Source organism: Pseudomonas sp. NPDC077408, assembly GCF_050269105.1.
GTDB lineage: Bacteria > Pseudomonadota > Gammaproteobacteria > Pseudomonadales > Pseudomonadaceae > Stutzerimonas.
The window spans coordinates 1-57509 of sequence record NZ_JBNNHS010000009.1 but is presented as its reverse complement, the minus strand read 5'-3'; the positions used below and the strand labels follow the sequence as shown (position 1 = coordinate 57509).

At 62.1% G+C, this 57509-nt stretch carries 44 protein-coding genes and 1 pseudogene (1 of these 45 running past the window's edge); 21 read left to right on the top strand and 24 right to left on the bottom strand.

Annotated elements, in window-relative coordinates:
* Positions 1-1268, top strand: partial view of an arginine decarboxylase gene (speA, locus tag ACQKEK_RS18935; RefSeq protein ID WP_045430274.1) — the 3' portion only. The gene continues 646 nt to the left of window position 1, outside the view; the window shows 1268 of its 1914 coding nt (coding positions 647-1914); its start codon lies beyond the left edge, outside the window; it ends in the stop codon at positions 1266-1268.
* A 207-nt stretch (positions 1269-1475) separates the two neighbouring features.
* Here the strand turns inward: speA and ACQKEK_RS18930 are convergent, their stop codons facing one another.
* Both ACQKEK_RS18930 and ACQKEK_RS18925 read right to left on the bottom strand, forming a co-directional pair.
* A complete protein-coding gene (locus ACQKEK_RS18930; RefSeq protein WP_046163872.1) occupies positions 1476-1817 on the bottom strand; it encodes a zinc ribbon domain-containing protein YjdM in 342 nt (113 codons plus the stop codon).
* A 157-nt stretch (positions 1818-1974) separates the two neighbouring features.
* Positions 1975-2457 (bottom strand): acyl-CoA thioesterase, encoded by a 483-nt coding sequence (locus ACQKEK_RS18925; protein WP_128120900.1) that lies wholly within the window; start codon positions 2455-2457, stop codon positions 1975-1977.
* A 355-nt stretch (positions 2458-2812) separates the two neighbouring features.
* Here ACQKEK_RS18925 and ACQKEK_RS18920 point away from each other — a divergent pair, with 355 nt between their 5' ends.
* The 3 genes from ACQKEK_RS18920 to ACQKEK_RS18910 all read left to right on the top strand — a co-directional run bounded on the left by ACQKEK_RS18920 (position 2813) and on the right by ACQKEK_RS18910 (position 5850).
* Positions 2813-3493: a c-type cytochrome gene (locus tag ACQKEK_RS18920; protein WP_499143378.1), complete on the top strand. Its 681-nt coding sequence runs from the start codon at positions 2813-2815 to the stop codon at positions 3491-3493.
* 192 nt (positions 3494-3685) lie between these two features.
* Complete coding sequence (locus ACQKEK_RS18915; protein ID WP_499143380.1) at positions 3686-5224, top strand: catalase; 1539 nt, start codon at positions 3686-3688, stop codon at positions 5222-5224.
* Between the two features lie 74 nt (positions 5225-5298).
* Positions 5299-5850: an ankyrin repeat domain-containing protein gene (locus ACQKEK_RS18910; RefSeq protein WP_128120897.1), complete on the top strand. Its 552-nt coding sequence runs from the start codon at positions 5299-5301 to the stop codon at positions 5848-5850.
* Here the strand turns inward: ACQKEK_RS18910 and cynS are convergent, their stop codons facing one another.
* The 5 genes from cynS to ACQKEK_RS18885 all read right to left on the bottom strand — a co-directional run bounded on the left by cynS (position 5851) and on the right by ACQKEK_RS18885 (position 14364).
* The gene (gene cynS, locus ACQKEK_RS18905; protein ID WP_128120896.1) at positions 5851-6300 is read right to left on the bottom strand and encodes a cyanase; all 450 of its coding nucleotides are present in this window, start codon (positions 6298-6300) and stop codon (positions 5851-5853) included.
* A gap of 118 nt (positions 6301-6418) precedes the next feature.
* Positions 6419-7180: a phytanoyl-CoA dioxygenase family protein gene (locus ACQKEK_RS18900; RefSeq protein WP_499143383.1), complete on the bottom strand. Its 762-nt coding sequence runs from the start codon at positions 7178-7180 to the stop codon at positions 6419-6421.
* A 239-nt stretch (positions 7181-7419) separates the two neighbouring features.
* The gene (locus ACQKEK_RS18895) at positions 7420-11076 is read right to left on the bottom strand and encodes an AAA family ATPase (RefSeq protein ID WP_499143385.1); all 3657 of its coding nucleotides are present in this window, start codon (positions 11074-11076) and stop codon (positions 7420-7422) included.
* Positions 11073-12308 (bottom strand): exonuclease SbcCD subunit D C-terminal domain-containing protein, encoded by a 1236-nt coding sequence (locus tag ACQKEK_RS18890; protein WP_499143387.1) that lies wholly within the window; start codon positions 12306-12308, stop codon positions 11073-11075. Before ACQKEK_RS18890 ends, ACQKEK_RS18895 begins: the two co-directional genes overlap by 4 nt.
* 1186 nt (positions 12309-13494) lie before the next feature.
* Positions 13495-14364, bottom strand: a complete 870-nt coding sequence (locus tag ACQKEK_RS18885; protein WP_499143389.1) for a helix-turn-helix transcriptional regulator — start codon at positions 14362-14364, stop codon at positions 13495-13497.
* A 317-nt stretch (positions 14365-14681) separates the two neighbouring features.
* Here ACQKEK_RS18885 and ACQKEK_RS18880 point away from each other — a divergent pair, with 317 nt between their 5' ends.
* Positions 14682-14897, top strand: coding sequence for a hypothetical protein (locus ACQKEK_RS18880; protein ID WP_499143391.1), 216 nt, complete (start codon positions 14682-14684; stop codon positions 14895-14897).
* 16 nt (positions 14898-14913) lie between these two features.
* Here ACQKEK_RS18880 and ACQKEK_RS18875 read toward each other — a convergent pair whose 3' ends face one another.
* The 4 genes from ACQKEK_RS18875 to ACQKEK_RS18860 are packed head-to-tail and all read right to left on the bottom strand — an operon-like array spanning position 14914 to position 17532.
* Entirely contained in the window at positions 14914-16257 is a 1344-nt protein-coding gene (locus ACQKEK_RS18875; RefSeq protein ID WP_499143393.1) for a sensor histidine kinase, read from the bottom strand.
* Entirely contained in the window at positions 16254-16919 is a 666-nt protein-coding gene (locus ACQKEK_RS18870) for a response regulator transcription factor (RefSeq protein ID WP_216706978.1), read from the bottom strand. Before ACQKEK_RS18870 ends, ACQKEK_RS18875 begins: the two co-directional genes overlap by 4 nt.
* Complete coding sequence (locus tag ACQKEK_RS18865; protein ID WP_499143395.1) at positions 16919-17224, bottom strand: PepSY domain-containing protein; 306 nt, start codon at positions 17222-17224, stop codon at positions 16919-16921. The genes ACQKEK_RS18870 and ACQKEK_RS18865 overlap by 1 nt, the downstream gene beginning before the upstream one ends.
* The gene (locus ACQKEK_RS18860) at positions 17224-17532 is read right to left on the bottom strand and encodes a PepSY domain-containing protein (RefSeq protein WP_019339745.1); all 309 of its coding nucleotides are present in this window, start codon (positions 17530-17532) and stop codon (positions 17224-17226) included. The genes ACQKEK_RS18865 and ACQKEK_RS18860 overlap by 1 nt, the downstream gene beginning before the upstream one ends.
* 161 nt (positions 17533-17693) lie before the next feature.
* Here ACQKEK_RS18860 and ACQKEK_RS18855 point away from each other — a divergent pair, with 161 nt between their 5' ends.
* Positions 17694-18053 carry a copper-binding protein gene (locus ACQKEK_RS18855; protein WP_499143397.1) on the top strand — a complete coding sequence of 120 codons (360 nt, stop codon included), beginning with the start codon at positions 17694-17696 and terminating at the stop codon, positions 18051-18053.
* 105 nt (positions 18054-18158) lie between these two features.
* Complete coding sequence (locus ACQKEK_RS18850) at positions 18159-18425, top strand: PepSY domain-containing protein (protein ID WP_499143399.1); 267 nt, start codon at positions 18159-18161, stop codon at positions 18423-18425.
* Positions 18426-18435: 10 nt separating this feature from the next.
* Here ACQKEK_RS18850 and ACQKEK_RS18845 read toward each other — a convergent pair whose 3' ends face one another.
* From ACQKEK_RS18845 to ACQKEK_RS18825, 5 genes are read right to left on the bottom strand one after another with little or no spacing between them, the layout of a single operon-like run.
* Complete coding sequence (locus ACQKEK_RS18845) at positions 18436-20094, bottom strand: GMC family oxidoreductase (protein WP_499143400.1); 1659 nt, start codon at positions 20092-20094, stop codon at positions 18436-18438.
* Positions 20084-20725 carry a gluconate 2-dehydrogenase subunit 3 family protein gene (locus ACQKEK_RS18840; protein ID WP_128120885.1) on the bottom strand — a complete coding sequence of 214 codons (642 nt, stop codon included), beginning with the start codon at positions 20723-20725 and terminating at the stop codon, positions 20084-20086. The genes ACQKEK_RS18845 and ACQKEK_RS18840 overlap by 11 nt, the downstream gene beginning before the upstream one ends.
* A complete protein-coding gene (locus ACQKEK_RS18835) occupies positions 20725-21696 on the bottom strand; it encodes a hypothetical protein (RefSeq protein WP_499143402.1) in 972 nt (323 codons plus the stop codon). The genes ACQKEK_RS18840 and ACQKEK_RS18835 overlap by 1 nt, the downstream gene beginning before the upstream one ends.
* A gap of 10 nt (positions 21697-21706) precedes the next feature.
* Positions 21707-22816: an enolase C-terminal domain-like protein gene (locus ACQKEK_RS18830; protein ID WP_499143404.1), complete on the bottom strand. Its 1110-nt coding sequence runs from the start codon at positions 22814-22816 to the stop codon at positions 21707-21709.
* A complete protein-coding gene (locus ACQKEK_RS18825; protein ID WP_499143406.1) occupies positions 22813-24624 on the bottom strand; it encodes a thiamine pyrophosphate-requiring protein in 1812 nt (603 codons plus the stop codon). Before ACQKEK_RS18825 ends, ACQKEK_RS18830 begins: the two co-directional genes overlap by 4 nt.
* 335 nt (positions 24625-24959) lie before the next feature.
* On the opposite strand from ACQKEK_RS18825, the gene ACQKEK_RS18820 reads away from it, so the two are divergent.
* The 3 genes from ACQKEK_RS18820 to ACQKEK_RS18810 all read left to right on the top strand — a co-directional run bounded on the left by ACQKEK_RS18820 (position 24960) and on the right by ACQKEK_RS18810 (position 27431).
* Positions 24960-25847, top strand: coding sequence for a pseudouridine synthase (locus ACQKEK_RS18820; RefSeq protein WP_200598849.1), 888 nt, complete (start codon positions 24960-24962; stop codon positions 25845-25847).
* Positions 25848-26157: 310 nt separating this feature from the next.
* Positions 26158-26934: a DNA-formamidopyrimidine glycosylase family protein gene (locus tag ACQKEK_RS18815; RefSeq protein ID WP_499143408.1), complete on the top strand. Its 777-nt coding sequence runs from the start codon at positions 26158-26160 to the stop codon at positions 26932-26934.
* Between the two features lie 68 nt (positions 26935-27002).
* Positions 27003-27431: a DUF192 domain-containing protein gene (locus ACQKEK_RS18810; RefSeq protein ID WP_499143410.1), complete on the top strand. Its 429-nt coding sequence runs from the start codon at positions 27003-27005 to the stop codon at positions 27429-27431.
* A 105-nt stretch (positions 27432-27536) separates the two neighbouring features.
* On the opposite strand, the gene ACQKEK_RS18805 is transcribed toward ACQKEK_RS18810, so the two are convergent.
* A complete protein-coding gene (locus tag ACQKEK_RS18805) occupies positions 27537-28004 on the bottom strand; it encodes an Lrp/AsnC family transcriptional regulator (protein ID WP_045430192.1) in 468 nt (155 codons plus the stop codon).
* A gap of 239 nt (positions 28005-28243) precedes the next feature.
* Here ACQKEK_RS18805 and ACQKEK_RS18800 point away from each other — a divergent pair, with 239 nt between their 5' ends.
* From ACQKEK_RS18800 to ACQKEK_RS18765, 8 genes and pseudogenes are all read left to right on the top strand, one after another.
* Positions 28244-31729: an indolepyruvate ferredoxin oxidoreductase family protein gene (locus ACQKEK_RS18800; RefSeq protein ID WP_499143412.1), complete on the top strand. Its 3486-nt coding sequence runs from the start codon at positions 28244-28246 to the stop codon at positions 31727-31729.
* 242 nt (positions 31730-31971) lie between these two features.
* Positions 31972-33063: a Glu/Leu/Phe/Val dehydrogenase dimerization domain-containing protein gene (locus ACQKEK_RS18795; RefSeq protein WP_499143414.1), complete on the top strand. Its 1092-nt coding sequence runs from the start codon at positions 31972-31974 to the stop codon at positions 33061-33063.
* Between the two features lie 105 nt (positions 33064-33168).
* Positions 33169-34578 (top strand): sodium-dependent transporter, encoded by a 1410-nt coding sequence (locus ACQKEK_RS18790; RefSeq protein WP_499143416.1) that lies wholly within the window; start codon positions 33169-33171, stop codon positions 34576-34578.
* Between the two features lie 331 nt (positions 34579-34909).
* Positions 34910-35590, top strand: a complete 681-nt coding sequence (gene maiA, locus ACQKEK_RS18785) for a maleylacetoacetate isomerase (protein ID WP_499143418.1) — start codon at positions 34910-34912, stop codon at positions 35588-35590.
* Positions 35591-35669: 79 nt separating this feature from the next.
* Complete coding sequence (locus tag ACQKEK_RS18780; RefSeq protein ID WP_499143420.1) at positions 35670-37136, top strand: sodium-dependent transporter; 1467 nt, start codon at positions 35670-35672, stop codon at positions 37134-37136.
* A 246-nt stretch (positions 37137-37382) separates the two neighbouring features.
* Positions 37383-38414: pseudogene (locus ACQKEK_RS18775) on the top strand (cache domain-containing protein); the annotation flags it as partial.
* Positions 38415-38507: 93 nt separating this feature from the next.
* Positions 38508-39272, top strand: coding sequence for a methyl-accepting chemotaxis protein (locus tag ACQKEK_RS18770; protein ID WP_499135198.1), 765 nt, complete (start codon positions 38508-38510; stop codon positions 39270-39272).
* A gap of 1081 nt (positions 39273-40353) precedes the next feature.
* Positions 40354-41037 carry a type 1 glutamine amidotransferase domain-containing protein gene (locus tag ACQKEK_RS18765; RefSeq protein ID WP_499143422.1) on the top strand — a complete coding sequence of 228 codons (684 nt, stop codon included), beginning with the start codon at positions 40354-40356 and terminating at the stop codon, positions 41035-41037.
* Positions 41038-41044: 7 nt separating this feature from the next.
* Here the strand turns inward: ACQKEK_RS18765 and rimA are convergent, their stop codons facing one another.
* The 4 genes from rimA to phhA all read right to left on the bottom strand — a co-directional run bounded on the left by rimA (position 41045) and on the right by phhA (position 44742).
* Positions 41045-41869 (bottom strand): S6 modification regulatory phosphodiesterase RimA, encoded by an 825-nt coding sequence (gene rimA / locus ACQKEK_RS18760; RefSeq protein ID WP_499143424.1) that lies wholly within the window; start codon positions 41867-41869, stop codon positions 41045-41047.
* A gap of 272 nt (positions 41870-42141) precedes the next feature.
* Entirely contained in the window at positions 42142-43338 is a 1197-nt protein-coding gene (locus ACQKEK_RS18755; RefSeq protein WP_499143426.1) for an amino acid aminotransferase, read from the bottom strand.
* Positions 43335-43691 (bottom strand): 4a-hydroxytetrahydrobiopterin dehydratase, encoded by a 357-nt coding sequence (locus ACQKEK_RS18750; RefSeq protein ID WP_045430164.1) that lies wholly within the window; start codon positions 43689-43691, stop codon positions 43335-43337. The genes ACQKEK_RS18755 and ACQKEK_RS18750 overlap by 4 nt, the downstream gene beginning before the upstream one ends.
* A gap of 265 nt (positions 43692-43956) precedes the next feature.
* Positions 43957-44742, bottom strand: a complete 786-nt coding sequence (gene phhA / locus ACQKEK_RS18745; RefSeq protein ID WP_499143429.1) for a phenylalanine 4-monooxygenase — start codon at positions 44740-44742, stop codon at positions 43957-43959.
* A gap of 265 nt (positions 44743-45007) precedes the next feature.
* Here phhA and ACQKEK_RS18740 point away from each other — a divergent pair, with 265 nt between their 5' ends.
* Complete coding sequence (locus tag ACQKEK_RS18740; RefSeq protein ID WP_241530283.1) at positions 45008-46564, top strand: sigma-54-dependent transcriptional regulator; 1557 nt, start codon at positions 45008-45010, stop codon at positions 46562-46564.
* A 504-nt stretch (positions 46565-47068) separates the two neighbouring features.
* Here ACQKEK_RS18740 and ACQKEK_RS18735 read toward each other — a convergent pair.
* The 3 genes from ACQKEK_RS18735 to ACQKEK_RS18725 form a co-directional block, all read right to left on the bottom strand.
* Positions 47069-51238 (bottom strand): CheR family methyltransferase, encoded by a 4170-nt coding sequence (locus ACQKEK_RS18735; RefSeq protein WP_499143431.1) that lies wholly within the window; start codon positions 51236-51238, stop codon positions 47069-47071.
* Between the two features lie 150 nt (positions 51239-51388).
* Positions 51389-52765: an L-serine ammonia-lyase gene (locus ACQKEK_RS18730; RefSeq protein WP_499143433.1), complete on the bottom strand. Its 1377-nt coding sequence runs from the start codon at positions 52763-52765 to the stop codon at positions 51389-51391.
* Positions 52766-52949: 184 nt separating this feature from the next.
* Positions 52950-53906, bottom strand: a complete 957-nt coding sequence (locus ACQKEK_RS18725; protein WP_128121969.1) for an NAD(P)/FAD-dependent oxidoreductase — start codon at positions 53904-53906, stop codon at positions 52950-52952.
* 361 nt (positions 53907-54267) lie between these two features.
* Between ACQKEK_RS18725 and ACQKEK_RS18720 the strand changes: the two genes are divergently transcribed.
* Both ACQKEK_RS18720 and ACQKEK_RS18715 read left to right on the top strand, forming a co-directional pair.
* Positions 54268-55266: a TRAP transporter substrate-binding protein gene (locus ACQKEK_RS18720; RefSeq protein WP_499143435.1), complete on the top strand. Its 999-nt coding sequence runs from the start codon at positions 54268-54270 to the stop codon at positions 55264-55266.
* A gap of 421 nt (positions 55267-55687) precedes the next feature.
* Entirely contained in the window at positions 55688-57328 is a 1641-nt protein-coding gene (locus ACQKEK_RS18715; protein WP_128121968.1) for a BCCT family transporter, read from the top strand.
* Positions 57329-57509: the final 181 nt, after the last annotated feature.

The window sequence follows — 57509 nt, the reverse complement described above, 5'->3', positions numbered from 1 at the left end:
GGGCCGATACCGGTGGCGAAAAGTCCAAGTTCGGCCTTTCAGCCGCACAGCTGCTCACCGTGATCGAGCGCTTCCGCGCCGCAGGCGTGGAGCAGGGCGTGCGGCTGCTGCACTTCCACATGGGCTCGCAGATTGCCAACCTGGCGGACTACCGTGACGGTTTCCGTGAAGCCATTCGTTATTACGCCGAGCTGCGTGCGCTCGGGTTGCCTGTCGATCATATCGATGTGGGTGGCGGCCTCGGTGTCGACTACGATGGCACGCACTCGCGCAATGCCAGCTCGATCAACTACGACATTGATGAATACGCCGGCACCGTGGTCGGGATGCTCAAGGAGTTCTGCGATCGCCAGGAGCTGCCGCACCCGCACATTTTCTCTGAAAGCGGCCGGGCTATGACGGCGCATCACGCCGTGCTGGTGATGCAGGTGACGGACTTCGAGCGCCACAACGACGAAGCGCCAACCATCGAGAACTACGACGAACTACCCGAGATCGTTCAGGCGCTGGCCGATCTGCTCGGCCCAACCGATCCTGAAATGGTTACCGAGACCTACTGGCGCGCCACTCACTACATGAGCGAGGCCGCAGCGCAATACGCGTCCGGCAAGCTGAGCCTGGCGCAAAAGGCGCTGGCCGAGCAGAGCTACTTCGCCATCTGTCGCCGCTTGTACAACCAGCTCAAGGCGCGCCAGCGTTCACACCGCGCGGTGCTCGATGAGCTCAACGACAAGTTGGCCGACAAGTACATCTGCAACTTCTCGGTATTCCAGAGCTTGCCGGACACCTGGGCGATCGACCAGATCCTGCCGATCGTGCCGCTGCAGCGTCTGAGCGAGGAACCGGTGCGCCGCGCGGTGCTGCAGGACCTGACCTGCGATTCTGACGGCAAGATCAAGCATTACGTGGATGAGCAGAGCATCGAGAACAGCATGCCGGTGCATGAGATCCAGGCAGGAGAGGAATACTTCCTAGGCGTCTTCCTGGTGGGCGCCTACCAGGAAATTCTCGGCGACATGCACAACCTGTTCGGCGATACCGATTCGGTCAACGTCTATCAGCGCGAGGATGGCACCTTCTACCACGCCGGCATCGAGACCCATGACACCATCGAAGACATGTTGCGCTACGTGCACCTGTCGCCCGAAGAGCTGATGACCTACTACCGCGACAAGGTCTCCAGTGCGCGGCTCAGCGCCAAGGAGCGCACCCAGTACATCGATGCGTTGCGGCTGGGACTGACACGTTCTTCCTACCTGACGCCCTGATCGGGGTAGCTGTAGGAGCGCCGCGGCGGCGCGAAGGACCGTAGGGTGGATGTCGCCTTTTACATCCACCGTGGCTCCGCTCGGTGGATCGATGAAGCGCGATCCACCCTACGGACTGCATTCGCCGCGGGGCGCGCCTCCCACCAGAGCGCGCGGTGTGGTTTTTTGCTTAGGGGGGAGGGCCGCCCCGGCGCGAAGCTTTTCGCTTCAAACCTTCCTGACGAACTCCGACTTCAGCTTCATCGCACCGATGCCGTCGATCTTGCAGTCGATGTCGTGGTCGCCGTCAACCAGGCGGATGTTCTTGACCTTGGTGCCCACCTTCACCACCAGCGAAGAGCCCTTGACCTTGAGGTCCTTGATCACGGTGATGGTGTCGCCGTCCTGCAACGTGTTGCCCACCGAATCCTTGATCAGCTTTTCGTCTTCACCAGAGGACTCTGCAGCATTTGCCGACCACTCGTGAGCGCACTCCGGGCAGACCAGCATCTGGCCGTCTTCATAGGTGTATTCGGAGTTGCATTGGGGGCAGGCTGGCAAAGCGCTCACGGCGAATCCTCATTGGCGATGCGAAAAGCCGCGGATTGTATAGGGTTTTATCGGCTCGCGGGTGGGTGCGCCAGGACGTGGAAGCTTGCGAACCAAACGAGAATCGCTGCCCGCTCCGCCTGAACGAATGAAGGCGGAGGTTGGCAGCCAGCAGGGCTCAGTAGTCGTCTTTGAGCGCGCGGTAGCGCTCTTCCAGCTCCCGGCGAATCTGTCTGCGCTGCTGGGCCTGGGCGAAACGACGCTTCTGGTCGGGTGTTTTTGGCTCCAGGGGAGGCACTGTGGCGGGGCGGCCGTCTTCACCAACCGCCACCATCGTGAAGAAACAACTATTGGTATGACGAACCGTTTTTTGTCGGATGTCTTCGGTGATTACTTTGATCCCGATTTCCATAGAGGTGTTGCCGACGTAGTTGACCGAGGCGAGAAAGGTCACCAGCTCGCCAACATGCACCGGTTGGCGGAAATTCACCTGATCGACCGACAGGGTCACCACGTATTGGCCGGCATAGCGGCTGGCGCAGGCGTAGGCCACTTCGTCCAGATATTTCAACAGCGTGCCGCCATGTACGTTGCCCGAAAAGTTGGCCTTGTCCGGGGTCATCAATACGGTCATGGTCAGTTCGGCATGTCCATCAAGCATGTTGCGCGGCTCGTGCTGGCAAAAAGGGCTGCTACTTTAGTCGAATACGAGACGGCTGTGGCCCAGAAATCTGCGCCATCAGCCGTTTTTTTTCGGGTGGTCAATGTGGCAATAGCGCGCAGGCCGGTGTTGCCTCATCGCCCTTTGATGAACGGGGTTCAGCATGGTCGCTCGTGCCCGCCCGTTGCGGTGCGCATTATGAAACGTACGGATGTTGCGAACAGCTGCTCGTGCCCGGAAATCCAGTGCGGTGGTGTGCGGCTTTATTGACCTGCGCCAGTATCGCGACTGTTTTTCTCCCTATAGTCCGGAGGCTGCCATACACGCCTCATCACACCTCAGCGCCGGACTTGCCATGCGTTTATTCAGCCTTATTCTGCTTAGTTGCCTTGTTCCTTTCGCCCATGCCAGCGAAGAGGCAATGGAGCGCTTTCAGCATGTAATGGGCGATGCGTCCCGGCGCCAGCAGGCGTATGCGGCCGGCCAAGAACGCGCGCTCTTCTGCGGTTACTGCCATGGCGAAAACGGCAACAGCAAGCGCCCGCATATTCCCAATCTGGCCTCGCAGAATCCGATCTATCTGTTCCATTCCTTCGAAAAATTCGCCAAGGGCGAGCGCGTCGATTTCGTGATGTCGAAACTGGCGAAAAGCTTGTCGCTCGAAGACCGCGTCAACATCGCCGTCTACTTCAGTCAGCAGAAGGTCGAGCCTACTGCCGCTGCGTCGGATGCGGCGCTGGTCCAGCGTGGTGGAAGGTTGTTTCAGCGCACCTGTACCGCCTGTCACGGCAGCCATGCGCAGGGCAAGGAGACCATGCCGCGATTGGCCGGTCAGCCTGATGAATACATCCGCAAGGCCCTCGGCCGTTTCCGCAGCAATGACCCGAGCCGAGCCGGTTCTGTGATGATTGGCATCGCTGGCCAGCTGCCCGAGGCCGACATAGAGGCCCTGGCCGCCTATCTGACGCAGCTGCAGCTGAGTGAACAGCAAGAGCAGCAGGCCGCCGCGCAGCTGCTCGGATCAAGTACGCCCTGACCTCATCCGCAACGCCTCCATTGATACACCCGCTCTCTTGTGTGCTGGTGCGCGTCGCCTATCTTGAGGCGTGAAACAACCAGAATCTGGCTATCACGCCGCTTCGCTTATTCAATTGGGGCCCAAGAGCCCGTCCTTCTAGTCTTGCTCAGCGTTGCGCGACGCAACCTAAAACTAGAAAAGGACGTGACGATGTACCGAAACCTGCTTGGCTTTTCGCCTTCGCGATTGATGCTCGGTGTGCTTGCCGCAAGCGTACTTTCGCTTTCTGCCCATGCGGCTCCTCTTACCCGCGACAATGGTGCGCCCGTCGGCAACAACCAGAACTCGCAGACTGCCGGCCCCAACGGCTCGACCCTGCTGCAGGATGTGCAGCTGCTGCAGAAGCTGCAGCGCTTCGGCCGTGAGCGTGTACCTGAGCGAGTGGTGCATGCGCGCGGTACGGGCGCCCATGGCGAATTCACCGCCACCGACGATATTTCAGATTTGTCCCTGGCCAAAGTCTTTGAAAAGGGCAGCACGACGCCGGTATTCGTGCGCTTTTCCGCCGTTGTGCATGGCCTTCATTCGCCGGAAACCCTACGTGACCCCCGTGGCTTCGCCACCAAGTTCTACACGGCAGACGGCAATTGGGACCTCGTCGGTAACAACTTTCCGACCTTTTTCATCCGCGACGCGATCAAGTTTCCGGACATGGTCCACGCGTTCAAGCCGGATCCGCGCACCAATCTGGATGACGACACGCGTCGCTTCGATTTCCTCTCTCACCATCCGGAATCCACTCGCACCCTGACCCTGCTGTATTCGAACCAGGGCACGCCGGCGAGCTACCGGATGATGGACGGCAACGGTGTTCACGCCTACAAGCTGATCAATGATCAGGGCGACGTGCACTACGTGAAGTTTCACTGGAAAAGCCTGCAGGGTCTGAAGAACCTGGATCCGAAGGAAACCCAGGAGATGCAGGGCAAGGACTACAGCCACCTGACCGCGGACCTGATCGCCGCCATCGACCGGGGCGACTATCCGAAGTGGGATCTCTACATTCAAGTGCTCAAGTCTGAGGATCTGGCCAAGTTCGACTTCGATCCGCTGGACGCCACCAAGATCTGGCCCGACGTTCCGGAGCGCAAGATCGGTCAGATGGTGCTGAACAAGAACCCGGACAACGTCTTCCAAGAGACTGAGCAGGTCGCCATGGCCCCGGCCAATCTGGTGCCTGGCATCGAGCCGTCCGAGGATCGTCTGCTGCAAGGTCGTTTGTTCTCCTATGCCGATACCCAGATGTACCGCGTCGGCGCCAACGGCATGAGCCTGCCGATCAACCGTCCCAAGGTCCCCGTCAACAACGGCAACCAGGATGGGCAGCTGAATAGCGGGCATACCTCCACCAGTGTCAACTATCAGCCGAGCCGCCGCGAAAATCGCGAGGAAACGCCGCAGGCGGTCTACAGCAAGACTGCGCTGACCGGCACCACCCAACAGGCGCCTATCTACCGCGAGCAGAACTTCAAGCAGACCGGGGAGCTGTATCGCTCATTCAGCAAGAAGGAGCAGACGGATCTGATCAACACGTTGGGTGGCGAATTGGCTAAGGCTGATCAGGAAGCGCGCTACCTCCTGCTGTCGTACTTCTACAAGGCCGATGCCGAATACGGCGAAGGCCTGACCAGGGTCGCCCAGTCCGACCTCGAGCGAGTCAAAGCGCTGGCCGCCAACCTGAAGGATTGATGCAGCACGGCTGTCGCCACGCACGACGGCACTGACCCGAGCCCGGCTCGGGTCATCTATTTCAGGAGCAGAGCATGAAGTGCTTTTATCTGATGGCTGTCTTGCTGCTCGGCAGTGGGCAGGCAATCGCCGCGCCGGAACTGAACGCGGTGTCGAGCGACGCCGAGCAGGTCCAGATCCAGCTACGCGATTACTTCTTCAACGCAGCGCGTTTCGGCGATAACGAAGTGCTCGACGAGTTCATCCAGGCCGGATACGACCTCAACACTGCTGACGACAAGGGCTACACCGCGTTGATTCTGGCGGCCTACAACGGTCATCCGGACACGGTGGAGCGGCTTATCGCTGCCGGCGCCGATGCTTGTGCCCAGGATGCGCGCGGCAACACCGCCCTGATGGGCGCGATCTTCAAAGGTGAGCTGCGCATCGCCAAGCGCCTGCTGGCCACCGAATGCGACCCCGATCAGCGCAACCATGCAGGCCAGACCCCGGCCATGTATGCCGCGCTGTTCCAGCGGGATGCCTTGCTCCAAGCACTACGCGAGCGCGGGGCCGATCTCGAGGCAAGCGATCCGATGGGCAATAAGGTCGAGAGCCTGGCGCGTGGGGAAATCCGTACCCGCTGATCAATAGCTCTTGTACGGCAAGAATTTGCCCGACAGGACGACGTTGACCCGGTCGCCCTTGGGATCCGGCTGGCGTTGGATGTCCATGGAGAAATCGATGGCACTCATGATGCCGTCGCCGAATTCTTCGTGGATCAGTTCCTTGATGGTGCTGCCGTAGACGTTGACCAGCTCATACCAGCGATAAATGAGCGGATCGGTGGGCACGGACGTGGGCAGTGACCCTTTATAGGGCACGATCTGTAGCCAGGCGACGGCTTCGTCTGGCAGCTCGAACAGCTTGCCGAGGGTTTCTGCCTGGGCTTTGTCGAAGGCCATCTGACCCAGGCAGCCGGCGGTGGTCCATTCCTTGGACATGCCTATGGTTTCTGCGACCTGGGTCCATTTGAGGTTCTTGCGGACCTTGGCAGAAACGATCATCTGGGTAACTTGGCTACGGCAGGAAATCATCGGGGGTTCCTCTTCGACTGGAGTGAGCGAGCCGCGTATTGCGGCTGGACGCACACGCCGATGCAGAGGATGTGCCAGTCGGTTGCCTGTTGGGCTGGCCGCGCCTTACCCAGCCGGCTCAATCGTATTCCGACGGCTCATGCTCGCCGAGCAGACGCCGCTGCCTCGGCGTGGCAGCGGCTATCACGTCCGGGTTGAAGCGCCACTGCAGGTAGGGCGAAAACTTCTGCGCCACCATGCGGCGGCCGTAATGCACCTGCAGCAGGTAGCGGCTGCGGTCAGGCGTGCGGTTGCGGCTGCCGGCGTGCCAGAGGTCGCTGCGAAACACCAGCACGTCACCTGCTTCGCAGAGCACTGGCTGTGCCTCGCGACCCTGCCAGTGGATTTCACCCGTGCGTGGTTTGCGACCGGACCGGTGACTACCGGGTATCACCAGGGTAGGGCAGAGGTCTGCATCGATCTGGTCGAGATAAATATGCGCCGTGCAGACCTGCATCGGCAGCTCGAAAGCTGGATCGTGTAAGCAGCGCTCGGGCAGCTCCATAGCAAGGTAATCGGCATGCAGTTCACCGCCAACGAAGCCCGGATGGCTGCGCCAGGCAGTCTGGCCGATGACATGGCAATCCGTGCCGAGACAGGCTTCAGCCAACTCGATTACACCAGGAAGATCAAGCAGGGGCAGCCAGAACGGATCACGGTTAAAGACGCATTTGTAGTGATCGTCGACCAGACCCTGGTAGTCCCAGTGGATGGGTTCGAGGCGATCGATGGCCGTTCGCACAGCCTCAACCTGCGGCGGCTGCAACACCTGGCGCAGCAGAACGAAGCCCTGCTGGTGCATGGCCTGTAACTGCTCGGCGGTGCTGCGGCTGGGTGACATGGCGGTCGATTCAGTAACGTTCACCGTTATCGACAGTTTGTTGAAAGCTAGGGTTCGTATCCTACTGGTGCTGGTGATGACCTGTCGTCGCAGCAGGCACACGGCCACAAGCGGTGAGCCCGTTTCACCCTTCCTTGTGCGAACCCCGGCGCGCAGCCACAAGCGGCGTCTGCCGGGTTCGCTTCTAGCCTCGAATGACAGCGAAGCTGCTGCTCAAGTCCGTCAAGTTTGCCTGAGTTCTAGACGCCCGCTCCGCTGACGATCCTCAACCCGCTCTGACCATTGCCCTGTCGCTGCACCTGAATCTGCACCGGGATGCGCTCATGCATCTCCGCCACGTGTGAGATCACCGCCACCTTGCGGCCCTGAGCCTGTAGCGAATCCAAGGCGTCCATGGCGATCTGCAGGGATTCCGGGTCGAGGCTGCCGAAGCCTTCGTCGATGAACAGCGATTCGATCTTGAGCTTGCTCGACGTCATCGAGGCCAGCCCCAGCGCCAGGGCCAGCGAGACGAGGAAGGTCTCGCCACCCGACAGCGAATGCACCGAGCGCAGCTCGTCGCCCATCTCTGTATCCATCACCAGTAGCCCCAGCGGGCTGCCGCCTCGCTTGAGCCGATAACGACGAGCCAACTGCCGCAATTGCACATTGGCGTGCTGCACCAGGAGGTCGAGGTTGTAGGCCTGGGCGATCTTGCGGAAGGCGCCGCCGTCGCTGGAGCCGATCAGTGCGGCGATACGGCCCCAGCGCTGGCTTTCAGCCGTCGCCTCGGCGATCTGCTGAAGCAAAGCCTGGCTTTGATTGCGTCGGCGATCATCGTCGAGCAGCGCGGCGCGGGTTTCGGCGCTGCGTTGCTCGGCGGCATTGCAGCTGATTTCCTGCTCCGCGTACTGGCGTTTCAGGGTTTCGCCATCCGGCGCATCGGGCTGCCCGGCCTGATGCGCGGCCAGCCGCTGCGTGCAGCCGTCCAGCCGTTCACGGCTGCGGGCGAGCAGTTCGGTGTTGGCGCGCAGCCGTTCGCGGGCTTCAGCGAGCAATGAGTCGTCCAGTTGCAGCAACTGGGTGAGGGTCGCATCGTCTAGATCGGGATGTGCAGCGCGCCAGGCGGCAAGTTCTTCTCCAAGGGTTTTGCGTTCGGCCAAGAGCTCGTCGCGGCGACCGGCGCAGTTCTGCTGCTCGCTGGCAAGCCGGGTCAGCTCGACGCGCGCTTCGTTGAGTTGCCGGTCAATGTCGGCCTGTTGCTGGCGAGCAATCTGGATCGTGTTCTCCAGTTGCTGCTGCCAGGCCGCGGCGCTGGCTTGCTCGCCCAGACTGTCGCGCAGGCTCTGACGACAGGCCCGCTCGCGGGCTTCGAGTTCACTGAGGCGGGCCGCGCAGGCCTTTTGCTGATCGAGACGATTCTGTTGCTGCAGCTGCTCACGTTCCAGTGCGCTCTGGCGCTGTTGCTGCTCCTCAGCTACCTCAGCCTGTTGGTCGATCTGCTGGCGCCGGGCTTCGATCTGGCTGTCGAGCTGCATAAAGGTTTCGGCCGGTGCCTCGCGCCAACGGCTGAGCAGGGCGGCCGGTAGCAGGCTGGCGAATTCGGCCAGCTCCTCATCCAATCGTCCCTCATCGCGGGATATGGCGTCGCGCTGGCCGGTGAGGGCCTGGCTCGCCTGAACGCAGGCGTCGCGTGCAATTTGCCAAGCGTGCTGCAGGGTTTCGCTGCGCTGCTGCAGCGCCAGCAGTTCGCGCTGGCGGACGTTGGCTGCGGTGATCTCGGTTTTGAGCGTGGCGAGTTTCGTGTCCAGCCAGAAGTGGCGCCCGGTTTCCGGCTCTTTCAGCAGCTCGGTATAAAGGGGCAGTGCGGTCAGTTGCGGCTCCAGCTTCGCCAGCTCATCGGCGATTTCTGCGTGTCGCTGCGCGTTCTGTTTGATGCCCGTGGTCAGGGCAATGTGCTGGTCGCGCAGCGCCTGGAGTTTTTCGTCGTGACTTTTGAGCTGCAGCTGGGCCTGCTCGACTTCATGCTCGTCGCCCTGATCGAGGGCGGCGAGCAGCGCCTTACCGTTATGCCAGGGATGCTCGAGGCTTCCGCAGACGCTGCACGGCTCGCCGGGGGCCAGCGCCGCGCGCAAGGCCTCGACATTGGCACTGCGGGCCAGGCGCTGGCGCTCCAGCAGGGCCTGCACCACCTTGAGCGCCTTTTCCGCGTCGTCCCGCTCGCTTCGAGCGAGTTTGCCGGCCTGCGTCAGGGCGTTGAGTTCGTGCTGCTGACGGCTTTGCTCGTCGAGCAATGCCTGTTGCTGATTTGCCAGTTGCTGCTGGCGGGACCAGAGCCCCAGCAGGCTTTCGCCTTCGTGGTGCGCGTCGCGCCAAACGTCGAGCTGCGCGCTTAGTTGCGCGAGTTGTTCAGCCAGGCCCGTCACACCGCCAATCCCAGTTTGCAGTTCGTCGAGTGCCTGGCGTGCCTGCACCTGTGCGGCCTCGGCGGTCTTGGCAGCAGTTTCCAGAGCGGGGAGTTCCAGACGGCCCTGTTGCAGGCGCGCCGCGATTTGCACGGCCTGTTGAAAGCGCGGCCGGTAGCCATTCCAGGCGGCGCACAGCGGCTGCAATTCGGTGCTGCGGGCGAGCCCTTCGGTCAAGGCCGCCAGTTGGGTAGCGGCCTGTTCCTGTTGCTGTCGCAGCTGAGCGAGGGTCTGTTCGCCGGCCTTGCTCGCGGCTTCGGCGTGTTCGGTTTGCCGCCGCGCGTCACCCAGGTCATTGGTCAGATGGCTAAGGCGCTCTTCTTCGCGGCGCGCCTGAATCAGTCGGGGTTCGGCAGATTTGAGCGCCTGCTCCGCTGCTTTCAACGCATCGGTCGACGTCTTGCAGAGATGCTCCAGCTCGTCGAGCCGCTGCTGGACTGCGCTGTGCTCGCGACCATGGCGAGCCAGGTTTTCCTCAACCTTCGCCAGCAGCGGTGCCAGCTCCTGCTCGCGGATGAAGCGATGCCGCTGCGGCGCCAGGAGTTCGAACAGCCCGAGGATGCGGCGGGCATCGGCCAGGTTCTCATGCTCGGATTCAGCATCGGTTAGCTGCTGCCGGGCGGTTTCGTGATCGCCTTGTAAGCGGGCCAGTTCCTGCAGCCATTGGCTTTGCTGTTTCAGCGTTTCGAGCTGTTGTTGCAGCGCCTTGAGTTCGGCCAGTTGCGTCTGGTGCTGGGCTTCCAGTGCCTGGCGTGCTTCGGGTTCGAGCGGCTGTACGCCGCCTGCCTGTTGTTGCAGAGCGGTGAGCGTTTCGCGAGCGCGCTTGGCGGCTTCGAATGCTGCCTGGCCGAGGCGGCTGTAGAGGCCGGTATCGGTGAGCTTTTCCAGCAGGGTGCCGCGGTCGTTGTCGTCGGCTTTAAGAAAGGCGGAAAACTCGCTCTGCGCCAGCAACACGGCGCGGGTGAACTGCGGCAGGGTCAGGCCGAGCTTGGCTTCGAGCAGTTCCCTGAACTCGCGCTTCTTGCCGCTTGCCAGCAGCTGGTCACGGTCCAGGTCCATCAGGCTCTGGTTGCTGGCCTGCAGGCGCCCGTCGACCTTTTCGCGGGCGCGCTTGACCTCCCAACGGGCGCGGTAGCGATGGCCATCCACGCCGACAAAATCCACTTCCGCGTAGCCGCTGCCACAGCCCCGGCGCAGCAGGTTGCGCTCGTCGCCGCTGCCGATCTCGTCGCTACCGTCGGGCACCTTGCTCAGCAGCGAGGCGCCATCGAGACGTGGCGTACTGCCGAACAGCGCCAGACACAGCGCATCGAGAATCGTGCTCTTGCCGGCACCTGTAGGCCCCGTGATGGCGAACAGGCCAGCGCTGGCCAGGGGTTCGGCGGTGAAGTCGATGACCTGCTCGCCTGCCAGCGAGGCGAGGTTCTTCAGGCGAATGGCGAGGATCTTCATCGGGCGTCTCCTTCACCTTCGAACTCAACGCCTTGCAAGAGGCTGGCGAAGTCGTCCAGTGCCTGCTCATCCGGCGGGTTGCCGAACTGTTCTTCCCAGGCGCGGGCGAAGAGTTCTTGAGGAGTGATCTGGTCGAGGCCCAGCAGCACCTCCGAGTCGGCCTCGCCGCGTTTTCCTGCATATTCACTGGCGATTCGCACCAAACGGCAGGCCTTTCCGGTGATCGCCGTTTCGATGCGCTGGCGTAGGTCCGGAAGTGGCTCGTCGAGCTGCACGCGCACTTCCAGCCAGGGCAGGTTCTCGGCGAACAGGCCTACCGGCGGCAGCGATTCGAGCTGGCTGATGACGTCGGCCAGTGGCGCGCGGCCGATGCGGATCATCTCCACCGCACGGGGTACGGACAGCGCCTCGACATTGGCAAGCCTGTCGCCGTCGAAGCTCACCAGCAGGATCTGATGCGGGTAATTGATCTCGCCAAACGACAGTGGCAGGGGCGAGCCGCTGTAACGGATGCGCTCCTGTCCTGCGACCTTTTGCGGCTTGTGCAGGTGGCCGAGGGCAACATAGGCGATGGGCTCGGGGAACAGGCTGGCGGGCAACGCCTCGGCATTGCCGATGACGATATTGCGCTCCGAGTCCTCCGACACCGCGCCGCCGGCCATGTGGGCGTGACTCATGGCGATCAGCGCCTGGCCGGGCTGGCGCTGCGCTTCTGCCGCGGCGATCAGGTGCTGGTGCACGTGGCGTATGCCGGCCATGTAGTCCTCGCCCGCCTCACCGCCGGTAACTTCCGCCGGCCGCAGAAAGGGCAGGGCCAGGCACCAGCCCGCCACGTCGCCCTTGGCATCGTGCAGCGGCACCAGCAGCCGACCGTGGTCAAGGCTATGGTCCGCCAGCCAGCTGATACGACCGATGGCATGCGCGTTGAGGCGCCTCATTAAGGGCCCTGGCAGCTCGATGCGGCCTCCGGAGTCGTGGTTGCCCGCGATCATCACGATGTCCAGCTGCGGCAGCTTTTCGTGGGCGCGGACGATGAAGTCGTACAGGCGTTCTTGGGCTTTTAATGGCGGGTTGACCGTGTCGAAGATATCGCCGGCGATGAGCAGGGCGTCCGGTTGGTGGACGGTTAGCTGGTCGAGCAGCCAGGCGAGGAACTGCGCGTGTTCGTAGTCGCGGTCCTGGCCGTGGAGGGTCTGGCCGAGGTGCCAGTCGGAAGTGTGGATCAGGCGCATAAGAGGGGGCTTTTTTCGTTGGAGTCGCAGCGGGGCGCGACTGGATGCGAACGTCTGGGCATGGAACTCAGGGTAGGATTATTGGGGCGAGTGGCGCCCCGAGTCTTTTCTCGCGAAGCTATTTGGCTTTCGCTTCGTTGGGGGCGCCCGATTGCCGATGTTGGCTGAGGCATTGGTTTCGCCCTGCTGGGCGACTCACTTTTTCCAGACGCGGAAAAAGTAAGCAAAAACGCTTGCCCCTGCATCCGGCCCCGGCTGCGCCGGGGTTCCCTCGCTCCGGTGACGTTCCAGAAGCCCGCGGCGACGGGCCATCCATGGCCCAACGCCGCTCTCGCGGCATCCATGCCGCTCAACCCCTTCCACGCCACCTGCGCTCGGCCTCCTGAAAGGGGCGATCCGGTGGTGTCTGATGGGGCGTGCAACGAAACGGTTGTAAGGGCTGTATGTAGGGTGGGTAACGCGAAGCTTACCCACCGCTTTTGGTGGGCAAGGTCCGATATCAATTGTGGGATCAATCGTGGTGGAAAATGCCTCGCAGTTTTCCATCCTACGAAGCTGCGGGGGCCGGCGTACGAGGGCCAGGTCCTCCCTCGGCATCCATGCCTCGCGTCCCCCTGCGCAGCGCCTACGCTCGGCCTCCTGAAGGGGGATTGGGTCCGAGTTGTCTGAAACTTCGCAAACAGCAAAAGAAGCACGCTTTGCTTGTTTGCTGACGAACTAACCAGCAGACGCCGCCGAACGCCCCTTTCAGGAGACCGAATGGAATCCGCGTGGAGGGGAGTGAGCGGCATGGATGCCGTGAGAGGCGTAAAGGGTCGGGGCCGCCATCGGCATGGATGGCCCTTGTACGCCGGCCCCCGGAGCGCGGATGGAATGAGGGGAGACGAGCGCAGCGAACCGGGGACGCCTAGTCCGGTGCAGGGGCAAGACCTTTTGGTTCCTTTGGGCGGGGCCGGCCATCCGGCCATTGCCAAAAGGGACTCGCCCAGCAGGGCGAAACCAATGCATCCGCCAGCCCGGTCAATCGAATGCGCCAACGAAACGAAAGCCAGCCAGGCGCCGTGCAAGGCGCAACCTGTAGTTTCAGACGAGGAAAGCGCGGCGTTATACGAAAGTGTGCGCGCCACCAGCATCTGATCGCGAGCAAGCTCGCTCCTACGAAAAGCGGTACAAGTCGCCAGCCTCATCAATACAACCACCCCTTCAACCCCTGCAAATTCCTCACCTGAATCTGCTGCGCCGCCGCATTGGCCAGCACCGTATTCGGATCAATCTGATAGCGCTGCAATACGTACTGCACCAACGCGCCACGGGTGGCGATGCGCAGCTCGCCATCCTGCATGCCGTAGTCAGTTTCGATGATGGATTTCTGCTCCGCACTGAGTCGCACATCCGGCTCGATGACCACATCCACCGGTGTGTTCCAGGCTTCGTCCTGCTCGAGCCTGTTCTCGCTTTCATCCATCAGGTCCGGTTCGCCACGGAAGCGACTGAGGACGAAGTCGCGAAAGCCACGGTTCTTCTCGCAATAGGCGCGCACATGCCAGCGGGTGCCGGTGAACACCAGGGTATGCGGCGCCATCACGCGGATCTCCACGTCCGGGTGGGCGAGGGAGACGTACTCGGTTTCCAGTCGCAGACCTTCGCGGCAGGCCTTGAGAATCGGTCGCAGCACCTCGGGCCGGATGCTGCGGTCAGGCATGTGCAGCACTTCGGTGTGGGCGTAAGCCAGCGCCAGGCCTTCGATATGCGGGGCGCGGTCGCGGTTCTGATCCAGCAGGTGCAGGTAGGCGCTGGCGCTGCCATCGATGAACAGCGGCTCGAACTGCGGGCTCGGCTTATAGCCTTTCAGATGGCGGTCATATGTAAGATTTTCCGGCGCATGTTCGTTCAGGTAGGTGTTGATGTCCTTCGACGCTTGCTGGCGGCTGATGCCAAAACTCTGCATCAGGTGACCCGTGGTCAGGCGGCCTTCCCACCATGCAATCGTCTCGATCAGGCGGTACCGCAGTGCCAGATCCCAGCGAACCTGACTGATCGATTGCTTGCGTTTCATGCGCGCCCCATCTGTTGGAAATGTTTACGTGCGACTATCGGGTGACTCGACGTGTCGTGCGAAGCTACATATATTCAGGGCGTACTTCAAGCAAGCAGATAGAGGAGCGCCCCATGAGCCTGTTATTGAATGCGCTTATTTTTTCGTTGACTGCCTTTGCCGGAATGGGCGTTCTGGCGTGGCTGGCTTACGGTGCTAACGAACGGAAGTGAGGGGTGGTTACAGTTTCGTTGCCGATGAACAGCCATCCGATGAGTGGTTGGAATCTCCGAGTGTAAAGCAGGGTCTTTGTTTCAGACCCAGCGCACGAGGCCCCCATGAAAACCCTGTCCCGTCACCTTGCCGATAACTTTCCGCCTGATTACAAGACCCGCGTGGAACCGCAAGAAGACGGTTACCTGGTCGTCCGTGTCGGTTATCCGTTCAACGGCACCGAGGCCACTCGGATGATGTCGGGCCGACAGGTTCAGAACGGCCTGCTGGTTGAGACCCTTCTGGAAGACATGCGCAACGAGTTGGCACGCGCCCCGTAACTCTCCGCGTCATCCGCTACGACCCGCTCTGCTGTATCTGCCCTTTGCGTTGCATCGGAAGGCGGATGCGTACGCAGAGCCCTCCAAGCTCGCTCTGCTCCAGTGACAGCTCACCCCGCCAGGCAACCAGAATATCGCGCACGATACCAAGCCCCAGCCCATGCCCTTCGGCATGTTCATCGAGGCGGATGCCGCGCTCCAGCACTGCTTCGCGACGTTCCGGCGGAATGCCCGGCCCATCGTCATCGACTGAGATGAGATAGCCGTCGGTGATCGGGGCGATCGTCAGCCGCACCTGCGACCGGGCAAACTTGCAGGCGTTGTCTAGCAGGTTGCCGAGCAGCTCCAGCATGTCTTCACGGTCCCAAGGCAAGCGGCATCCTTCATGGCTGTGCCAATGCAGATCGAGATCCCGACGGTGGATCATCCGCAACGTATCGAACAGCGGGGCGAGTTCTGCGGCGCAATCGAAATAGCTGCCGGGCAGCACTTCGCCAGCCAGGCGTGCGCGGCCCAGTTCCCGCGTGACCCGCTGTTGGATCTGCTCGAGCTGTTCGGCAAGGCTGGCCTGCAGCTCCGGATGCGCTGCCATTTCCTCGCGTCGAATCAGGCTACCCAGCACGGCCAGGGGCGTCTTCAATGCGTGGCCCAGATTGCCCAGCGCATGGCGTGAGCGTTTCAGGGTGTCGTCGGTGTGCGCCAGCAGATGATTGATCTGCTCCACGAGCGGCTGCAGTTCGATCGGTGCCTGAACGTCCAGTTGCTGACGCTGGCCCTGCTGAAGCTGCGCAATCTGCTGGCGCGCTCGTTCCAGCGGGCGCATGGCGAGTTTGACTGCGTAGCGCTGCAGCAGCAGCAACACCAGCAGCGCTAAGCCGACCAGTCCCAGACCACCGAGACGAACCTGAGTAAAGCTTTTGAGGATGGGCGTGTAATCGCGCGCCACGTTGATGACAATGGTCTGCCCGTCGCGGCGATAGGCGGTCCGATAAGCCAACAGCCGCTGGTCCTGTGGGCCATCCAGCAGATCGTCGGCCATGCCATTGCTATCCGGCCAGGCCGGTTCGGCGTCCCATAGTGAGCGTGAGCGCCAGCTGCGCGCCGGCAGGTCGATGCGGAAATAGTGGCCGGAAAATGCGCGTTGATAACGAGGGTTGAGCCGGCTCGAATCCAGCACAAACCCCTCCGGGCCCTGAACAACGGCCATCAGCAGGCCTTCGGTCTCTTCCCGCAGGTCGGTGGCCAGGTTGCGCCGCAGGCCCGACTCGAACAGCCAGAGACTGCTCTGGACCAGCAACAGTCCGACCAGCAGCAGCACCGAGATAAGTCCGATACTGAGACTGCGCTGGATCGACTTCAAGGCGCGCCGCCGAAGCGGTAGCCCTGCCCGCGGCGGGTTTCGATCAGCTCGCGGCCGAGCTTGCCGCGCAGACGGTTGACGTGCACCTCGATGACGTTGGAGTCACGCTCGGTTTCGCCGTCGTAAAGGTGTTCGGCCAGCTGGGTTTTCGATATGAGCTGGCCGGGATGCAGCATGAAATAGCGCAGCAGCCGAAATTCGCCCGCGGTCAGTTCGATGTCCTGACCATCCTTGTGGCAGCGCTGGCGTGCTTCGTCCAGGGCTATTCCTCCTGCCTGTAGCAATGGCTGGTTGGCTACGCCGTGGGCGCGTCGCAGCAGCGCCTGGATACGCAGCAGCAGCTCTTCGGGATGGAAGGGTTTGGTCAAGTAGTCGTCGGCACCGGCTTTCAGCCCTTCGATGCGTTCGGCCCAGGAATCGCGGGCCGTCAGGATCAGCACCGGCGTCGCCAGGCCTCGGCTACGCCACGCGCGCAACACCTCGAGCCCCGGCTTGCCAGGCAGGCCAAGATCCAGAACGATCAGATCATAGGGTTCGCTGCTGCCCTGATAGTCGGCGTCGCGACCATCTGCCAACCAGTCGGTGGCATAGCCCTGACGCGTAAGGCTGGCGACCAGTTCATCGGCCAGCGGCACATTGTCTTCGACCAGTAACAGGCGCATCAGTCTTCTTCGTCCTTGAGCAGGCGACCGTCGCGCGCGTCCAGTTCCAGCTCGCGGGCGACGCCGTCTGCAGTCAGCAGTTCGATCTCGTAAACGTAGATGCCATCCTCTTCTTCCAGTTCGGCTTCCAGCAGCCGGGCGCCGGGGTGGCGCTCCATCGCCTGGTTCAGCAGGCTTTCCAACGGCTGGATCAGCCCCTCGCGACGCAGGCGCAGGGCTTCATCCTGATCCAGGTCGCGGCTCGCCACCGGAGTGGCGGCGAGCAGCAAGGTCAGTGGAATGATGAAAAGAGGGGCGGGTCGCATTAGTCGTCCTGATGGTCCTTGAGTACTTCGCCGGTCTTAGCGTCGAGCTCCAGGTCCCATTGCACACCTTTGTCGTCGCGCAATTCAACCTGATAGATGTGGCGACCGTATTCTTCTTCCAGCTCGGTTTCCTCGACGGTAGCCCCGGGGTGCTTGGCCAATGCAGCTTCGTTGAGTTTCTCGAAGGATTGGATGGTGCCCGCATCGCGCAGCTTCAAAGCTTCATCCGGTCCCAGATCGCGGGCCATGGCCAGGTTGGCGCCGAGGGCGAGGGTGGCGGCAGTGATCAGCGTAGTCAGTGTTTTCATGGTTTCGTTTTCCTGTGTGGGTTTCGACGATTCACAGGTTACGAGGCGCGGCTTACGCGAAACTGAACGAGGCGTCGTGAGACGGGGGCGCAGGTTGGCAGTAATCCTGGGCGCGGCATTGTCCAATACGGGGTACGTCCACCTGTTGCGGGAGGTCTGCCATGAAGATATTCCATTGCGTCACGCTCAGCCTGATATTGCTCGCCCCGCCTGCGCTGGCCCAGGATCTGCTCAAGCCTGAGGGGCCCACGGCTTCGCCGGAGATCAATGGCGGGCCCGCCACCGAGATGGTTTCCGAGCCGGTGATTCACGCCACTGGCACCATCGAAGCCCTGGATCGTGAGCGGGGTGTGGTGACCATCGTCCACGGCCCGATTCCCGCGCTGAAGTGGCCAGCAGCGACCATGGACTTCCAGGCTCGGCGCGAGCAGCTGGAGGGGCTTTCAACCGGTGATCAGGTTCGCATCAGCTTCCAGAGTGAGGGCGACGAAGCGGCTCTGGTGTCCATCGAGAAACCCTGAAAGGCGCATTCCAGACGAATTGCGATGAACCCTCGATGAGTGATGCTGCTCGTATGTAACAGGGCTGTCATACGCCCAACGCTCATTCAGCAGAGAGGATCGACCATGTATCACAAGAAACTGACCGCCGCGCTTGCCATTGCCGTACTGGGATCAGCAAGCGGCGTTGCGCTGGCGGATGAGCCCGGCGCGGACTGGATTACCTTCGAGCAGGCGATGGAAAAGGCCAAGGCCGCCGGTTATACCGAGCTGCATAGCCTTGAGGTCGACGACAAGAGCTGGGAAGGCACCGGCCTTAAAGCCGACGGTAAGAAGTACGAGTTCCAGATGGAAGGCAAGACCGGCAAAATCATGCTGGATGAGATCGACTAATCGTCGAACTCTACAGCTCGCCACGCGCTGTCAGGTCGCGGATGCGATCGGCAGTGCGGCATGCGATGGCCTGGATGGTCAGCGACGGGTTCACCCCGCCTGACGTCGGAAACACCGAGCCGTCGCAGATCCACAGGTTGCGAATGTCCCAGCTGCGGCAATCTGCATCGACCACGCTGTTGGCCGGGTCACTGCCCATCCGCACGGTGCCCATCAGATGCGCCGTACCGTCCGCTTCGCTCCATATGTCCTGCGCCCCTATGCCTTCCAGCCCCCGGCGCATGAAGTTGAGGGAATGGTCCACCAACCGTTGATCGTTATCGCCCATCGACCAGGTGACGCGTGCGATCGGTAGCCCGTACTGGTCCTTTTCTTCGGCCAGGGAAACTCGGTTGTGCTCCAGGGGGAGTGTCTCGCCGACGATTTTAAGCCCGACCTGATGGTTGTAGTGCGCCATCTCATCCACAAGCGCCTGGCCCCAGAGACCGTGGTTGCCGGTCTGGGTCGCGGCCCACGCAGCCGGCAATGGACCCTGACTCATGATCGCGTAGCCGCCATGGAAATCCTTGCCGCGGTCTTCGTAGTTCCAGTGTTCTGTAACCGCCAGCGACGGCGGCCCCTTGTACCAGCGGATCTCTTCGTCGACACGCCCCCAAACTGCCTGATTGGTGTGCACCATCAGGTTCTTGCCGACCAGACCGCTGCTGTTGGCCAAGCCCTCGGGGTAGCGTGAGTTGGCCGAGTTGAGCAGCAGCCGCGGCGTCTCGATGGCGTAGCCTGCGACCACTACATGCCGTGCGCGCTGGAAGCGCCACTCGCCGTTACGGTGGTAATGCACGCCGTTGGCGAGGCCATCGGCGTCCGTTTCGATGCGACCCACCATGGCCAGGTCGCGAATCTCTGCGCCGGCTTTCAATGCCCGTGGAATCCAGGTGTTCAGCACGCTCTGCTTGGCATTCGTCGAACAACCGGTGACGCAGAAGCCGCGGTAGACGCAGGGCGGCGCGTTGTCGCGCGGCGCCGAGAGCGTCGCCAGGGGTGTCGGTGCCCAGTCCACACCCATGGCTTCGCAGGCCTTGGCCAATGCCAGACCGGAGGCATTCACCTCATGCTGACGATAAGGGTAACGGGGGCGCTTCGGGCCCCATGGGTAGCGCACCGGACCGGCGATTTTCAGGGCCTGCTCGACCTCTTCGTAGTAATGCCACATCTCCTGCCAATCGATTGGCCAGTCGAACCCATAGCCGAGCAGCGAGCGTGACTTGAACCACTCCGGACGCATGCGCAGCGAAACCATGGCGAAGTGCACCGTGCTGCCGCCGACCGCTTTGCCGCTGTTGTTGGTGCCAAGCTTCAGCGGGTTTTCGCCGTCGCACAGGCGCTCGTCGGTCCAGAACAGTTTTTCCTGATGCGCCTCGTCAGAGGCGAATTCCTCCAGCGGTCGCCACCAGGCACCGGCATCGAAAGCGACCACAGAGAAGCCGGCCTCGGCCAGCTTGCAGGCGAGGGTGCCGCCGCCCGCGCCGGTGCCGACAATGGCGAAGTCGACCGGCTCGTGCTCCGGGTATTCGCGCATCGGCACCCAGCCTCGGCGATGAAAAACATCCGGTGCGCGACCGTCCCCGCCGCGTGGGTGGTAAAGGGCGTCGAGTAACGGATCAACGGACATGGCGGTTCAACTTCCTTGCTTTGGCTTCTTCGCCGGGATGAGCTTCGGCCGCTTCCCAGCTGTCGCGGCTGTCTTCGGCGAGGCGCACGTAACCACGTGGGCTGGCCGGGCCACCGAAGCCGAGCTCGTTCCAGGCGGTCGGGTGGCTGTAGTAAGCGGTGCTGATGTCGTGCACCACGCGATGGCTAAAGAAGGCGGCGGCCGGTACGCCCTGCCAGGCGTCGCTTGTGAGTTCGTCGCGCTGCATGGCGGCGATCAGTGCGTCCTGCTCGGCTGCGGCCAGCTCCGCGAAGCCGCGCTGATGGCTCAGTTGCGCTTCGCTGTCGAGGGCGTCGAGGCCGAGCGGCCAGGCTTGCTGTAACGGCGGCAAGCGCGCGTCACGGTAGCCATCGCCACGTCCCTCAGCGACCTTGAACTGCACCAGCGCGGCGACCGGTATCGGTGGTCGATCCTTTGGCTGCGGAACGATGCGATCACATAACGCCTCCAGCGTGCGTCGTTGCGTCGTGCTGAAAACGCCATTCTCGCGCGGCACCGCCAGGCGGCGGTCGACGACCTGACGGCTCGGCTCGTTCCACGACGGCCCCTGGCGTTTGCGCAGCACGTCGTAATCGGGGTAACGGTTGCTCATCATTTCCACCATCGGTATTGGGCGAGTTGTTTTTCCTCATCCAGTAGCGAATGCGCGGCCAGCCCGGCCAGTGCCAGGCCGGTGAAACTCGGCGGTGCCGGCAGCGGCGGGCCAGCCTGTAGATTCTGTCGCCAGTTACGCCAGCCGCCGTTGTTACGGGCGATACCCAAGGCGTGGAAGCCCGCGCCAGCGAAGCCCATGAACGCGGTGAAGCGCAGGACGAGGCGCGACGTCCAGCGCAGCCGCTTGCGCCGCGGGCTGGTCAGGGCGCTGGCTGCTAGCAGCGCGGCGGCGAGCGGCGGGGCGGTCACCGGCAGGTACATGGCCGGGTTCTGGAACGAACCGCGAAAGTGCAGCAGCCCGGCCTCGGCCGTGGTGCCGAGCAGGCCGGCCGCGGCCATCAGCGCGACGGATTTGCCGGCCGGTAAGCCCATGACGCGTGGTTCGGCGTCACCGCTGGTATCGCGTAGCTGTTCGCTGTAGTAGCCGAGCAGTCCGGACAGCACCAGCGCGGCGGGCGCGCCCAATGGCGCTGCATAAAAGAGGTTGCTCCAGCTCATGCCGCCTGGACGCTTGGTCACGTTGTAGAGATGAAAGCCAGCACCGATCAACCCGGTCAGGCCAGTCAATACGTAGATCGGGTCTCGCACCTTACTGGCGAAGGCGTCCGGGTCCTGCTGGCCTTGTCCACTGGCGAGCAGCGAGAGCGTCGAGGCCGCCAACGGCGTGTACATGGCGCGGTTCTGAAAGTCTCCCCGGTAGTGCTCCAGCGCGCTGTCCAGCGCCACCGAGGTAGCGAGTAAACCCGCGCCACGGTTCAGCGTACGCGCAGCGTCGACCATGGTGCCCTCGCTAGGGCTGAACAGCAGACCGCGTCCGCGTTTCTCGTGCTTCTGCCAGCTCAGTGCAGCGAGTCCTAGCGCAGTGGTTGTGCCAACTGCCAGTAGCCGGAGTTGCGTCCGTGAAACCATGAGACCCCCGTCAGATTGCGTAGCGGCGAGCATCGGCCTCGCGCAGCGTCAGACCGTGTCCCGGCCGTTCCAGGTCCGGCGCTATCCTGCCGTGTTCAACCTGTGGCGCTCCGTCGAACAGCATCGATTCGAGCCGGACGTGATCATGAAACCATTCCTGATGGCGAAAGCGCGGCGCGGCGCAGCAGGCGTGCAGGTGCAGCGCCGGGGCACAGTGCGCGGATAGGTCGAGATGAAAGGCTTCGCACAATCCGGCCGCTTGCAGGAAACCGCTCACGCCGCCGCAGCGGGTGAGGTCCGCCTGCAGCACATCCACCGATCCGTGCTCGACCAGGCGGCGAAAGTCATCGGGGGTGTAGGCATATTCACCTGCTGCGACATCCATTGGCTGCCCGCTGGCACCAAGGGCGTCCCGTACCTGCCGCAGCCCCACAAGGTCGTCGGAGCTGACCGGTTCCTCGAACCAGCTGACCTGTTGTTCAGCGATGCGGTAGGTGAAAGCGATGGCACTGCGCGGTGTATGGGCGCCGTTGGCATCGATGAACAGCCCGGCAGCGCCGATGGCTTCGCGTGCGGCGCGGACCCGTTCGGCATCGCGCAGCGCGTCGACACCGATCTTCATCTTCACCCAGCGGCAGCCGTCCTCTTGCACCCAGCGGCCCAGTTGCTCGCGCAGACGGCCATCGTCGTAGCTGGTGAAGCCGCCGCTGCCATAGACAGCGACGTCTTCGCGGCGCATGCCCAGCAGTTGCGCCAGCGGCAGATCGAGTAGCCGCGCCTTGAGATCCCATAGCGCCGTGTCCACCGCCGAGATGGCGCAGGCTGCGAGGCCGGAGCGCCCCAGGTTGCGCGCGCTTGCCCAGAGCCGTTCGTTGATCTGGCCAATGGCGAGCGCATCCGCATCTTCGAGTAGATCACGAAAATGCCCCTCGATCAGCCGCACCAGCGACGCGTCGGCATAGGTGTAGCCCAGCCCGGCCTGACCGCCGGCCTCGAGCTGCACCACCACCAGCGTGGTGGCGTCCCACTGGAAGGTGCCGTCGGCCTCGGGCGCATCGGTCGGGATGCGGTAGGCCGCCACCTGCATGCTGCGGATGGCGGCGTCCGGACGCTTGATCATCCCTTGTCCTTGTCTTCATCCTTGTCATGCCCAGGCATGAATTTGCTGAGCACCTGCTTGGCTGATTGCTTGATGATCCCGGCCTGATCCGGATCACCATGCAGCAGTACCGAGGCGTAAGCTTTGGCCTGTTCCAGCTTGATGTGCGGGGGCAGTGGCGGTACGTCCGGGTCGGTCTTGAATTCGATCAACACCGGCCGATCCGCCGCGAAAGCCTTGTCCCAGGCTGCCGCGACCTGATCCTCACGGTCGACGTAGATGCCGATCAGGCCAATGGATTCGGCGAAGCGGTGGTAAGGCACGTTGGGAATATCCTGCGACGCCTCGAATTTCGGGTCGCCCTCCATCACGCGCTGTTCCCAGGTGACCTGATTGAGGTCCTCGTTGTTGAACACGCAGCAGATCCACTGCGGGTTCTGCCATTCCTTCCAGTACTTGGCGACCGTGATCAGCTCGGCCATGTTGTTCATCTGCATGGCGCCATCGCCGACCATCGCCACTACCGGGCGATCCGGGTGACAGAACTTGGCGGCAATGGCATAGGGCACCGCTGCACCCATCGAAGCCAGGCCGCCGGAGAGCGAGCCCATCATGCCGCGGCGCATCTTCACATCGCGGGCATACCAGTTGGCGCAGGAGCCCGAGTCGCTGGTGATGATCGAGTAATCCGGCAGGCGTGGTGACAGCTCGAAGGCGACACGCTGCGGGTTGATCGGGTTGGCCTCCACCAGGGCTCGCTTCTCCAGCACGCTTTCCCAATCCATGCGCCACTCTTCGACGCGCTTGCGCCATTTGCGCTCGGTCTTCTCCTGCAACATGGGCAGCAGCGCGCGTAGGGTTTCAGCCGAGTCGCCCTGAAGATTCACTTCCATCGGATAACGGATGCTGAGCATGTCGGCCTTGAGGTCGATCTGCACGCCGCGGGCCTGACCTTCTTCAGGCAGGAATTCGGAGTAGGGGAAGCCCGAGCCGATCATCAGCAGGGTGTCGCACTCGGTCATCAGCTTGTAGCTCGGCTCCGTGCCCAACAAACCGATAGAGCCGGTGACCCAAGGCAGATCATCAGGCACGGCAGCCTTGCCCAGCAGCGCCTTGGCAACGCCAGCTCCGAGTTTCTCGGCCACGGCGATGACCTCATCGGTGGCATTCAACGCACCGGCGCCCACCAGAATGGCGACCTTCTTGCCGTCGTTGAGTACCTCGGCGGCACGCTGCAGGTCAGCTTCGTAGGGGACCATCTTCGGCCGCGTATAGCCGATGCCGGAATGCACGGCCCCGTGGGCGCGGGGAGGCTCGCTGTACTCGGCGTCCTGCAAGTCGCTCGGCAGGATGATGGTGGCGACCTTGCGCTCGCCCACTGCGGTGCGGATCGCCCGGTCGATCAAATGCCGAACCTGCGGCGGTGCGCTGGCCTGCTCGACGAACGCACCGGATACATCCTTGAAGAGCGCCGGCAGGTCGATTTCCTGCTGATAGTGGCTGCCCAGTGAGGTACGCGATTTCTGACCAGTGATTGCCAGCACCGGCATGTGGTCCAGTCGGGCGTCATAGAGGCCGGTAATCAGATGCGCCGCACCCGGGCCGGACGTGGCGATACAAACCCCCAGGCCGCCGTTGAACTTGGCGTCGGCCGAAGCCATGAACGCGGCCATTTCCTCATGTCGGGCTTGAATGAAACGGATCTTTTCGTTGGAGCGATTCAGCGCGCCGAACACACCGTTGATGCCGTCGCCGGGGTAGCCATAAATGCGACGCACGCCCCATTGGTAGAGGCGTTCGATTACGTAGTCACCGACTGTCATTGCCATGGAAACCTCGCGTGGTCTGGGCGTGAGCGTTCAGACACAAGGGGCTGGAACCTCAAGGCTGCCATCGTGCGCTGCGCAACGAAGCGGCCTTCGCAACCCCATGCCTGGCTGTTCACGTCTGGACCGGACTGTGCCCTGAGGGTTTCCCGAAAGTTCACTTGGGTGACGGACGAGCCTCTTCTTCGGCGCCGCGGCGGTAGGCAGAAAAGGTAGGAAGGGACTGCCGTCCTCGTCGCGGCTGAAATCGCTTCCGGCCGAGGACAGCCAACGGAACTGCCACGGCTCGGCTGCGATGTTGAAGTATCATTTCGCGCCTCTTCGTTCAGACGGTCGCCATGTCCATGCCTGCCCCCAACGCTCGCAGCACGCTGCATCTCCCCCAAGGCAACTGGGCGACGGTGCTCGACTGCCTGTGCGCGCATTTTCCGGCGATTGACCGAGACACCTGGGCTGATCGCTTCGTGCGAGGGCGGGTACTCGGCGCTGACGGGCAGCCACTGGAGGCGACGCATCCTTATCAGGTCGGGTTGAAGGTCTATTACTTCCGCGAGGTGCCGGACGAGAAGCCAATTCCCTTCGAGGAGCAGGTCCTGCACCTCGACGAGCACTTGCTGGTAGCGGACAAGCCGCACTTCCTGCCCGTGATGCCGGCTGGGGAATACGTCAACGAGACCCTGCTGGCGCGCCTGAGCAAGCGTGTGGAAAATCCAAATCTGGTGCCGATCCATCGCATCGATCGCCTGACTGCCGGGCTCGTGCTGTTTTCGACCAATCCCGAAAGTCGCGGGCGCTATCAGGCGTTGTTTCGCGAACGTAAGATCGACAAGCGTTACGAGGCGATCTGCCCGGCGCTGCCTGATCTGGACTTTCCGCGTGATGAACGCTTGAACATGATCGACGGCGAGCCTTTTTTCCTGATGAAGCGGGGCGACGGCGGACCCAACAGCGAGACGCGCATCGAGGTGCTCGAACGGCGCGGCGAGCTCTGGCGCTATGCGCTTTATCCAGTCACCGGGCGCAAGCATCAACTGCGTCTGCAGATGGCCACGCTGGGGGCCGGCATCTGCAACGACCCGTTCTATCCCGAACTGCTGGAACGCAGCCGCCGCGATCAGGACGACTACGCCAACCCGCTCAAGCTGCTGGCGCGTGGTCTGGAGTTTCAAGATCCGGTGACCGGTGAGCGGCGGCGGTTCGAGAGTCGGCTGCAGTTGGATTGGTAGTTTCCAGCGTTTCTTCGCCGCCTTCGCGGGGTGCCTTGGCTTCTGGATCGCCAGCAAGCTGGCTCCTACGGGAATAATCAGCATTGCAGATCGCGGAATTGGCGACCCGTAAAACCCGCCTCGGCGTGCCCAGCTGGTGCGTACGACCACCGCACCGCTTGTGTAGGAGCCAGCTTGCTGGCGATCCGCTTCCGCGCCAGTGTTGCAGCGCCTGCAAGGACGCCGCGCCTCGCACAACTGTGCAGCGTCGCGGCACCTTCTTGTCAGGTCCCAGTCGATATTCCTGTCCCCGCACCGAAGCGATAACGCCATGCCTGAAGGCCCATCCATCGTCATCCTTCGCGAAGAAGTTGCCGTATTCACCGGCAAGACCATCGAGCGCGCGGAGGGTAATAGCAAGCTCGACAAATCAAGCCTGGTCGGCCAGACGGTTCGCTCATTCCGCAGTTGGGGCAAGCACTTCCTGATCGAGCTGGACGACGTGTCCTTGCGTATCCACCTGCTGCTGTTTGGCAGCTACCGGATCAATGAGCGCAAGGAGTCGACGCCGCGCCTGAGCCTGGGTTTCCCGAACGGTGAGCTGAATTTCTACGGCTGCTCGGTGCAGTTCATCGAAGGCTCGCTGGACGAGGCGTACGACTGGAGCGCGGACGTCATGAGCGACGCCTGGGACAACCGCACAACGCTCAGGAAGCTGCGCAAACGGCCACGACTGCTCGCCTGCGATGCACTGCTGGATCAAACGCTGTTTTCCGGCTCCGGCAACATCATCAAGAACGAGGTGCTGTTTCGCACCCGCATCCATCCGCTTTCGCTGATCGGCGATCTCTCTGCGCCGAAGCTCAGGGAGCTGACGCGTGAGGTTCGCACCTACAGCTTTGAGTTCCTGCAGTGGAAGCGAGAGGGCACGCTCAAAGCGCACTGGCTCGCGCATACCAAAACCACCTGTCCGCGCTGCAAGATTCCCTTCGTCAAAGCCAAGTCGCTGGGCCGCAGCAAGCGCCGCGCTTTCTACTGTGAGCGTTGTCAGAAGCGCTACGGCGACAGTGATCAGGTATCGGTCGATGCACCCGTCGCTGAAGAGTAGCGATGCTTGCGGATATGCTTACGCCGTTCATTCGCTCTCGCTTTTCCTGATTCGAGGACTGCTCGTCGATGCGTACCGCGCTGCTGCTGCCCCTTATTGCTTTATTAGTTGTGACATCGATGGCCAGTGCGAGTGAGCCGTTGCTCGATCTGCGAGTCGGCGATGCTCGGCTCAAGGCAGAGTACGCGCGCACCCCGGATGAACGCGAACGCGGCTTGATGGAACGCACCGAGATGCCGGCAGACCACGGCATGTTGTTTCGCTTCGATGATTTTCGCCGGCACTGTCTATGGATGAAAAACACACCACTTCCCCTGTCTGCAGCCTTCATGGACGAGTCAGGGCGCATCGTTGACATCATCGACCTGGAGCCGTTGAGCACCGCAATTCGCTGTTCCCGCGAGCCGGGGCGCTATGCGCTGGAGGTGAATCAGGGCTGGTTCGAAAGTAACGGGATCGAGATTGGCGAGCGGTTGCGGGGAATACCGAGCGAGTAGTGGATCACTCTGCTGGTAGAAAAGGCTGTGGCCGTTTTCCACCCTACGTTAGGGCGGATAACGGCTCTGCCCTTATCCACTATGGTCATTACGCCCCCGCAGGCTTCAATCCAGCGGCAACTCCGTGGTCCGTTTCACCTCGCTCATCGCGATGTGTGAATGCGCTTCCTGCACATGGGGCCGCTGCAACAGTTGATCACGCAGGAAGCGTTCGTAGCTGTCGATGTCCTTGGCCACTACCTTGAGCAGGTAATCCGACTCGCCGGCCATCGTGTGGCACTCCAGCACTTCGGGATAACCCACTACCGCCCGCTCGAATTCGTCGAGGTTGCTGCGGCCATGGGCGGAGAGCTTGATGTTGACGAACACCGTCATGTTCAACCCGAGCTTCTTCGGGTTGAGCAGGGCGACCTTGCGTTCGATCAGTCCTTCTTCCTGCATGCGATGAATGCGGCGCCAGCACGGCGATTGCGACAGCTCGACCTTTTCCGCCACCTCGGCGGCGGACAAGTCGGCGTTGTGTTGCAGCAGCAGCAGAATCTTGCGATCGATGCTGCTCAGCGGGGTCTGCATGGTTGTTCTCTTTTTGTTGTTGTTGGTGGATGGATCATGCACGGGATCGCACTTACACCGCAAAAGTAGAAAGAAAATCTCTCTTCGTCACGGCCAGACTTTTATCCAACGCGCAACGGTGGGGTGATCCCCTGCTGTGTGCTGGCGTGGGAAAGCTTTCCGTGCAGCTCCCACAGCCTTGTTAGGCGGATGGCTTAAGAAGCCGTCCAGACTCCGATAAAAACAAACAGGAGCGCCACATGTCATTGGCCGAGATCCGCCTGGATGACAAGTACCGGCTCGCAACCGGACATCTGTACCTCACCGGCACCCAGGCGCTGACCCGTCTGCCCATGCTGCAGCATCAGCGCGACCAGGCTCAGAACCTGAACACCGGTTGCTTTATCTCCGGCTACCGCGGCTCGCCGCTGGGCATGCTGGACAAGAGCCTCTGGGAAGCGCGCGATTTCCTCAAGCAGAACGCCATCCACTTCCAGCCGGGCCTCAACGAGGAGCTGGCCGCGACGGCGGTCTGGGGCAGTCAGCAGACCAACCTGTTTCCCGGTGCCAAATACGACGGCGTGTTCGCCATGTGGTACGGCAAGGGGCCGGGTGTCGACCGTTCCGGCGACGTCTTCAAGCACGGCAACGCGGCCGGCGTCTCGCCCCATGGCGGTGTGTTGCTGCTGGCCGGTGATGACCACGGCTGCAAATCTTCGACACTGCCGCACCAGAGTGAGCACGCGTTCATTGCCGCTTCGATCCCTGTGCTGAACCCGGCGAACGTTCAGGAAATTCTCGATTACGGCATCATCGGCTGGGAGCTGTCGCGCTATTCCGGCTGCTGGGTAGCGCTCAAGACCATCGCCGAGAACGTCGATTCATCCGCCGTGGTGGAGGTCGACCCGCTGCGGGTGAAGACGCGTATCCCGGATGATTTCGAACTGCCCGAAGACGGCGTGCACATCCGCTGGCCGGACCCGCCACTGGCGCAGGAAAAACGCCTAAACCTGTACAAGATCTACGCGGCGCGGGCCTTTGCCCGGGCCAACAACCTGAATCAGGTGATGCTTGATTCGCCGAACCCGCGCTTGGGCATCATCACCACCGGCAAGAGCTACCTCGACGTGCGCCAGGCACTGGACGACCTCGGTCTGGACGAAGCGCTGTGCGCCTCGGTCGGCCTGCGAGTGCTCAAAGTCGGCATGAGCTGGCCGCTGGAGCCGGTCTCGGTGCACGAGTTCGCCCAGGGTCTCGACGAGATTCTGGTGGTCGAGGAAAAGCGCAGCATTCTCGAAGACCAGCTCACCGGGCAGCTCTACAACTGGCCGCTGAGCAAGCGCCCGCGCGTGGTTGGCGAGTTCGACGAGCAGGGTAATTCGCTGCTGCCGAACCTCTCCGAACTGACGCCTGCGATGATCGCCCGGGTGATCGCCAAGCGCCTCGCACCGATCTACACCAGCGACAGCATCCAGGCGCGTCTGGCGTTTCTGTCGGCGAAAGAAAAGGCACTGGCGGCACGCAGCTACGACACTGTACGCACGCCGCATTACTGCTCCGGCTGCCCGCACAACAGCTCCACCAAAGTACCGGAAGGCAGCCGCGCCTCGGCCGGCATCGGCTGTCACTACATGGTGCAGTGGATGGATCGACGCACCGAGACCTTTACCCAGATGGGCGGGGAGGGCGTCAACTGGATCGGCCAGGCGCCGTTCACCGAAACGCCGCACATGTTCCAGAATCTTGGCGACGGCACCTACTTTCACTCCGGCAGCCTGGCCGTGCGCGCCGCGGTGGCCGCCGGGGTGAACATCACCTTCAAGATCCTCTACAACGATGCGGTGGCCATGACTGGTGGCCAGCCCATCGACGGTGAACTGCGGGTCGATCAGCTCAGCCGGCAGATCGCCGACGAGGGTGTCAAACGCATCGCGCTGGTCAGCGACGAGCCGGACAAGTACCCGACCCGCGAAACCTTTGCGCAGATCACCAGCTTCCATCACCGCCGCGATCTGGACGCCGTGCAGCGTGAGTTGCGCGAGTTCAAGGGCGTCTCGGTGATCATCTACGATCAGACCTGTGCCACGGAGAAGCGCCGCCGGCGCAAGCGCGGCAAGCTGGAAGATCCGGCCAAGCGCGCCTTCATCAATCCCGCGGTGTGCGAGGGTTGTGGCGACTGCGGCGAGAAGTCCAACTGCCTGGCGGTGATGCCGTTGGAAACCGAGCTGGGGCGCAAGCGCGAGATCGATCAGAACGCCTGCAACAAGGACTTTTCCTGCGTCGAAGGCTTCTGCCCGAGCTTTGTCACCGTGCATGGCGGCGGGCTGCGCAAACCGGAGGCCATGGCCGGCGGCATCGAGGGCGACCAGCTGCCCGAACCGCAGCATCCGACGCTGGATCGGCCCTGGAACGTGCTGATCCCCGGTGTTGGCGGCAGCGGCGTCACGACGCTTGGCGCGCTGTTGGGCATGGCTGCGCATCTGGAAGGCAAGGGCTGCACGGTGCTCGACCAGGCCGGGCTGGCGCAGAAGTTCGGCCCGGTGGTGACGCACATCCGTATCGCCGCCAAGCAGGACGACATCTACGCCGTGCGCATCGCCGCTGGTGAAACGGACCTGCTGCTGGGTTGCGATCTGGTGGTGGCTGCCGGCGAGGATTCGCTGACCCGCCTCAACGATCAGATCAGCCATGCGGTGATCAATAGCCATGAGTCGGCGACTGCCGAATTCACCCGCAACCCCGATGCTCAGGTGCCGGGCAAGGCCATGCGCGAAGCGCTGATGGATGCGGTGGGCGCCGAAAAGACCCATTTCATCGACGCGACCTATCTGGCCACTCGGCTGCTGGGCGATAGCATCGCCACCAACCTGTTCCTGCTGGGCTTTGCCTATCAGCAAGGGTTGTTGCCGCTGTCTGCCGAAGCCATCGAGAAGGCCATCAGCATCAACGGCGTCGCCGCAGAGCTGAACCAGCAGGCGTTCCGCTGGGGCCGTCGTGCGGCACTGGAGCGCGAGGCGGTCGAGAAGCTGGCGCGTCCGGTGGAAATGGCGGAGCCAAGCCTGGCCGGGCCAATCTGCCAAACCCTGGAAGAGATCGTCGACTGGCGCGTGAACTTCCTTACCAAGTACCAGAGCGCGGCCTATGCCAAGCGCTATCGCTCGATGGTCGAGCGTGTGCGCGCGGTGGATACCGCCGATGACCTGGCGCTCTCGAAAGCCGTGGCGCGTTACTACTTCAAGCTTCTTGCCTACAAAGACGAGTACGAAGTGGCGCGGCTGTACAGCGAGCCGGAGTTCCGCCAGCAGCTCGAGGCGCAGTTCGAAGGCGACTACAAGCTGCAGTTTCACCTGGCACCGGCCTGGCTGGCCAAGCGCGACAGCACCACTGGCGAGCCGCGCAAGCGTGAACTCGGGCCTTGGGTACTGAACGCCTTCAACGTGCTGGCCAAGCTGAAGTTCCTGCGCGGCACGCCGTTGGACGTGTTCGGCTACGGCCATGACCGCCGTGTCGAACGCGAACTGATCAGCGAGTACGAGCGCAACCTTGATCAGCTGCTGGCTCAACTGAAGCCGAGCAACTACCGCACGGCCGTAGCCATTGCTGCACTTCCGGAACTGATCCGCGGTTACGGCCCGGTGAAGGAGCGCTCCATCGCCAAAGCCCGGCAACAGGAGAAGTTGCTCAAGGAGCAACTGAACCGCGGCGACGAGGTGCAGACCGTGCGGCTGTTCGAGCCGGCGGCCTGACCGCCATGGCGCTGGGCGCTCGTTGAGTAGGTCCGAGGTGTTCGGTGGGCTAAAGCCCACCCTACAGAACTAGCGGAGTACAGGCTTTTGGTGGGCTGAAGCCCACCCTACGGCCAGGCCGCGACGACGAGCTGCAGCTTTGTAGGGTGGGCTTTAGCCCACCGTTTCCCAATACGCCGCACAGAACATTGAAGGAGCCTGCACAGCAGGGCTCTCGACAGAACAACAAAGAGGAATCCGCAATGTCCGTTTTCACCCATCCCGATTTCGATCACCACGAACAGGTCGTGTTTTGCCACGACAAGTCATCGGGCCTGCGCGCGATCATCGCCATCCACAACACCACGCTCGGCCCGGCGCTGGGCGGCTGCAGGATGTTCCCCTACGCCAGTGACGACGATGCTGTGCGCGACGTGCTGCGCCTGTCTCGTGGCATGACGCTGAAGTCTTCCCTGGCCGGGCTCAAGCTCGGCGGCGGCAAGGCCGTCATTATCGGCGACCCGCATACCGGCAAGAGCCAGGCGCTGCTGCATGCCATGGGCGATTTCGTCGACAGCCTTGGTGGTCGCTACATCACCGCGGCCGATTCCGGCACCGGCGAGCCGGAAATGCAGGCCTTCGCCCAGCGTACCCGCCACGTCATCGGTGCGACGCCACGGACCACGCTCGACGGCAGCATCGCCAGTGGCGACCCCTCGCCGTCCACCGCGCTGGGTGTGTTCGTCGGCCTGCGCGAGGCGGTGCGTCAGCGTCTGGGTCGTGACGATCTGACCGGTCTCAAGGTCGCGATTCAGGGTGTTGGCCATGTGGGAATGGGACTGGCGCGGCACCTCAAACAGGCCGGTGCCGAGCTGTGGGTCTGCGACATCTTCGATGCTAACGTGCGTCAGGCCATGGAGGAGCTGGGTGCCAACGCGGTGCGCCCGCACGACATCTACGGGCTGGACGTCGATGTGTTCGCCCCTTGCGCCATGGGCGGCATCCTCAACGCCGAAACGCTGCAGACCCTGCGTGCGCCGATAATCGCCGGTGCGGCGAACAATCAGCTGGCGAACCCCGAGATCGGCGTCGAGTTGCAGCGGCGCAACCATCTCTACGCCCCGGACTACGCGATCAACGCCGGCGGAATCATCGACGTGTACTACCAGCGCGTCGGTGGCAGCGCGGCGCAAAGCGATGCGCACATCAGAGGCATCGCAGAAACCCTTCGCGAAATCTTCGAGCGCGCTGCCAGCAGTGGTGAGTCCACTTCGATCGTCGCCGATCGATTGGCGCAGGAGCGGCTTGGCGGCGTGCACGCAGTGCCACAGCAGCCGCAGCGCCTGCAGGCGTAACGAGCATGAGGGCGGCCCAGTGCCGCCTGTTTTGTTTTCGGCAGCCCGAGCCGTTCTGCCGAGCGTGTGCAAATCCCTGACAAAAACAACAAGCAGGAATCCGCAATGACTGACAAAAGCAGTATTGCCGCCGGTACTCTCGGTGGCGCCTCCGTTCGTACTCAGCAAAGCGCCGCGCGTGGCCTCTGGTCCTCGCGCTGGGTGTTCTTTCTGGCCGCTACCGGTTCCGCGGTCGGTCTCGGCAATATCTGGAAATTCCCCTACATCACTGGCGAGAACGGTGGCGGCGCCTTCGTGCTGGTCTATCTCGGCTGCATCCTGCTGATCGGCATTCCCTTGCTGATGGCCGAAGTGATGATCGGCCGCCGCGGTCGGCAGAACCCCGATGGCGCGGTGGCTCGCCTGGCCCGAGAGGCCGGTGCCAACACCAAATGGCGCGTTGCGGGTTGGCTCGGCGGCTTGACCGGCTTTCTCATTCTCAGCTTCTACCTGGTGGTGGCTGGTTGGGCGCTGTCCTATATCCCGACCACGCTCAGCGGGACTTTCAGTGGCGTAGGTGGTGATGCCAGCGGAGAGGTATTCAACGGCTTGCTGGCCAGCCCGATGCGGTTGATCGTCTGCGGCACGCTGGTGCTGGCGGCGACCATGCTCATCGTCGGTTTCGGCGTGCGCGGCGGGCTGGAGCGCTCGCTGCGGTTCCTGATGCCGGGTCTGTTCGTGCTGCTGCTAGGGCTGGTCGGTTATGCCGCAGTCACGGGCGAATTCCTGCAGGCGCTAGCATTTCTCTTCGTGCCGGACTTCTCGGCATTGACCGCCACCAGCGTGCTGATTGCCCTGGGGCATGCCTTCTTCACGCTCAGCCTCGGTGCGGGCGCAATGATGGTTTATGGCTCCTACCTGCCAGAAGGCACCTCGATCGCCAAGACCTCGGTACTGGTGGCGCTGGCTGACACCGTCGTCGCGCTGCTGGCCGGTATGGCGATCTTTCCACTGGTGTTCGGCAACGGTCTGGAGCCGGGCGCCGGGCCGGGGCTGATCTTCGTTACCCTGCCCATCGCCTTCGGCCAGATGCCGCTGGGCCAAGTGGTTGGCGGGCTGTTCTTCGTCATGCTGGTAATCGCCGCGCTGACCTCGGCGATCTCCCTGAGCGAACCGAGTATTGCCTGGATGACCGAGCGCTTCGGCCTGAGCCGCCTCAAAGCCGTGCTGATCAGTGGCGGCCTGCTCTGGGTGCTGAGCCTGGGCAGCGTCTTCTCCTTCAACCTCTGGGCCGACTACCAACTGTTCGGCAAAACCTTTTTCGACAGCCTCGACTACCTCACTACCAACTGGCTGATGCCGTTGGGCGGGCTGATGACGGTGCTGTTCACCGGTTGGGTGATGAAGGAGCAAACGGTGCGCGATGCCATCGGTATTCGACACGGCGGGTTGTTCCGCGCCTGGTGGTTGCTGCTGCGCTTCGGTACGCCGCTGGCGATCGTGCTGGTGTTCCTCAACTTGAGCGGGCTGATCTAGGGGAAGCGCAGTCGCCGTCGCGTTACGCACAATATGGGTGGTGAAGAGGGGCGGTGCGACCTGCTGTCGCACCGCGCCGTCAGGTTTTCGTTACGCGCTCACCGACGCAACCTTGCACTGCGGCGCCCGCGACGGGCCGTAAAGAAAACCTTCCAGCCCCAGCGCGTTGAAGCAGCGAGCCGCGCTACCGGCGGGCTTGTGCACCCCGTCGGAGTGGTTTGTTATGGAGGCGGCCAAGCCGATCCTGCGGTCTTGCGATCATTGATCGCCAGGGCTGCGGGGACGGTCAAAGGATATTGCCCGCCACAGAGAAACACGTACTGGGAGCGTTATGAGCAGTGAAACAACCACAACGGCCGGTTCGTCGCCCACGCTGAAACTCTACGGCTACTGGCGATCCAGCGCCGCCTACCGGGTACGCATCGCGTTGAACCTCAAAGGCCTCGCCTTCGAAAACTTGCTGGTGCATCTGGTCAAGGACGGCGGCCAGCAACGCTCAGCCGACTACAAGGCGCTCAATCCGCAGGGGCTGGTGCCCTTGTTGGTCGATGGCGACGAGCGCATCAGCCAGTCGCTGGCGATTCTTGAATACCTGGAGGAGGTCTTTCCGCTTCCGGCGTTGCTGCCGGATGACCCAGCCGACCGTGCTCGGGTGCGCTCGCTGGCGCTTCATATCGCCTGTGACCTGCATCCGCTGAACAACCTGCGCGTGTTGCAGTACCTCAGCGGCCCGCTGGGCATTGCGGACGAGGCGAAGCAGCGGTGGATCCAGCACTGGATTCACACGGGCCTCGCTAGCGTCGAAGAGGGGTTGGCCGCGTTCGACGGCAAGCTGTCACTTGGCAGGCGGCCGGGTTATCTGGAGGCATGCCTGATTCCTCAGGTATACAATGCGCGCCGTTTTGCCTGTGACCTAAGCCAATACCCGCGCATTCTGCAGATGACCGAGCTGTGCGAATCCCTCGAAGCTTTTGCCAACGCAGCTCCGGAGGTGCAGCCCGACGCTCAATAGGTTTATCCGCCTTGCACTCCGTCGCGTCATGAGCGCGGCGGGTTCGATTCCGTCACAGATAACAACAAACAGGTGACGCATGACCCGTGAAAAACCCAAGAACCTCTGGCTCTCCCGCTGGGGCTTCATTCTTGCCGCGACCGGCTCTGCAGTCGGCTTGGGCAACATCTGGAAATTCCCCTACATCACCGGTGAGTACGGCGGCGGCGCCTTCGTACTGATGTACCTGGCGTGCATTTTCGCCATCGGTGTGCCTGTGATGATGACCGAGATCGCCATTGGTCGCCGTGGCCGCGGCAGCCCCATCGATGCGGTCGGCCGTACGGCGCAGGAAAACGGCAGCAGCCCGCTTTGGAAAGGCATCGGCCTCATGTCCATGTCGGCCGGCTTTCTAATCCTTTGCTTCTATGTAGTGGTGGCCGGCTGGGCCTTTGCCTATACCCTGAAGATGCTCGATGGCTCACTTGCCGCCAGTTCCGTAGACGGGCTGGCTCAGGTGTTCGAGGCGCACAACGCCAACCCCTGGCAGCTGGGCGGCTGGAGCGTGCTGGTTACTTTGTTGACCTTATGGATCGTGGCCAAAGGCGTTCAGGCAGGCATCGAGCGCGCAGTGAGCTGGATGATGCCGGGCCTGGCGGTGATGCTGTTGATTCTGGTCGGCTATGCGTTCACCAGTGGCGGCTTCGATCAGGGCTTCGCTTTCCTGTTCAGCTTCGATACCTCCAAGCTCACCGGTGAGGCGCTGCTGACGGCTCTGGGTCACGCGTTCTTTACGCTCAGTCTGGCAGCCGGGGCCATCATGACCTATGGCTCCTACCTGCCCGATGGGCAGTCCATTGCCCGCACTACCTTTGTGGTGGCCATCGCCGATACCTGCGTTGCGTTGCTGGCGGGGCTGGCGATTTTTCCGATCATTTTCGCCAACGGGATGGACCCGAGCGCCGGGCCGGGACTCATCTTCATGAGCCTTCCGCTGGCCTTCCAGCAGATGCCATTCGGCACCGCCTTCGGCGTCCTGTTCTTTGCCATGGTCTCGCTCGCTGCGATGACTTCGGCCATTTCGATGATCGAAGCCACGGTGGCCTACCTCAATGAGAAACATGGCATCAGTCGCCTCAAGGCTGCCATGGCCGCAGGCGCTGTGCTGCTGGTGATCAGCATGCTGGCGATGCTGTCGTTCAACCTGATGGCTGGCTGGACGCCCATGGGTAAAAACTTCTTCGACTGGCTCGACTACCTCACCTCGCGTTGGATGATGCCGCTGGGCGGGATCTTCACCGTAATCTTCGCTGGTTATGCGCTGCGCAGCGAAATCATGCGCGACGAGCTGGACCTGCCGCCGCTGGGCTATGCGCTGTGGCTGTTCATGGTCCGTTATGTCTGCCCGGTGCTGATCACCATGGTGTTCCTGCACGCCCTCGGCTGGCTAGGCTTCGACCCACTGGTGCGCTGGTACTGGATTGCCGGAGCCATCGGTGCGCTGACTATCCTCGGCGAAGGGTTGCGACCTCGCGTTCTGCCGGCGCTGACTGGGCGCAAAGCCTGATCATCAGCACAGATTCGATCTAGGCGACTAAGCGGCACTTCCGGCAACGGAAGTGCCGTTTTTGTAAGTGGATTGCAGGCGAGTCGGCGAATGGCCTGTTGACCAATACCCGCGCTGGTACTGGCTTTGCGACAGACGGTGGTCTAAAGGTCTTTTAGGCGGTGCCGATAGTTTGATCAGCGCAAGGACGCTTAAACAGAAAACGGATCTTCGTATTGACCTAGATCAGTGTCCGGATCCGCGCCCATGCCCAGCCGTCTCAAGTTCAGCCACAAGATACTGCTCGCCGCGTCACTCGTTGTGATCGCGACTTTCGCCCTGTTCACGCTGTTCAACGATTATCTGCAGCGCAACGCGATTCGCGACAACCTCGAAAGCTACCTGAATGAGATGGGCGATGTGACCGCCCATAACATCCAAAACTGGCTGTCCGGTCGGATCCTGCTGGTGGAAAGCGCTGCGCAGTCCATCGCCAACGACAGCTCCGATCAGGGCGTGGTGGCTCTGCTCGAACAGAAGGCGCTCGTCTCGACCTTCGGCTTCACCTATCTGGGCGAGCAGAACGGCCGCTTCACCATGCGTCCGGAAGACGAAATGCCCGCCGGGTACGATCCGCGCACCCGCCCCTGGTACAAGGACGCGGTGGCTGCTGGCGGAACGACCCTTACCGAACCCTATGTCGACGCGGCTACGGGTGAGCTGATCATCACGATTGCCACCCCTGCACGCGAGGGTAGTCGGACTGTTGGCGTGGTGGGCGGTGACCTGGGCTTGCAGGCGCTGGTGGACATCATCAACGCGCTGAACTTCGATGGCATGGGCTATGCCTTTCTGGTCAGCGGCGACGGCAAGGTGCTGGTCCACCCGGACAAAAGCAAAGTGATGAAAACACTGGCTGAGCTGTATCCGCAGAACACCCCGTCCCTGACTAAAGGGCTGAGCGAAGCGGAGCTGGACGGCCAGGCGCGCATTCTCAGTTTCAGCCCGGTTCCCGGCCTGCCTTCGGTGACCTGGTATGTCGGCATTTCCGTGGAGAAGGAAAAGGCTTACGCGGCGTTGTCGAGTTTCCGTACCTCGGCGCTCGTTGCCACTGTCATCGCTGTGGTGTTCATCATGGTCCTGCTGGGCATGCTGATCCGCGTGTTGATGCGGCCACTGACCGACATGGGCCGCGCGATGAGCAATATTGCCGAAGGCGAGGGCGACCTGACCCGCCGCCTGACAGTGCAATCGCAGGACGAATTCGGCACGCTGGCGCTGGCCTTCAACCGGTTCGTCGAGCGTATTCACGGCTCGATTCGCGACGTGGCCTCGGCTACCGAGCAGGTCAACGAAGTGGCGCAACGTGTACTGGCCGCCTCCAATTCGTCGATGCTCAATTCCGACGAGCAAGCCAGCCGCACCAACAGCGTCGCAGCGGCGATCAATGAACTCGGCGCCGCCGCGCAGGAGATCGCCCGCAATGCGGCCGACGCTTCGCAGCAGGCCAGCGGTGCCAGCCATCAGGCCGAAGACGGTCGCAAGGTGGTCGAGCAGAACATCGAGGCCATGAAGCGGTTGTCGAGCAACATCAGCGCGTCCTGCCAACAGATCGAGGCGTTGAACACCCAGACGGTTGGCATCGGTCAGATTCTCGACGTGATCAAGGGTATTTCCGAGCAGACCAACCTGCTGGCGCTCAACGCAGCCATCGAGGCGGCGCGTGCCGGTGAAGCCGGGCGCGGCTTTGCGGTGGTGGCTGATGAGGTGCGCAGCCTGGCGCATCGCACCCAGACCTCGGCGCAGGAAATCCACGGCATGATCGAGAAGCTACAGGTTGGAGCGCGTGATTCGGTCAGCACCATGACCGAGAGTCAGCGTCAGAGCGAATCGAGCGTCGGCATCGCCAACCAGGCCGGTGAGCGCCTGGGCAGCGTGACCCTCGCCATCGGCGAGATTGATGCGATGAACCAGTCGGTCGCGACCGCCACCGAAGAACAGACCTCAGTGATCGAGTCGCTGAACATGGACATCACGGAGATCAACACGCTGAACCAGGAGGGGGTCGAGAACCTGCAATCCACCCTTCGGGCCTGTGGAGATCTTGAGCAGCAGGCTGCGCGGCTGAAGCAACTGGTGGGGAGCTTCAGGATCTGATCTGGTGTTGGGTGAGAAGGGCGCTTCGGCGCCCTTTTTTGTGCCCGTCTGTATCCGCCACTTATGTAGAAGCGAAGGGAGACGCCTAGGCTTGATCGGGTGGTCGCGGCGCGCTCATCTTGGTACGGCGCCGCCCTGTCGTAGGCCCCTAACCTCAGGTTTCGCCCTGCTGGGCGACTCACTTTTTTCAATTACCAAAAAAGTAAGCAAAAACGCTTGCCCCTGCATCCGGCCCCGGCTGCGCCGGGGTTCCCTCGCTCCGGTGTCGCTCCAGGGGCGCGCGGCGACGGGCCATCCATGCCGATGGCGGCCCCGACCCAACGCCGCTCTCGCGGCATCCATGCCGCTCAACCCCTTCCACGCCACCTGCGCTCGGCCTCCTGAAAGGGGCGATTCGTGGTGTCTGTTGGGGCGTGCAACGAGGCGGTTTTAGCGGCTATATGTAGGGTGGGTAACGCGAAGCTTACCCACAGCTTTTGGTGGGCAAGGTCCGTTATCAATCGTGGTACCGAGCGCTGTGGAAAATGCTTCGCAGTTTTCCACCCTACGAAGCTAAAGGGAGGCGAGATCTAGTCGCTTGGCAACTCTCAACGTAACAAATATAGACTTTGCCTTTTTGCTGATGAACAGACTATCAGACGATGCCGAACGCCCCTTTCAGGAGGCCGAATGGAATTGCTGCGTAGAGGGGCGAGCGGCATGGATGCCGCGAGAGCCGTGAAGGGCCATGGATGGCCCTTGCGCGGCGACCCTCGGAGTAGCGATGGAATGAGGGAAGTCGAGCTCAGCGAGACCCGGATGCAGGTGCAAGACCTTTTGGTTCCTTTTGGGGCAATTGCCAAAAGGGACTCGCCCAGCAGGGCGAAACCAATGCCTCGGCTGACCTTGGAAACCGGGTCATACGCAGCTAACCCAAGCTCAAACAGTCCGTGGGCTCGGGGGCGGAACTTGGGGCGGCCCCAAAAGTGCGTGCTGCGCTGCCCATCACCGTGCGCAACACAACGGCATTGACCCATTCCCCACCCCCATGGTCGAGATGAATCAAGGGCCTGCATTCGGGCCCCCAATCAAAGGAGACCCCATGAAAGTTCTCATTGTGCTCACATCCCACGACAAGCTCGGCGACACCGGCAAACCCACCGGCTTCTGGCTCGAAGAATTCGCCGCCCCTTACTACGTCTTCAAGGACGCTGGCGCTGAAATCGTCCTCGCCTCACCCAAGGGTGGTCAGCCGCCGCTGGATCCGAAAAGCGATGCGCCGGACGCCCAGACCGAGATGACCCAGCGCTTCAAGAACGATGCCGAGTCCCAAGCGCTGCTTGCCAACACGCACAAGCTGGACGAGGTATCGGCAGCGGACTTCGATACGGTCTTCTATCCCGGCGGTCATGGCCCGATGTGGGACCTGACGGGCAATGCGACGTCCATCGCCCTTATCGAATCCTTCATCAAGGCACGCAAGCCCGTAGCGGCGGTCTGCCATGCGCCTGCCGCGCTGGTACAGGTGCGCGGCGTGGACGGTGAATACTTGGTTAAAGGCAAGCGCGTCACCGGCTTTACCAATACCGAGGAGGAGGGGGTACAGCTCACTGAGCTGGTGCCCTTCCTGCTGGAAGACAAGCTAAAGGAGATCGGTGGCGACTACAGCAAGGGGCCGGACTGGTCGTCCTATGTGCTGGTCGATGGCCTGCTTGTCACAGGCCAGAACCCGGCGTCCTCGGAAGAGGCCGCACGCGAGTTGCTTAAACTGTTGAAGGCCGGCTGAACCGGGCTCAGCTCGACAGTCCGCCCGGCCACGCCAGGGAATCGGCGTGGCTGCAGCTCTCGAACAGTGGTTTGCTGAACAGATAGCCCTGCATCAGGCTGATGCCCAGGTCGCGCAAAGCCTTGCATTCATCCGGCGTTTCCACGCCCTCAGCGATCACCTGGATACCCAGCTCGTTGCAAATGCCCACCGTGCCGCGGACGATGGCCTGGCGCGAGCGGCTCTGGTCGATGCTTCGGATCAGATCCATGTCCAGCTTGATGAGGTCGGGCTGGAAGTCGGCAAGCAGGTTGAGCCCTGCATAGCCGGCGCCGAAGTCGTCAATGGCCGTGAGAAAGCCGATGCGCTGGTACTCTCGAAAAACCTCGGTCAGCCACTTCGCATCGCTGACCCGCTCGCCTTCGACGGTTTCGAAAATGATGCGCTCGATGGGGAAATCGTGCGCCCGGGCAGCTTCCAGCGTCGTCCGGATGCACAGTTCCGGCCGGTAGATGGCGTTGGGCATGAAGTTGATCGACAGCCGGCTCTGCATGTTCAGCTTGGCGGCGGTCTTGATGGCTTTAACCCGGCAGGCCTGATCGAAGCGAAAGCGGTTCTCCTCGGTGACTTGCGCCAGCACGCTGGGGGCCGGCTCGCCATTGACGCCGCGCACGAGCGCTTCGTGCGCAAAAATCTCGCGCTTGGCAATGTCCACAATCGGTTGATAGGCGTAACTGAAGCCAAACCCGAGGCGCTCGCCGCTGGCGCAGCTGGGGCAGGCGCCGTGGTCGCTGGCCGAATGGCAGCTGTATTCCGATGGGGCAGGGTTACCGTCTGTGTTGCTTTGAATCATGGGCGAACTCGCTCGAAACCTGTTGCTGAAAGATAGCGGCTAATCTGGCCGAGACTGGAGTCCGTTCGTCACCAGACGACCATTCCACAAGAATGACCAGGCGTCATAGTAGGACAGAAACTTAAGAGTGGTGGCCAAATGCTACGACATTAAGAATTAAGTCGAGTTCCTCTTTCCATAGTGAGCTTCGTCGTCGTGGCGGGGCCATCCGTTTCGGCAGGAATAAAAAAGGCCGGCATGACAGCCGGCCTCCTGTGCTTCGCCGCGGCGGCTTATGCCGTGACGCGGGCGATCGCGGCCGCCAATTGATCGAGCCGTGCGGCATCCAGCCCGGCGATATTCGCCCGTCCGCTTTCCACCAAATACACCGAATCGTCACGCCGCAGGCGCAGCACCTGGTCGGCGGTGAGGCCCGTGTAGGAGAACATTCCGCGTTGCTGCGCAATGTGCGCGAAGCGCTCGGCGAGGCCGTGCGGCGCCAGCGCCTCCACCAGACCCTGACGAAGCCCGGCGATGCGCTCGCGCTTGGCTGCAACCTCTTGCTGCCAGAGCTGGCGTAGTTCGCTGTTGGCCAGAATCGTCGCGACCACCGCAGCGCCGTGGGACGGTGGGGTTGACCAGAGATTGCGCGCCACCGAGGCAAACTGGCTGCTTACGTCGATCAGGGAACTGCCGTCTACCGTGACCGCAATCAGCGCGCCGGTCCGTTCGCGATAGAGGCCGAAGTTCTTCGAGCAGGAACTGGTGATCAGCACTTCCGGCAGCGCTTCGACGAACAGCCGTACCGCCCAGGCGTCCTCGTCCAGTCCATCGCCGAAGCCCTGGTAGGCGAAGTCGAACAATGGCAACAGCTCGCGGCGACGCACGATCTCCAGCACCTGGCGCCAGTCGCTCTGACTCAGGTCGTAGCCCGTGGGGTTGTGGCAGCAAGCATGCAGCAGCACCACGTCGCCGCTGGGAATCTGCTCCAGCGCGGCGAGCATACTCGGCACGTCGAGGCGGTTCTGCGCATCGACATAGGGGTAATGCTCGACCTTCAAGCGGGCAGCGGCGAACAGGGTTTCGTGGATCGGCCAGGTTGGATCGCTGAGCCAGAGGCTGCGCCCCGGTAGGCACTTGGCGATGAACTCGCCCACCAGCCGCAGGGCGCCGGTGCCGCCCGGTGTCTGGGTGCAGCCGGCGCGGTTTTCGACCAGCGCTGGCGAAGCTTCGCCGAGCACCAGACGCAACAGCTGTTCGCCGAACAGCGAATCACCATGCCCGCCGATGTAGCTTTTGGTCTGCTCACTGTCGATCAGCCGCTGCTCGGCGAGCTTCACGGCTTTGGGGATCGGCGTCAGGCCCAGGGCGTCCTTGTACACGCCAACGCCCAAGTCGAGCTTGGCCGGATTGGGATCGGCGCGATAGGCGTCCAGCAGGCCGAGTATCGGATCGCCGGGAACCCGCGCGACATCAGCGAAGTGTTTCACTTTCGGCCCTCGGCGGTTTTCGCGACCTCGTCGGTACGTGCGGCCATGATGAAGTCGTTGCGGTGCAGCCCTTTGATCGAGTGGCTCCACCAGGTCACGGTGACCTTGCCCCATTCGGTGAGCAGGCCCGGATGATGACCCTCGGCTTCGGCGATCTCGCCAACGGCGTTGGTGAAGGCCAGGGCGTGGCGGAAGTTCTTGAACAGGAAAACCTTCTCCAGCTCCATGTGGCCGTCACGGGTCTCGATGTTCCAGTCCGGAATCTGCTTGATCAGCTCGGCCAGTTCGTCATCGGAGACCTTGGGTGCGTCGGCGCGGCAGGCTTCGCAGTGGGCTTGGGTGAGGGCGGTCATGGTTGGGTCCTTGTGTGATCGGTTGGTTGAGTGGATCGGTGGGCTAAAGCCCACCCTACGTGGTGGGTTTTATCAGTTAAGCAGCGTAGGGTGGACAGCGCCGCAGGCTTGTCCATGCGTCGGGTTCGGTCCGCCGCGTTGCCGAGCAACGTAGGGTGGATAACGCCAGAGGCTCATCCACCAAACGGCCGAAACAACCCGCGCCGCCGGGAGACGTCGTTGGGGACGAAACCAACGCGTGGAAAATGCTTCGCAGTTTTCCACCCTACGCCGCTTTCGGCGGAAACTTTGGCTGGTGCAGGCCCAGCTGCATGGCGGTGCGTACGTGCGCCATGATGTCTTCATGGGCCACATCGAACAGTCGTTTGAGCTCGGGCAGAACGAAGTACACCGGCTGCAGGATGTCGATGCGATAAGGGGTGCGCATCGCTTCGACAACATCAAACGCCTGGCGCTCGGGCTCGTCGGAAAGGCTGTAAAGCGTTTCCTTCGGCGAGGAGAGGATGCCGCCACCATAGATGCGTTGGCCTGCGGAGGTATCCACCAGGCCGAACTCAATGGTCATCCAGTACAGCCGCGCCAGGTAGACGCGTTCTTCCTTGCTGGCCTTGAGACCGAGCTGGCCGTAGGTGTGGGTGAACTCGGCAAACCAGGGGTTGGTCAGCAACGGGCAGTGACCGAATATCTCGTGGAAGATGTCGGGTTCCTGCAGGTAGTCCAGCTCTTCCGGTGTGCGGATAAAGGTGGCTACCGGAAAGCGTTTGCTCGCCAGCAGCTCGAAAAAGGTCTGGAACGGAATCAGCGCTGGAACCCGCGCCACCTGCCAGCCGGTGGTCGCATCCAGCACGCGGTTGATTTCGCCCAGCTGGGGGATGCGGTCGTGGGGCAGGGCAAGCTGCTCGATGCCGTCCAGGTATTCCTGGCAAGCGCGGCCGTCGAGCAGTTTCAGCTGGCGTTCGATCAGCGTTTGCCAAACCGCATGTTCACTGTCCGGGTAGTGGATGTGACCTTGCGCATCCGGTTCGCGGGCAACGTATTTAGTGGCTTTCATCTGACCTCCTGAGCGGGGCGGCCGCCTGAGTCTTGTTTTTATGGATGCCTCATCTGATCGCGTTCAGCCTTCTCTGGCGACCCGGAAGAGGCCGCCCTGTGACAGTCTGCCTCTGATGTGTGTAACGAAATAATTACGAAGTGGCGCGCTTGCACAAAAATCGGCTTGCTCGGCTTCCCTTCTGTCAAATAATCTTGACGAAAATCAACGGCGATCCGCAGAAAACCCGGCGCCGCTCAAAACAACAAGCCAAAGGCACTCTTGCATGCGTATCAAGATTCACTGCCAGAACCGCATTGGCATCCTCCGTGACATGCTCGAACTGCTGGTCGCCTACGGCATCAACGTGGCGCGTGGCGAAGTGGGTGGCGAGCACGGTAACGCCGTTTACCTGCATTGCCCCAACCTGATGAACCTGCAGCTACAGGCGCTGCGACCGAAGATCGAGGCGCTGCAAGGCGTGTTCGAGGTCCGCAAGGTCGGGCTGATGCCCAGCGAGCGGCATTCGCTGGAGCTCAATGCGCTGCTCGGCGCGCTGGAATTTCCGGTGCTGTCCATCGATATGGCGGGCGCCATCGTCGCGGCCAACCGTTCCGCGGCGCAGTTGCTCGGGGTTCGCGTGGATGAGGTGCCGGGCATGAGCCTGTCGCGCTACGCCGATGATTTCGACCTGCCGGAGTTGGTGCGCGCCAATAAGGCGCGGATCAATGGTCTGCGCGTGACCATCAAGGGCGACATCTTTCTTGCAGACATCGCGCCCTTGCAGTCGGAGCACGATGACAGCGAAGCCCTGGCCGGCGCGGTGCTGACGCTGCATCGCGCCGACCGTGTGGGCGAGCGTATCTACAACGTGCGCAAGCAGGAGCTGCGCGGCTTCGACAGCATCTTCCAGAGCTCGAAAGTGATGGCCGCCGTGGTCCGCGAGGCGCGACGGATGGCCCCGCTGGATGCACCGCTGCTGATCGAAGGCGAGACCGGTACTGGTAAGGAATTGCTCGCGCGCGCCTGTCACCTGTCCAGCCCGCGCGGGCAATCCCCGTTCATGGCGCTCAACTGCGCGGGCCTACCGGAATCCATGGCCGAGACGGAGCTGTTCGGCTACGGCCCCGGCGCTTTCGAAGGCGCTCGGCCTGAAGGCAAGCTCGGCCTGCTCGAGCTGACCTCCGGCGGCACGCTGTTTCTCGATGGCGTGGGGGAGATGAGTACACGGCTGCAAGCCAAACTTGTGCGATTTCTGCAGGATGGCTGTTTTCGTCGGGTCGGCAGCGACGAGGAGGTCTACCTGGATGTGCGGGTAATCTGCGCGACGCAGCTGGATCTGTCCGAACTCTGCGCCAAGGGCGAATTTCGCCAGGATCTGTATCACCGCCTCAACGTGCTGTCGCTGCACATTCCGCCGCTGCGTGAATGCCTGGACGGGCTGGAGCCGCTGGCGCTGCACTTTCTCGACCAGGCCAGCCGGCAGATCGGCTGCGCCTTGCCGAGCCTCTCGCCGACAGCCCTCGAGCGATTGGCCGGCTATCACTGGCCGGGCAACGTCAGGCAGCTGGAGAACACGCTGTTCCAGGCGGTTTCGCTGTGCGAGGGCGGAGTGATCAAGCCTGAGCACATCAGGCTGCCCGATTACGGGACGCCGGCACCGCTGGGCGATTTTTCGCTGGAGGGCGATCTGGGCAATATCGTCGGACGCTTCGAAAAAGCGGTGTTGCAGGAGCTGTATCAGCGCCATCCCAGCAGCCGGCTCTTGGGCAAGCGGCTAGGGGTCTCGCACACCACCATCGCCAACAAGCTACGTGAGCACGGGATCGGCAAGGAAGGCTGATTGTTTGCATCAATAAGGCGGCCACCGACCACAACGCAGCATGCACCTGTAGGAGCCAGCTTGCTGGCGATCAGAGGTGGGCGCCGCAGAGGTGTTGCATTTGACGCAGCGGATCGCCAGCAAGCTGGCTCCTACGGAAAGCGAGATCTTGCTCGCGCGATGATTTTAATCCTGCCGTGGGTGATCACTTGTGCATCGCCAGACCGCGGTAGCACGCACCTGTAGGAGCCAGCTTGCTGGCGATCAGAGGTGGGCGCCGCAGAGGTGTTGCGTTTGACGCACGGGTCGCCAGCAAGCTGGCTCCTACGAAAAGCGAGATCTTGCTCGCGCGATGATTTTAATCCTGCCGTGGGTGATCACTTGTGCATCGCCACGGCTCCCGGCGACCGCGGTAGCCCGCACCTGTAGGAGCCAGCTTGCTGGCGATCAGAGGTGGGCGCCGCAGAGGTGTTGCGTTTTACGCACCGATCGCCAGCAAGCTGAGCAAGCAGATGCGCGTTTGGGCTAATGCACGGCTTGCGTCACCGCGTCGATCAATGCTTGCAGGTCGATCGGCTTTCGCAAGTGCAGGTTAAAGCCGGCGGCCTTGGCTGTTTCCACGTCGCGCAGTGTGCCGTAGCCGGTCAGGGCGATGCTTGGGGTGTTGCTGTTAACGCCTTTGGCGCGAATCGAGGCCATCATCTTGTGGCCGTCGATCCCCGGCATACCAATATCGGAAACGATTACGTCGAAAGCCGACTGCTCAGCCAGCGCGATACCCTGCGCGCCGCCGTTAGCCGTGGTTACGATGGCGCCTTCGCTTTCCAGCAATTCGCACATGGTTTCGAGAATCTCGGGCGAGTCGTCCACCAGCAGGATCTTGATGCCGGATAGCCCACCCGCTTCCCCGTTGGCCAGGTCACCCAGTTCGATTTCGGTTTGCAGGTGAATCGGCAGCCAGATGCTGAATCGCGCACCCCGGCCAAGGCCTTCGGAGAAGGCTTCAATACGACCGTTATGGGCCTCGATCAGCTGCTTGACCAAGGCGAGCCCGATGCCCAATCCGTGTTTGGAGCGCTGTGCATGCTGCATCTCAGCTTGGCCGAACATGTCGAACACCTTGGGCAGGAAGTCGGCTGATATCCCTTCTCCCGTATCGATGACGTCCAGCCGGGCCTGGTCGCCTTCGCGCTCGAGTTGAAGGCAGATACGCTCGCCGCCCTTGGTGAATTTCCAGGCGTTGTTCAACAGATTCCAAATGACCTGGTCCAGGCGCGTCGGGTCCGCACGAATGTAAATCGGCTGCTCGGGCTTGAACGTCTCGAATGTGACATTTTCGGCTTGGGCCAGCGGATCAAAAACCGCCTCGATACCGCGCAGCACTTCCTGAAACTGCAACGTAGAGAATTGCAGTTTCAACTTGCCGGTACGAATCCGCGAGACGTCCATCAGGTCGTCGATGATCCTCGACTGGCTGCGAACGGCGTTCTGGATCGACTGGGTGGCCTTGCGCAGGTTCGCGGAATTCTTGGCGGCCTGGGATCGCGCTATCAGGTCGGTGTTGAGCTGGATCAGGTTCAGCGGATGCTTGAGCTCATGCGAAAGCACGGCGAAGAACTGATCCTTCTGCATGTTGGCGGCCTGGATGCTCGCCAGTTCGCTCTGTTGCTCGGCATCGCGTTGGCGGTCCTCGGTCAGGTCGCGGGCGATCTTGGCAAAGCCCGTGACTTTGCCATCGCTGCCGACCAGCGGATTGACCAGGCCGCTGAAGTAGCACGCCGAACCATCTTTGCGCACATGCCAGCGTTCGTCGGTGGCCTGGCCATGCTGCTGCGCACGCTTGCGTTCGGCTTCCGGCACGCCGGCCTTGCGGTCGTCGTCGTTGTAGATCATTTCGACATGCTGGCCGATGGCTTCCTTCTCTGCGTAGCCGAAGATGTGTTCGGCACCGGTGTTCCAGGTCGTGATGTAGCCATCGCAATCCAGCGTGATGATGGCGTAGCCCTTGGTGCTCTGTGCCAGGATCTTCAAATGAGCTTCACCGGCGCGTAGCTCTTCTTCTGCGCGGCGTCGGTCGGTGATATCGATGAAGGTCAATACGGCGCCCTGAATGCGGTCGTCCAAGGTGCGGTAGGGGAGGAACCTCGCCAGATACCAGCGATTGTCGTCTCTGGACCCGATCTCGCGCTCGACCAGATGAAGCTCCTCGAATGCCTTGGCTGCATCGGCATGCAGCTGCGGATAGTCGAGGCGATGGGTAATGTCGAGTAGCGATCGGCCCGCATCATTGCCGATGACGTTGAAGATGTCCCGGGCGCGAGGGGTGAACCACTTGATGCTCATCTTGCGGTCGACAAAGACCGTGGCGATGTCCGTTGAGGAGATCAGGTTCTGCAGGTCATCGTTGATCTTGCTGGTCTCGTCGACCTTGGTTTTGAGCTCGAAGTTGACCGTGGACAACTCTTCATTGATCGACTGCAGCTCTTCCTTGCTGGTTTCCAGCTCCTCAGTGGCCGAGCGCAATTCTTCGTTGATGGCCTGCAGCTCTTCGTTGGAGGCGCGTAGTTCCTCAGTGGAGGTCTCCGAGTGCTCCATGGTGGCCTGCAGCCTTTCCTTGGTCTGCTGCAACTCGGCTTCCAGCTGGGTCAGCACGCTGTCCTTGGTGTCCGGGTCCTCGAGGGTGCTGCTGTCCATACAGGCTTCGACTTCATCGAAGAGCACCAGCATGTAGTCGCTACCCGCTTCGTTATCCCGAAACGGACGAACCACCATGTTCACGTAGTAGCTGCGGCTGTCGCGCTCCAGCCGGACCCGCCGAGCTTCAACGCTCTTGCCGGTGTGGGCTGCCTGGTACAGGGCGGTGCGTAGCTCGAGCCGCAATTGTGGGTGCACCAGTGTGGTCAGGTTCAGCGAAGGCTCGCCGCCAACATAGCGCAGGAAATTACCGGCCCGGTCGGACATGTGCACGATCTCGGCGTCGTGGTTGACGATGACGCTGGGCGGCGCGTACTGCTCAAGCGCGCGCTGATGCACATCAGCAAAGGAGAATTTCCGGCTACGCCTGGACGGTTCGCTGAATGGAGGACGGCTGGGGGCGCTCAAGGTAAAGCCCTGATAGGGCCCGGCAGAGGTGCGTCGCAGTGAGGACGATACCTCCTTGGCGCGGTAGATACGGTTCTTCTTGTCCACCGGCGTGAATAACTGGCTGCAGGCATCGGCAGTTTCCGAACTGCCGAGGAACAGGTAGCCGCCGGGGTTCAAGGCGAAATGAAACATGCGCAGCACTTCGATCTGGATGTCCCGATCCAGGTAGATCATCAGGTTGCGGCAGGAAATCAGGTCGAGCCTGGAAAACGGCGGATCGCGCAGAATGTTGTGCCGAGCGAACAGGATTCGCTCCCGTAGCGCTTTCTGCATGCGGTAGTGGTTCTGCTCCTTGGCGAAGTACTGCCGCAGCCGCGCCGGCGGCACATCTGTCACGATGGCTTCTGGGTAGATGCCAGCGCGAGCGGTTTCCAGCGCCCGGTCATCGATATCGGTGGCAAACACCTGGGACTGGATTTCACCCTTGGCACCGCTGATTTCAGCCTGGTCGGCCAGCAGCATGGCCAGTGAATAGGCTTCCTCCCCGGTGGAGCACGCCGCTGCCCAGACGCGCAAGGATCTGTCTTCCAGATCTCTTTTCTGCTCGAACAGCGCAGGGATGATGTCGCGCTCCAGGGCTTCGAAGGCCTCGCGGTCACGGAAGAAATTGGTCACGCCAATCAGCATGTCTGCCAGCAAGGCGGGTGTTTCTTCGGGGTGGCTTTGCAGGTGCTTGGCGTAGCTGGGCATGTCGCGCAGAGCATTGACTTGCATCCGTCGCTCGATGCGACGCAGGACCGTGGCTTGCTTGTAGTGTCGAAAATCGTGGCCGGTGCGGGCGCGCAGTGCAGCGAGAATCTCGCGTAGCGCCAGCTCGTTGGGTTTGGATTGGGTATGAGCGTGAGCAAACTCGACCTCGCCCTGTGCCTCTCCGGCTTGCTCGCTATCGCCTGCCGAGATGATCGGCTCTTGCCGCTCCAGTAGCACTTCCAGGTTATGGCGCAGTTCTACGAGCTTTTGCGGCATATCCACCACCGGCAGAACGATATCGACCAAACCGGTTTCGATGGCGCTGCGCGGCATCGAGTCGTATTCGGCGTCCTCCGGGGTCTGGGCCAGCGTGACGCCCCCCTGCTCCTTGATACGCGACAGCCCGACCGAGCCATCCGAGCCCGTGCCTGATAGCACGACACCGACGGCGTGGTTGTGATGCACATCGGCGAGGGCGCGAAAGAACAGATCAATGGCGACCTGGGGGCCGCGTTCACGCTCGGGTTTCAGCAGGCGCAGATAGCCGTCGTTCATCGACAGGTCCATTGCCGGCGGAATGACATAGACACGGTTGCGCTCGATGGCGGTGGGTTCGGTTATCTGCAAAACGGGCATCTTGGTGGCGTTCTGCAGAATCTTGTCGGCATTGCTTTCATGCTTGGGTGAGAGGTGCATGACAACCGCGAACGCCATGCCGCAATCGTTCGGCATGTTTTCGAAAAAAGTGAGCAATGCCTTCAGGCCGCCTGCCGACGCACCGATCCCGACCACAGGAAATCTTAGCGTGCTTCGGGCCAGGTTACTGTTCTTGGGCGTGGACGGCTCAGGGCTGTTGCTCATCGATTCCTCGGCGTTTGTGAATCCATATGCCTTTCACGACTGGCAGATAGAAGGAGACAGCGAGACAGCGGGTGGATTCCTTTAGCAACCGGCTGTGCTGCGTGGCGGATGATAAAGGTTAGTGGGGCCGATTACCGTCTGAGAAAGACGTCAACACTCGATGATGTTCACCGCGAGGCCGCCGCGGGCGGTTTCCTTGTACTTACTCTTCATATCGGCGCCGGTCTGGCGCATGGTGCGGATTACCTTGTCCAGCGAGATGAAGTGCTTGCCGTTACCGCGCAGCGCCATGCGTGCCGCGTTGATCGCCTTGACCGAGCCCATGGCGTTGCGCTCGATGCAGGGCACCTGAACCAATCCGCCCACCGGGTCGCAGGTGAGCCCGAGGTTGTGCTCCATGCCGATTTCAGCGGCGTTTTCGACCTGTTGTGGCGTGCCGCCGAGCACTTCGCAGAGGGCGCCAGCCGCCATCGAACAAGCCACGCCCACTTCGCCCTGACAGCCGACCTCGGCGCCGGAAATCGAGGCGTTCTCCTTATAGAGGATGCCAATGGCGGCGGCTGTCAGGAGAAAATGCACCACGCCGTCTTCATTGGCGCCGCGGATGAAGCGCATGTAGTAGTGCAGCAGCGCCGGGACAATTCCAGCAGCGCCGTTGGTAGGGGCGGTCACCACCCGGCCGCCGGCCGCGTTTTCCTCGTTGACCGCCAGCGCGTACAGGTCGACCCAGTCGAGTACTGTCAGCGCATCGCGCAGAGTGGCGTCGGGGTGTTCGTTGAGTTGCCGATACAGCCCGGCAGCGCGGCGCTGGACCTTCAGGCCGCCGGGCATGACCCCTTCGGTGTTGCAGCCTGCCTTCACACAGGCCTGCATCACCCGCCAGATCTTCAGCAGGCCGGCGCGGGTTTCCGCTCCCGGGCGCCAGGCGGCCTCGTTCGCCAGCATCAGCTGGCTGATGGATAAGCCATGCTCGTCGCACAACGCGAGCAGTTCGTCGGCGCTGTGAAAGGGATAGGGCAGGACAGTCTGGTCCTCGACGATGCGGTCGTTGCCAGCGGCTTGCTCGTCGACCACGAAGCCGCCGCCGACCGAGTAGTACTCGCGACTGCGCAACTGCAGCCCGGCCGCATCGAAGGCTCGGAAGATCATGCCGTTGGGGTGGAATGCCAATGGCTTGCGGATGAATTGCAGGTCATTGCTGGTCTCGAAGCGAATGAGTTTTTCGCCCAGCAGGCGCAGCTCGTGTGATTCACGCATCGCCGCCATGCGCGGGGGGATGGCGTCGGTATCGACGTCCTCGGGTCGCTCGCCTTCGAGTCCGAGTAAAACGGCCTTGTCGCTGCCATGGCCTTTGCCGGTAGCGCCGAGCGAGCCGTACAACTCGACCTTCAGGTGTTCGGTGACAGCCAGCAGGTCGTCACGTCTGAGCTCCTCGGCAAAACGTAACGCGGCGCGCATCGGCCCCACCGTATGCGAGCTGGACGGGCCGATACCGATTTTGAACAGGTCGAATACGCTGAGTGACATGAAAGGCTCCGAAACGAACAGGCATGTAGAGAGCCTAGACCTTCCGGCATTGGCGAAAGCTGACAAAAACGGCAAAGCTGCGCACAGTCCGGCTCGCGCCGTCGCCAAGCAAAAGCTGTCACCCAGGGCAGGCGCTCGTTGCGCTCGAGCAGGGCGCTATCGCCCGAAACCGCTGGCCGCTTCGCTATCGCGCCGTATCCAGGGGCGAGCCGCCCCAGGGGTTGGCTTCGAGGCTGTTATGCACGGCCGTCGCCGCCTGCGCCGCCTGGCCGATGGCAACACTCATCTGCTTCAGGCCCATGGTCACATCGCCGATGGCATAAAGGCCGCGCATGGTGGTTTGCAGGTGGTCGTCCACCCAGATCCCACCGCACTCGTCACAGTCGACGCCCAGCTGCAGTGCCAGGTCGGAGCGAAAACGCGCACCGAGGCTGGGATAGATAATGTCGAAGTGATGCCTCTCGCCACGGCAGGTCAGCAGCTCGATGCCGGTGTCGCAAGGGTGCAGGGATTCCACACGGTCGCTGATTACCCGGATGCCATAGTGGTCGGCCAATGCGATGGCCTGGTCGCAGGCATTGGGCTCGCCGTGCACCACCACCGTCACGCGATCGGTGAAGGTGCGCAGGAACACCGCATGGCTGATGGCATTTTCTGCCTCGCCGTAGACCGCGACATTGTCACCATCGACCTCATATCCATCGCAGATCGCGCACAACCGCACCTGGCCATTGCCGATGGCCTGCTCGACATCGGGCATGTCCGGCAGGGTGTCCTCAATCCCAGTGGCGAGGATGATCCGCCGGGTCACGCAGGTGGCGTCGCCATAGCGCGCGCTGAATCCGTCGGCGTGGGGCTCGATGTGCTCGACCCGGCCATGCTCGAGCCGCGCGCCATACCCCTTGGCCTGTTCGCGCAGGCGGGCCAGTAGGTCGTTACCGTTGATGCCCGGCGGGAAGCCCGGGTAGTTGTGCGATCGTGGAATCCACGAGGCGCGACTGAAGCCGGCGTCCACGACCATGCAGCTGCGGCGGAAGCGTGCGAGATAGAGCGCTGCAGTCAGTCCGCCCGGCCCACCTCCGACAATCAGGCAGTCGATCGCGGTGGGGTTCGGCGATGAGGGGGTCGAAAGCTGGTTCATGGCTGATCGGATCGGCTGAGGATGTTGCCTGTAGAAAAGGGCAGCGGATCGAAAGTTCGGTCGTTCCGATGAGCGAGATGTCCTGTTTTGAGAGCTAGTCGGACATTCTGGTGCTTGTGCCATCACGAACGATAGCCAAGACTTTCCGCCTCGGTTGGTGCGGACGTTCAGTGTCCGGTTCAACGCCAACCGTATTCCAATAAAGGCCAGGCGCCGACCGCCGCAGTCGAGATGATCTGGCCACTCAAACCGAAGAATGGACCGACCGCGCTGCTGCGTGAGTCAGGTCTCGTCGTTGTCGATAAACCACTCGAGCGGTGCTCACAAGGCGCTGATTCGGGCTATTCCCGTTGGGGGTCAGATGTTCAAGTCTTGTGTTGCTGCGTTGGTCGCGGTCCTGTATGGGGTGAGTGCTTCGGTCATGGCGGCCGAAGGAGAGCCTTTCGTCATCAAGTTCGCTCACGTCGTAGCCGACGACACGCCCAAGGGCAAGGGCGCGTTGCTGTTTCAGAAGCTGGTGCATGAGCGTCTGGCCGGCAAGGTGAAGGTCGAGGTCTACCCAAACTCGACATTGGTCGGCGATGCCGACGAGATGCAGGCCCTGCTGAACAACGAGGTGCAGATCCTTGCGCCGTCCCTGTCGAAGTTCGGCAAGTACACGAAGAAGCTGCAGGTGTTCGACCTGCCGTTTCTGTTCGACGACGAAGCTGCCGTCCAGCGCTTCCAGTCGCGTGAGACGAGCCGTGATCTGCTGCGCTCCATGGCTGACTCAGGCATCTATGGCCTGGCCTACTGGAACAACGGATTGAAGCAGCTCTCGGCCACGCAGGCGCTGCGTCTGCCGGGGGATGCCGCTGGCCTGGCGTTTCGCATACAGCCCTCAGCGGTACTGGAGGCTCAGTTCAATGCGGTAGGTGCAAAGCCGGTAGTGCTGCCCTTCGCCGAGGTCTACAAGTCGCTGCAGGCGGGCGTGGTTCAGGGCGCGGAAAACCCCTGGTCGAACATCGCCAGCCAGAACATGCACAAGGTCCAGCCGTTCATCACCGAGAGCAATCACGGGGTGCTCAATTACATGCTGGTGACCAGCTCGAAGTTCTGGATGAGCATGCCCTTCGCGGTGCGCTCTGAACTCGAGGGCATCATTCTCGAGGTGACCCAGGCGGTGAATCGGGAAGCTGCTGCGCTGAACCAGCGCGACCGCGACCGCATCCTCGCCAGTGGCAGCAGCAAGCTGATCGCTATTACGCCCGAGCAGCGCCAGGCCTGGCGTGAAAAGATGATGCCGGTGTGGCAGTCCTACGAAAACGAGATCGGTGCCGACGTGATCCGCGCCGCATTGACGGTCAATCGCAAGCGCTGATCCCCAATCCCTCGGCTCGCCGCCATCCGGGGGCGGCGAGCGCGCTGTCGTTCCTTTCACCCGCCCTCGTTCCATCCCGCACTGTTATTACCGCTGGCGCGGCGGTCTCCCTGACGAAACGGTATTGCTTCCAGCCCTTTCTGCGCCGGGCCGCCTGTCACCCCGATGTGAGCCTGGGACCACGGCAGTTGCGAGTCGGCTGGACTTCGACCTGGCGTTACCTCAACCGCCAGGCAACGGCAAGGCTTGCCTCCGACGGATGACGGTTATGGAATCGTCAATGCCGGTCTTGGCCGCTTAACGCCACCCTTCGGCTGTTAGCATTCTTGCGAAGCGCGTACTCGAGCTGCTGTGCAGCGGAGGGGCGTGCCGTCTTTGTGCTTGTTTCCGATGTGCCAACCCAGAATAAGGAGAACAGCAGGTGGCGACCAATCCTGGAAAGACCCCGGCAACGTCCGTGGAAAGCATTCCCGCACCGACCGGGGCGGCCAACCTGATCGATACCGACTACGTCATCGGTCAGGACAATATCAAACGCAAGTTTTTCGATGTTCACAGCAAGGTTTTCAGCATCTCCGCAGTGACGATCGTTCTCTTTGTGATCGTTACCCTTGCCCTGCGCAGCGAAGTCGAGCCGGTGTTTACCGCCATGCGCGACTGGCTGACTGGCAATCTGGCGTGGTTCTTCATCGGGTCGGCGAACATTTTCGTGCTGTTGTGCGTGGGGCTCATCCTCTCACCGCTGGGTAAAGTTCGCCTGGGCGGCATGGATGCGAAGCCGGACTATTCCTATACCGGGTGGTTCTCCATGTTGTTCGCCGCCGGCATGGGCATCGGTCTGATGTTCTACGGCGTTTCCGAACCCATGTCGCATTTCTCCACGGCTATGGGCGGCACCACTGTAGAGAACGGCGTACGTACCGACTGGGCACCGCTGGGCGCCGCTGCTGGCGATGCACAGGCTGCGGCTAGCCTGAGTATGGCTGCCACCATCTTCCATTGGGGCCTGCACCCTTGGGCGATCTACGCCGTCGTCGCGTTGGCTCTGGCGCTGTTCTCGTTCAACAAAGGTTTGCCGCTGAGCATCCGCTCGATCTTTTACCCGCTGCTTGGTGAGCGGGTCTGGGGCTGGCCGGGTCATTTAATCGACATTCTTGCGGTATTTGCCACCCTGTTTGGCCTTGCTACATCATTGGGCATTGGGGCTCAGCAAGCGGCGGCCGGCCTCGAATCTCTGTTCGGTATGCCCAATACAGATACCAGCAAGGTGCTGCTGGTCGCGGGTATCACTGCCCTCGCGCTGATGTCTGTGCTGGCGGGACTGGACAAGGGGGTCAAGCGCCTGTCGGAATTCAACATGGTGCTGGCACTGCTGCTGCTGCTGTTCATCATCATCGTCGGCCCGACCTTGGCGATCTTCACCGGCTTCTTCAGCAACCTTGGTAGCTATCTGGTCAACCTGCCGGCGCTATCCAATCCGATAGGCCGTGCTGACGCCAACTTCAGCCAAGGCTGGACTGCGTTCTACTGGGCTTGGTGGATCAGCTGGTCGCCGTTCGTTGGTATGTTCATCGCCCGGGTCAGCCGTGGCCGCTCGGTACGTGAATTCCTGATCGCCGTCCTGCTGGTGCCATCGCTGGTATCGGTACTGTGGATGACCGCGTTCGGTGGCACCGCGTTGGGTCAGTTTGTTAACGAGGGCTTTACCGGCGTCCAGGATGCAGCGCTTGAGCTGAAACTGTTCGTCATGCTCGGGCAATTGCCGCTGGCGGAAATCAGCTCCTTTGTCGGCATTGTGCTGGTGGTGGTGTTCTTTATCACCTCCTCGGACTCGGGGTCGTTGGTGATCGATACCATCACAGCGGGTGGCAAGATTAACGCGCCGGTACCGCAGCGGGCATTCTGGGCTGTGTTGCAGGGTGTAGTGGCTGCTTCACTGTTGCTCGGCGGCGGTCTGGTCGCCTTGCAGGCCATGGCGGTATCCACCGGCCTGCCATTTACCGTGGTCTTGCTGGTTGGCTGCGTGTCCATCGTCAAGGGACTGATGAGCGAGCCTCGGTAGTGGCTTAGGCCTATGTTCAGGCGGCCCGGCCGCCTGGCAGGTGATCCGAAAAGGGGGGGGCCGGGGGGGGGGGGGCGCGGGCGGGGCGGGGGGGGGGGGCCTCGGGGGCGGGGGGGGGGGGGCGCGGGGCCCCCCCCCGCGCCCGGAACCGGGCCGGTGTCCGCCGCACGGCGCCGCAGCC

Excerpts from the sequence above, each read along its gene's own strand:
- ACQKEK_RS18925 (WP_128120900.1), bottom strand. The coding sequence starts at position 2,457 with ATGCTTGATGGACATGCCGAACTGACCATGACCGTATTGATGACCCCG.
- ACQKEK_RS18920 (WP_499143378.1), top strand. The coding sequence starts at position 2,813 with ATGCGTTTATTCAGCCTTATTCTGCTTAGTTGCCTTGTTCCTTTCGCC.
- ACQKEK_RS18915 (WP_499143380.1), top strand. The coding sequence starts at position 3,686 with ATGTACCGAAACCTGCTTGGCTTTTCGCCTTCGCGATTGATGCTCGGT.
- ACQKEK_RS18910 (WP_128120897.1), top strand. The coding sequence starts at position 5,299 with ATGAAGTGCTTTTATCTGATGGCTGTCTTGCTGCTCGGCAGTGGGCAG.
- cynS (WP_128120896.1), bottom strand. The coding sequence starts at position 6,300 with ATGATTTCCTGCCGTAGCCAAGTTACCCAGATGATCGTTTCTGCCAAG.
- ACQKEK_RS18900 (WP_499143383.1), bottom strand. The coding sequence starts at position 7,180 with ATGTCACCCAGCCGCAGCACCGCCGAGCAGTTACAGGCCATGCACCAG.
- ACQKEK_RS18895 (WP_499143385.1), bottom strand. The coding sequence starts at position 11,076 with ATGAAGATCCTCGCCATTCGCCTGAAGAACCTCGCCTCGCTGGCAGGC.
- ACQKEK_RS18890 (WP_499143387.1), bottom strand. The coding sequence starts at position 12,308 with ATGCGCCTGATCCACACTTCCGACTGGCACCTCGGCCAGACCCTCCAC.
- ACQKEK_RS18885 (WP_499143389.1), bottom strand. The coding sequence starts at position 14,364 with ATGAAACGCAAGCAATCGATCAGTCAGGTTCGCTGGGATCTGGCACTG.
- ACQKEK_RS18880 (WP_499143391.1), top strand. The coding sequence starts at position 14,682 with ATGAAAACCCTGTCCCGTCACCTTGCCGATAACTTTCCGCCTGATTAC.
- ACQKEK_RS18870 (WP_216706978.1), bottom strand. The coding sequence starts at position 16,919 with ATGCGCCTGTTACTGGTCGAAGACAATGTGCCGCTGGCCGATGAACTG.
- ACQKEK_RS18865 (WP_499143395.1), bottom strand. The coding sequence starts at position 17,224 with ATGCGACCCGCCCCTCTTTTCATCATTCCACTGACCTTGCTGCTCGCC.
- ACQKEK_RS18860 (WP_019339745.1), bottom strand. The coding sequence starts at position 17,532 with ATGAAAACACTGACTACGCTGATCACTGCCGCCACCCTCGCCCTCGGC.
- ACQKEK_RS18855 (WP_499143397.1), top strand. The coding sequence starts at position 17,694 with ATGAAGATATTCCATTGCGTCACGCTCAGCCTGATATTGCTCGCCCCG.
- ACQKEK_RS18850 (WP_499143399.1), top strand. The coding sequence starts at position 18,159 with ATGTATCACAAGAAACTGACCGCCGCGCTTGCCATTGCCGTACTGGGA.
- ACQKEK_RS18845 (WP_499143400.1), bottom strand. The coding sequence starts at position 20,094 with ATGTCCGTTGATCCGTTACTCGACGCCCTTTACCACCCACGCGGCGGG.
- ACQKEK_RS18840 (WP_128120885.1), bottom strand. The coding sequence starts at position 20,725 with ATGAGCAACCGTTACCCCGATTACGACGTGCTGCGCAAACGCCAGGGG.
- ACQKEK_RS18835 (WP_499143402.1), bottom strand. The coding sequence starts at position 21,696 with ATGGTTTCACGGACGCAACTCCGGCTACTGGCAGTTGGCACAACCACT.
- ACQKEK_RS18830 (WP_499143404.1), bottom strand. The coding sequence starts at position 22,816 with ATGATCAAGCGTCCGGACGCCGCCATCCGCAGCATGCAGGTGGCGGCC.
- ACQKEK_RS18825 (WP_499143406.1), bottom strand. The coding sequence starts at position 24,624 with ATGGCAATGACAGTCGGTGACTACGTAATCGAACGCCTCTACCAATGG.
- ACQKEK_RS18820 (WP_200598849.1), top strand. The coding sequence starts at position 24,960 with ATGTCCATGCCTGCCCCCAACGCTCGCAGCACGCTGCATCTCCCCCAA.
- ACQKEK_RS18815 (WP_499143408.1), top strand. The coding sequence starts at position 26,158 with ATGCCTGAAGGCCCATCCATCGTCATCCTTCGCGAAGAAGTTGCCGTA.
- ACQKEK_RS18810 (WP_499143410.1), top strand. The coding sequence starts at position 27,003 with ATGCGTACCGCGCTGCTGCTGCCCCTTATTGCTTTATTAGTTGTGACA.
- ACQKEK_RS18805 (WP_045430192.1), bottom strand. The coding sequence starts at position 28,004 with ATGCAGACCCCGCTGAGCAGCATCGATCGCAAGATTCTGCTGCTGCTG.
- ACQKEK_RS18800 (WP_499143412.1), top strand. The coding sequence starts at position 28,244 with ATGTCATTGGCCGAGATCCGCCTGGATGACAAGTACCGGCTCGCAACC.
- ACQKEK_RS18795 (WP_499143414.1), top strand. The coding sequence starts at position 31,972 with ATGTCCGTTTTCACCCATCCCGATTTCGATCACCACGAACAGGTCGTG.
- ACQKEK_RS18790 (WP_499143416.1), top strand. The coding sequence starts at position 33,169 with ATGACTGACAAAAGCAGTATTGCCGCCGGTACTCTCGGTGGCGCCTCC.
- maiA (WP_499143418.1), top strand. The coding sequence starts at position 34,910 with ATGAGCAGTGAAACAACCACAACGGCCGGTTCGTCGCCCACGCTGAAA.
- ACQKEK_RS18780 (WP_499143420.1), top strand. The coding sequence starts at position 35,670 with ATGACCCGTGAAAAACCCAAGAACCTCTGGCTCTCCCGCTGGGGCTTC.
- ACQKEK_RS18770 (WP_499135198.1), top strand. The coding sequence starts at position 38,508 with ATGCTCAATTCCGACGAGCAAGCCAGCCGCACCAACAGCGTCGCAGCG.
- ACQKEK_RS18765 (WP_499143422.1), top strand. The coding sequence starts at position 40,354 with ATGAAAGTTCTCATTGTGCTCACATCCCACGACAAGCTCGGCGACACC.
- rimA (WP_499143424.1), bottom strand. The coding sequence starts at position 41,869 with ATGATTCAAAGCAACACAGACGGTAACCCTGCCCCATCGGAATACAGC.
- ACQKEK_RS18750 (WP_045430164.1), bottom strand. The coding sequence starts at position 43,691 with ATGACCGCCCTCACCCAAGCCCACTGCGAAGCCTGCCGCGCCGACGCA.
- phhA (WP_499143429.1), bottom strand. The coding sequence starts at position 44,742 with ATGAAAGCCACTAAATACGTTGCCCGCGAACCGGATGCGCAAGGTCAC.
- ACQKEK_RS18740 (WP_241530283.1), top strand. The coding sequence starts at position 45,008 with ATGCGTATCAAGATTCACTGCCAGAACCGCATTGGCATCCTCCGTGAC.
- ACQKEK_RS18735 (WP_499143431.1), bottom strand. The coding sequence starts at position 51,238 with ATGAGCAACAGCCCTGAGCCGTCCACGCCCAAGAACAGTAACCTGGCC.
- ACQKEK_RS18730 (WP_499143433.1), bottom strand. The coding sequence starts at position 52,765 with ATGTCACTCAGCGTATTCGACCTGTTCAAAATCGGTATCGGCCCGTCC.
- ACQKEK_RS18725 (WP_128121969.1), bottom strand. The coding sequence starts at position 53,906 with ATGAACCAGCTTTCGACCCCCTCATCGCCGAACCCCACCGCGATCGAC.
- ACQKEK_RS18720 (WP_499143435.1), top strand. The coding sequence starts at position 54,268 with ATGTTCAAGTCTTGTGTTGCTGCGTTGGTCGCGGTCCTGTATGGGGTG.